A 52909-nucleotide genomic window follows, 5' to 3' on the forward strand; every position below is an offset into this window, starting at 1 on the left:
TGAACGGGAAGCCGGCAGCGCCTGGGTGCTGGACCTGCTGCGCACTAGCGAAGGAAAATTGAAATGATTGCGGGTGTTTGGGACAGCGTGCTGGCCGCTGCATGGCTGGGCGGCTATGGCCGCTATGTTTGGGGCTCTTTCGGGGTGGTGGCCGCTGCTTTGGGGTTGGAGCTGTTGAGCTTGAGGCGGCAGCGGCAGGGCATTTTGCGGCAGCTGCATGCTCAGCTTGACGATCTATGAGCCCACGTCAAAAACGCCTGTTGCTGCTCGGGCTGGGCCTGGCCGGTCTGGCTCTGGCCACGGCCCTGGTGCTGCAGGCCTTCAGCAAGAACCTGGTGTTCTTCTACACACCCAGCCAGGTGCAGGCCGGCGAGGCGCCCAAGGGACGCAGCTTTCGCGTCGGCGGCCTGGTCGAGGCCGGCAGTCTGCAACGCGAGGCCGATGGACTGGGCAACCGCTTTGTGGTGACCGACCAGCAGCAGCGCTTGCAAGTGCATTACCGCGGCTTGCTGCCCGATCTGTTCAAGGAGGGCAAGGGCGTGGTGGCGCAAGGTCGGCTGAGCGAAAGCTTGGGCTTCGTTGCCGAGGAGGTGCTGGCCAAGCATGACGAAAACTATATGCCGCCCGAGGCGGCGCGGGCCTTGGAGGCTGCCGCCAAGGCCAAGCAGCAGCAGGGGCTGCAACCATGACGGCCGAACTTGCCCATCTGGCGCTGATCCTGGCGCTGGGCCTGGCCTTGATCCAAGGCTTGGCGCCCTTGCTGGCGCCGCAGCGGCCGGCCTGGCTGCAGCTTGCGAACCAGGCGGCGCTGGCGCAGGCCTTGTGTGTGTTCTTGGCCGCTGCCGGCTTGGTCTGGGCTTTTGCGCAAAACGACTTTTCGCTCAAGCTGGTGGCCGCGCATTCCAATTCCAAGCTGCCTCTGCAATTTCGAGTCAGCGCCGTCTGGGGCAGCCATGAAGGCTCGCTGCTGCTGTGGGTCACGATTCTGGCGCTGTGGACGCTGGCCGTTCGCAGCTTCAGCGCCGAGCTGCCCAGGCTGCTGCGCGCCCGCGTGCTGGCCGTGCTGGGGCTGATCAGCGCGGGCTTTTTGAGCTTCACGCTGCTGACTTCCAATCCGTTTGAGCGCCTGCTGCCGGCCGCCCCCGACGGCCGCGACCTGAACCCGCTGCTGCAAGACCCCGGCATGATTTTTCATCCGCCGCTGCTGTACATGGGCTATGTCGGCTTCGCGGTGGCGTTTGCCTTTGCCATCGCCGCCTTGCTGGAAGGGCGCTTCGACGCGGCCTGGGCGCGCTGGACAAGACCTTGGACGCTGGCGGCCTGGGCTTTTCTGACCGGCGGCATTTTCCTGGGTAGCTTCTGGGCTTATTACGAACTCGGTTGGGGCGGCTGGTGGTTCTGGGACGCGGTCGAGAACGCGTCCTTCATGCCCTGGCTGGTCGGCACCGCTTTGGTCCACTCCTTGGCGGTGAGCGAGAAGCGCGGCGTGTTCAAGAACTGGACTTTGCTTCTGGCGATCTGCGCGTTTTCGTTGTCGCTGCTGGGTACCTTCTTGGTTCGCTCCGGCGTACTCAGCTCGGTTCATGCATTTGCCACCGACCCTGAACGCGGGCTCTACATCCTGGCCTTGTTGGTGCTGGCGATTGGTGGCTCCTTGGCGCTGTTTGCCTGGCGCGCGCCACAGATGGAGCAGCGCAGCCACGCGGAAGAAGGCTTTGCACTCGCCTCGCGCGAGACGCTTCTATTGATCAATAACTTGTTCCTGCTGGTCAGCGCTGGCACGGTGCTGCTGGGCACGCTGTATCCGCTGGCGATTGACGCCCTCAGTGGCGCCAAGATTTCAGTCGGCCCGCCTTACTTTGACGCGGTGTTCGCGCCGCTGATGCTGCCTTTGCTGGCCTTGCTGGGCTTTGGCCCCTTTGCCACTTGGCGCGGCCGGGGCGCGGGCGCCTTGCTCAAGCAGCTACGCCTGCCCTTGCTAACGAGCGTTCTGCTCGGTGCATTGCTGAGCTTTTCGTTTTTGCATTCGCTGCTGGCGGCCGTCAGCCTGAGTTTGGGGCTGTGGGTGCTGCTGGCGACCGGCTGGCATATCGCGCACAGCGTGCAGCGGCCAGCTGGATCGTCGGTCAGCTGGGCCACACGCTGGCGCCAGACCACGCGCAGCCAATGGGGGATGTGGCTGGCCCATGGCGGCTTGGCGGTGTTTGTGCTGGGCGTCAGTCTGGTCAAGAGCTTGGAGCAAAGCCAGGAGGCCAGCCTGCAGCCGAGCCAAACGCTGAATCTGGGCGGTTATGAGTTCCGCTTCGAGTCGATTGAGCGCCGTAACGGCCCCAACTTCATCGCCGCGCAGGCTCGCTTCGAGGTGCGCCGCGAGGGCAAGCTGGTGGCCACGCTGCGGCCCGAAAAACGTTTCTATCCGGTGCAGCAAATGCCCATGAGCGAAGCGGCGATTGATCGTAGTTTCGGCCGCGATCTCTACATCTCCTTGGGCGAGCGCAGCAGCGGCGGTGCCTATGGCCTGCGCGTGCAGATCAAGCCCTTTATGACTTGGATCTGGAGCGGCTGCCTCTTGATGGCGCTGGGTGGGGCGCTGGCGGCCAGTGACCGGCGCTATCGCAGGGTTCCGGTGACGGTAAGCCAGAAGACCCAGCCCTCAGGCTCCTTGGAGGCCGCATGAGCGCGGCTGTGATGGCCCGCTCCTGGCGGGGTCTAATTCCCTTGGCGCTGTTCCTAGGCCTAGCCGCCTTGCTGGCCCTGGGCCTGCGGCGCGGTGACCCGCAGACCTTGCCTTCGCCTTTGCTGGACAAGCTGGCTCCTGCCTTCGAGCTGCCGCTGCTGGAGCTGAAAGGGGCCAGCGGCAGCTTCTCGCCACAGCAGTTGCTGGGTCAGGTCTGGGTGCTCAATGTCTTTGCTTCCTGGTGCCAACCCTGCCGGTTGGAGCACCCGCAGGTGCTGGCGCTGTCCCGTGAGCCGGGGCTGACGCTCGTCGGCTTGAACTACAAGGACCGCGAGGGCGCGGCTTGGCTGCAGACCCAGGGCAACCCTTTTCGCTTCGCTGTGTTGGACCTGGACGGCCGCGCCGGCATGGACTGGGGCGTCTACGGCGTGCCCGAAACCTTTGTGGTTGACCGCCAGGGCCGCGTGCGCCTGAAGCTGGTCGGGCCCTTGACCCAGCAACGTTTGCAGCAAGAGCTGCTGCCCTTGATTCGGAGACTGCGTGATGCGGCTTGATTGGAAGTTATGGGTTATGGCAATGTTGCTGCCGCTGATCCCAATGATCCCGCTGCAGGCGGCTGAACTGGATGCGGCTGAACAGGCACGCATCCAGCATCTGAGCGAAATCCTGCGCTGCGTGGTCTGCCAGAACCAGACCCTGGCCGACTCGCAAGCCGAGTTGGCCCAGGACATCAAGCGCGAGCTGCAAGCGCAAGTACTGGCGGGCTCCAGCGACGAGGCGGTGCTGGCTTTCATGGTGCAGCGCTACGGCGACTTTGTGCTTTACCGTCCGCCACTCAAGCCCAGCACCTGGGCGCTTTGGTTTGGGCCGCTGCTTTTGCTGGGCCTGGGCGGCGGCTGGCTTTTCCGGGTTCTGGCGCGCCCGCAGCGCAGCCAAGCCATGTCATCTGTTGTCTCGTCTGTTGAGGAGTCTTCACCATGAGTGCAATTGTTGTGTTTTCAGTCGCAGCGGCGCTGCTCTTGCTGCTGACCCTGACCCTGCTGCTGTGGCCCGCGCCGGCTTTGAAGAATGGCGCAGCCCGTTTGGCTGCTTGGCCGCGCGGCTTGCTGGCCTTGAGCTTGGGCGGATTTTCGCTGGCCGGCTATGCGCTGCTGGGCCAACCGGCCGCTTGGCAGCAAGACGAGTTGCTCAGCGCAGAGCCGCCGCCCGCGCTGGCTGCAGGGGGCGCAGTGGGCCCGGCACAGATCGAGGCCATGGTGGCGCGCCTGGCCGACAAGCTCAAAACCCAGCCCGACGATGCCAAGGGCTGGCGCATGCTGGCGCGCTCCTATGAGAACTTGCAGCGCTACGGCGAAGCGGTGCGAGCCTATGAGCAGCTGGCGCGCCTGACTCCGCAGGATGCTGACATGCTGAGCGATTACGCGGTCACCTTGGCGATGAGCCTGGGTCAGCAAAATTTGCTGGGCGAGCCCGAGGCCTTGATTCAACGCGCCTTGAAGGCCCAACCCAACCATCTGCAATCCTTGGCGCTGGCCGGCAGTGTGGCCTTGGACAAAGGTCAGTTTCGCGAGGCGGTGGCTTATTGGCGCCGCGTGCAGGCGGCCGTGCCGGCCGAGTCGGAACTGGCGGCCCAGGTGGGGCAGAGCATCGCGCGGGCGCAGGCCTTGAGCGAAAGAAAGCCCTGAGGGAGAAGAAAAAGCGCCGCCCGTACATCGCTGCACGGGCGGCGTTCAAGAGCTCAACAAAGCTCAGGACTGCGCGTATTTGATCGAGCAGCCATAGGGCTTGGTGTTGGCCTGGCTGACCTTCTTGCCGGCGGCCAGCTCACCCAGGGCCAGGCGAACATAGCTGTCGGCCTTGGCGATGTCGTTGGCATTCGAGTTGGCAATCCTGTCGCTGCCGCCCTTCTAGGCCAGCTTGCCGTCGGCCTGCTGAGGAATGGAGATGTCTTTGCAGACCAGCCAGCTGACGCGGGCACGCAGGTCTCCTTTCTGGCCGTCCTTCAGACCGGCCGCCAACTGCAGATCGGTCAGCAGCAGCGCATGCTCGGCGTAGCCATAGTTGCTCAGCGGGCTATATGCGAAAAGCAAAAAGGCGGGCGAAACATGCGCCGAAGAACGCATTGCTCGCCCGCCCAGGCCCTTGCTTTCAGGACCTCTTAGCTCGCTTGAGCGGCTTCAGGATCCGAACACATGGTTGAACTCGATCCAGCCTTGGCGGCCATGCGGCAGGTAGTAGCCAACCGGGTAGTAAGGCCAGGCCGCACTCGGGTCTTTGCGGATATCACCCAACAAGTTGTTGACGATCAGGCTGACGCTGCTGGCCTTGCTGACTTGATAGCGCGCGCTGGCGTTGAAGTTCCAGTAAGGGCCGAGCCAGGACTTCTTGTCAGAGCTGGAGATTTTGCCGTTGCGCTGCCCGGTCAAGGTGGCACCGAAGTCGCCGAGGTTCCAGCCCAGCGTAGCGATCAGCTTGTTGGGCCAGTCGCTGTGCTCGGGTGTGCCAACGCGGTTGGTGTCGGCGTCGCCCGCGAACTGCTGGTAGACAAAGCTCTGGACCTGCGTGTACTTGCCGGTCAGGGTGTATTCGCCCAGATTGCTGGTCTTGAGCGCGTAGCGGGCCGAGATATCAAAGCCGTAGGTACTCTGGCTGGCGGCGTTGATCGGGTTGACCAGAATCAGATTGACTTCGCCGGGCTTGACCACCGCATCGGCCGGGTTGCGACGCACGCGCTTGATCGCGTCCGCGCAGCTGGGCGAGCTGATGTTTTGCACGCCGGTGCGGCATTCGGCCTCGTCGCGCAGGATCTTGTCCGAGTCCAGATCGATCACTAAGTCATTGATGGCGATCTTCCAGAGGTCAAACGAGCCTTCAAATGCCTTGCTTGGTGACCACACCAGGCCCAGCCCCCAGGACTTGCCTTTTTCCGACTTCAGATCCTTGGAGCCGTTCTTCAGGTAGTTGAAGCCGGACACGATGTCGACGAATTCGCATTTATCGAGGGGCTGACCCGCTTGCGCGCAGCGGTAGTAGTCAGTCGATGAAGGGTAGTAACCTCGGCTTTCAGCGGTGAAGATATAGCTCATGTCCGGCGCGCGAAAGCTCGTTGCATGGTTGGCGCGCAAGAGCACTTCGCTGACCGGGCGGAACTCCAGCCCAGCGTTATAGGTGAAGCTGCCGTCCTTGCGGCCAGCGAAGCGGTACTGGTCGTAGCGCGTCGCCAGCGTGCCGATCAAGGTTTTGGTGATCGGTGCGTTCAGCTCGGCACCCAGCGCCCAGCGATTGCGGTCGCCGCTGACGTTGGCGACTTCTAACGTGTTGTAAAAAACGCCTTGGCCTAAGCGCGGGTCGGCATTGTTCTCGAAGCCCTGGGCGCCGGCCTCGGCCAGCACGGCGGCACGCAAGGCCCCGGCCGGCAGCTTGAGCAGCTCGCCGCTCGCGTTGACGTTCAAATTGTGGGTCCAGGCCTTGTCGTTGGCGTAACTGGCGGATGCAATGCTGTCGTACTCGGCCGGGGTCAAGGGTTTGAAGAGGCGCTTGACGTCGGGCGCATAGATGGCCTCGCCCTTGGCGGTCTCGCCTTTCTTCGCGCCGAGGAAGAACTCGTCCACATTGGCTAGCAGGCGCGGGCGGTGCAGCTTGCTGGTGTAGGCCGAGGTGTTCAGGGCCGCCTCAAAGACCCAGCTGCCTGCGATATCACCGCGCGCGCCCAGCACCAGGTTGTGCCACTCGTCGTTCCAGCGTCTATTGAACTTGTCGGCACCGCCGAGTTCTTCCGGCGCGAAGCGACGGCTCCATGTTTCGAGCTTGCCGCTGTTGGCGTTCTGGAAGTAGGTGCTCGTCGCTCCCAGCGAGGTCCAGGCGGGTCCGCGGGTATTGTTTTCGGTCTCGGTAAAGCCCAGCAGCAGCTCGGCGAACAACTCGGTTTGCGGGGTCAGCGCGTAGTTCAAGACGCCTGCGAAATTGCTGCTTTGGTTGCCGGTCTGGGTGGTCCAGAAGGTCGGTGAGGTTTGACCTGAGCCGCAATATTGACCGCTCTTGATGGTGGCAGTTTTGGTTGAGCCGTTGAACAGTTGCCCCGCCGCCTCGCAAGCGCCGGCCTCCGGCGCGATGTACTTATTGGTCTTGGCATCTTTGCGCCCGATCACCACGCCGGGGTTGGCGCCCTTGAGCGTCGTGTCGGCCATGAAGTCGCGCTGCAGGCTCCAGATCGGGTCGCGCTTGCTGAACTCCAGGCCGTAAACCCCGCTGAGCGCGCCGGCTTCAAAACCGCCGCTGATTTGCGCGCGCGCATTGGCGCCGCCGCCCAGCTGGGTGCCGCCAGCCTTGAGGTTGAGGGTCACGCCCTGGGCCTGCTTTTTCAAGATGATGTTGACGACGCCGGCAATCGCGTCCGAGCCGTAGATGGCCGAAGCGCCACCGTTCAGAATTTCAATCCGGTCGATCAAGGCCGAGGGGATGTTGGCCGTGTTGGTGAAGTTGACCGCGCCGTCATAGGCGCTCGGATAGTCGGCAATGCGCCGGCCATTGATCAGCGTCAGCGTGTGGTTGGGGCCCAGGCCGCGCAGGCTGATGGCATTGGCTGCGGGGGTGAAGGTATTGCCGAAGTCTTCGCCCTGGGTGAAGCCGGTGTTCTCGGTCAAGGCGTTGAGCGCGTCGCCGACGCTCTTGAAGCCCAAACGACTGATGTCCTCGGACTTCAAAACAGTCATCGAACTGGGGCCCTCGCTGAGGGCGCGCGAGATGCGCGAGCCTGTGACCTGCACTTGCGGCAAGCTTTGCGGATCCACCGTAGTGGCAGGGGCCGTGCTCTGTGCGTGGGCGAAATGCGGGGCGTAGGCACAGGCAAGCGCAAATGCCAATGGGGCCAAGGGCGCCAGCTTTGCGAGCTGGCGATGGTTTGGGTACTGCATGGAAATCCTCCGTTAGCTTCATCTCCCTCGGGGGTGTCCCGAGGGTCTCGCGGCTGTACAAGCGGGTGGCTTGGGCCGTCTTGAGGGCTGCACTTTAGGGAATACCCTGAAGTGCGTGAAGCGAGGATTTCTTATTTGCTTGGGTGAAAAACGAGTTTGGTAGCTGCGATTTCGGGCCGCGATTTGGCTCTATGGCGTGCCGCTGACGCTGCGCGCTTCATCCACGACGGCGCGCGTCAGCGGGCCGGCAAATGTGGCAATGAAGTCGTACACATAATCTCGCAGATAAGCGTCGCGACGCACCGCCAGCCGCGTCATATTGTCCGCAAACAGATGGCGCGCATCGATGGCCGACAAATGCCTGTCGCGCTCCTCGTCATAGGCAATCGACGCGACGATGCCCACGCCCAGGCCGAGGTCTACATAGGTCTTGATCACGTCCGCGTCCATCGCGGCCAGCACCACGTTCAAGTTCAGGCCCGCTTGGCGGAAGGCATCATCGATGTGCGAGCGGCCGGTATAGCCGAGCTCGTAGGTGACGATGGGGAATTGCGCCAGCCGCTCAAGCGTCAAGACCTGACCCTCGGCCGCCTCGCGTGCCAGCGGGTGATCGACCGGCGTGATCACCGCATGGGTCCAGCGGTAGCAGGGCAGGGCGATCAGTTCGGGGTACTGGGTCAGAGCCTCGGTGGCGATGCCCACATCGGCCTCGCCGTCGAGCAACAGACGCGCGACTTGTTGCGGCGAGCCCTGATGCAGGTTCAGCACCACGTCCGGATGGCTGCCGCGAAAGTCTCGCACGGCTGGCGGCAGCGCATAGCGGGCCTGGCTATGGGTGGCGGCAATGCGCAGATTGCCGGCGCCGGTTTGGGCATAGTCGGCGCCGGCGCGGCGCAGGTTCTCAGCCTCGCTGAGCAGCTTCTCGATGATGGGCATCACATGCGCGCCCGGCTCGGTCAGTCCGGTCAGGCGCTTGCCGGCGCGCATGAAGATTTCGATGCCCAGCTCATCTTCGAGCTCGCGGATCTGCCGGCTGACGCCGGGCTGCGAGGTATGCAAGGCAGCTGCCACCTCGGTCAGGTTGAAGTTGCGGCGCTGGGCCTCGCGGATGGAACGGAGTTGCTGGAAATTCATTGGAAGAGGCGCTTTCTTATTCGTTTTCCAATTATTGGCAAACACTGCCGCTTTGTCCTCCAATGAAAAGTGGATTGCTTATTCAAATAGTGCCAGCCTGGCCCTCAACTGGCTGCCAAGGCTTGATCGAGGTCGGCCAGCAGGTCGTCAATATGCTCGATTCCGACCGACAGGCGCACCGTGTCTTCACTGACACCGGCCCGGTCCAGCTCGGCCGGTGAAAGTTGCCGGTGGGTGGTGGAGGCGGGATGCGTGGCCAGCGATTTGGCGTCGCCGATATTGACCAAGCGGGTGAAGAGTTGCAACGCGTCGAGGAAGCGCGCGCCGGCCTCGCGTGGCGGGCTGCCTGCGCCAGCCTTGAGTCCAAAGGTCAGCACGCCCGAGGCCTTGCCGCTCAGGTACTTTTTGGCCAAGCCATGGTCGGGATGTTCTTCCAGGCCGGCATAGTTGACCCAGCCCACCTTGGCATGGCTTTTCAGATGCTGCGCGACTTTCAGTGCGTTGTCACTGATGCGGTCGACCCGCAGCGCCAGGGTTTCAATGCCTTGCAAAATCAAGAAGGCATTGAAGGGCGAGATGGCCGCACCGGTGTTGCGCAAGGGCACGACGCGGGCGCGTGTGATGTAGGCCGCAGGACCCGCTGCCTCGGTGTAGACCACGCCGTGGTAGCTCACATCGGGCTCGTTCAGGCGCTTGAAGCGCTCTTTGTGCTGTGCCCAAGGGAACTTGCCGGAGTCGATGATGGCGCCGCCGATGGCCGTCCCGTGGCCGCCCAAGTACTTCGTTAGTGAATGCACGACGATGTCAGCGCCATGCTCGATCGGCCGGCTCAGGTAGGGGCTGGGCACGGTGTTGTCGACGATCAGCGGCACGCCGTGGCGGTGGGCGATCTCGGCGATGCGGGCGATGTCGGTCACATTGCCTTGCGGGTTGCCCAAGGACTCGACAAAGATGGCCTTGGTCTTGTCGTTGATCAGCGCTTCAAAGCTTTCGGGCCGGCGGTAGTCGGCGAATTGCGTGGTGATGCCGAACTGCGGCAAGGTGTGGGCAAAGAGGTTGTAGGTGCCGCCATAGAGCGCGCTGCTGGCGACGATGTTGTCGCCGGCTTCGGCAATGGTCTGGATGGCATAGGTCACTGCGGCCTGGCCCGAGGCCACGGCCAGAGCGCCGATGCCGCCTTCCAGGGCAGCGAGGCGCGCCTCCAGCACCGACTGCGTCGGGTTATTGATGCGGGTGTAGATATGACCTTCGGCCTTCAGGTCGAACAAATCCGCGCCATGCTGCGCGCTGTCAAAAGCATAGGCCACGGTTTGGTAGATGGGCACGGCGGCGGCGCGCGTGGTGGGGTCGCCGGCATAGCCTGCATGCAGGGATTGGGTCTCAAATCGCCAAGCGGGGTTCAGGCTCGGCTTCCTAGCCGCTGTTGCTGGTGTTGCCGCTTGGGATGGATTCGTTTCGCTCATAGGGTGACCTCGTCGACCAGGTTGAAGGAAAGTACGCTTGAATGGTGTGGTAATGCTAAGCACAGCACTTGCCGTTCAGAACTGCATTTGCCGCATAAGCTTGTGCGGATGTCGTCCTTGATGGCCACCAGCGACGCGCCTATCGTCTTGCCCTCGGAGTCAACAGGGGGATCGATGAATATGAGCCTGCAAGCCGAGTCGGAGCTCGCCTTGGCGCTGCCGGTGCTTGATCTACGCGACCTCACCGACACGAGCCCGGCTGCACAACTTCGCTTCGTCAACCGGCTGCGCGAAGTGAGCCATACGCTTGGCTTTTTTTATCTGCGCGGGCATGGTGTGCCCTCGGCCAAAGTGGCGCAGGTGTTTCGCTTGTCGCGAGCGTTCTTCAACTTGCCGCGCGAGCAAAAACTGGCCGTGCACATGGCGGGCTCGCCGCATTTTCGCGGCTACACGGCGGCGGGCGAGGAGATCACCCAAGGTGCCCGCGATTGGCGCGAGCAATTGGACATCGGCGCAGAGCGGCCTTCCTTGCCTGGTGCGCAAGCTGATGAGGCGTGGCAGCGCCTACAAGGGCCGAATCAATGGCCGCAACAAATTCCTGAACTCAAACCCGCATTGCTGGCTTGGCAAGGCCGACTGACCTTTGTGGCGCAGCAGTTGCTGGACGCGCTGGCCCTGGCCTTGCATCAGCCGCCGGATTGCTTTGACGAGGCGTTTGCGCTGGAGCCGGTCCAGCATCTGAAAATCATTCGCTATCCCGGTCGCAGCGAGCCGGGCGCAGGGCCGCAGGGGCAAGGTGTCGGCGCGCACAAGGACAGCGGCTGCCTGACTCTGCTGCAACAAGATGCCTGCGGCGGTCTTCAGATCAAGAACGACGGACGCTGGATTGACGTTCCGCCCCAGCCCGACACCTTGGTTGTCAATCTCGGTGAGGTGCTGGAGATGCTGACCGGCGGCTATTTGCGCGCTACTTTGCACCGCGTCGTCAGCCCGCCGCTCGGGGTCGACAGCTTGTCTGCGGCGTTCTTTCTTGGGCCGCGTCTGGATGCCGAGTTGCCTGATTTGAAACTGCCACCTGCCTTGGCCCTGCGCGCACGGGGTGTGGAGCTTGATCCGGCCAACCCCTTGATCCGCCATGCAGGCCGCAACTTTCTAAAAGGGCGTTTGCGCTCGCATCCCGAGGTGGCGCAAGCCTTTTATGCGGATGTATTGAGCCTGGAAGCATAGCAGCGACGTCTATGGGCGCCACGCTTAGCGCCTGGCTCAGGTGTTTGCGCCTGCAAATGGCGTGCGGATATCCGATAAGAACGTCTGCGCACGCGGATGCTGAGGGCGGTTGAAGAAGGCCTCCGGCGTGGCGCGCTCCAGCACTTGGCCGGCGTCCATGAACAGCACCCGGTCCGCCACCTCGCGGGCGAAGCCCATCTCATGTGTGACGCAGATCATGGTCATGCCTTCGGCTGCCAGGTCGCGCATCACCAGCAGGACCTCGCCGACCATCTCGGGGTCGAGCGCGCTGGTCGGCTCGTCGAACAGCATCACCGGCGGCTGCATGGCCAGCGCGCGGGCGATCGCCACGCGTTGCTGCTGGCCGCCTGAGAGCTGAGCGGGCAGGGCGTCGGCCTTGTGTGCCAGCCCCACGCGCTTGAGCAAGCTCAGCGAGCGCTCATGCGCTTGGTCGCGGCTCAAGCCGTGCAGGCGGATCGGCGCCAGGCTGCAGTTCTCCAGCGCCGTCAGATGGGGAAATAGATTGAACTGCTGGAACACAAAACCGATGCCGGAACGGAAGGCGTTGACGTCCAGGCCTTTGCGGTGGATGTCTTGGCCGTTCAGCAAGATGCGGCCCGACTCGATCGGCTCCAACCGGTTGAGCGTGCGGATCAGCGTGCTCTTGCCAGAACCGGACGGGCCGCACACGACCACCACTTCGCCGCTGCCTATGCGCTCGCTGATATCACTGAGTGCCTTGTAACTGCCGTAGCTTTTGTTGACCTTGTCGAATTCAATCATGCGGGGACCTGTTGAGTTATTGGGAAGGGGCTGGCGGGCGTGGCGGGCTTTTGGGGCTTGCTCAAATGGCGCTCCAAGGCGTAGGCCAGGCGCGAGAGCCCGAAGCACAGCACGAAGTAGCTCAGTGCCAAAACGCTGTACACCTCGAGCGGTTTGACCAGTACCTGGCCGTTGATCTGGTTGGCGATAAAGCTCAGCTCGGACAGGCCAATGATGGTGCCCAAGGACGTTTCCTTGATGGTGGAGATGAATTGATTCACCAGCGAAGGCAGCATATGGCGCAGGCCTTGTGGCAGCAGCACCAAGCGCAGCGCCTGCAGATAATTCAGGCCCAGCGAGCGAGCGGCCTCCATCTGCCCGCGTGGCAGGCCCTGCAGGCCGGCACGCACGATCTCGGCCAGATAGACGGCATCAAAAATCACAAGCGCGGCCAACATGGTCGTGAATTGATCGGTCTTGTGCCCGGTGATGGTGGGCAAGAAAAAGTAGGCCCAGAACACCACCATCAGCAAGGGCGTGCCGCGCACCACAAAGACAAAGCCCGAGACCGGCAGACGCACCCAGGCCAGCGGGCTGATGCGGCCCAGACCCAGCAGAAGGCCCAGCGGCAGCGCCAGCAGCAGGCCCAAGCTGGCCAAGACCACGGTCAGTGCCAAGCCGCCCAGCGGGCCCTTGGGATATTGGCCGACCAGGAAGTACAGCCAATAAGTGTCGATCAGCTCCAGCATCAGGCGGCCCTCACCGGATAGCGCTGCTGGAAAGCCCAGGCCAGCGCCGTGATCAGCAGCGACACGCTCAAGTACGCGGCCGTCACCAGCGCGAAGGTCTCAAAGCCACGAAAGCTCGCGGTCTCGACCCGCTGGGCCTGATACATCAACTCGGCCACGCCGATCACGGTGGCGATGCTGGTGTGCTTCCAGAGATTGAGCGTTTGCGAGATCAGCGGCGGCACGGTGATACGCAGCGCTTGCGGCAACACCACCAAGCGCATGCTGACGAGGTAAGAAAAACCCAAAGCTCGCGCCGCCTCGAACTGGGTACGCGGAACGGCGCGCAGGCCGGAGCGGATGTCCTCGCCCATATAGGCGGCGGTGTAGAGCGTCAAGGCAATCACGGCGGCCGTCGCTTCGACATTGCCTCTGTAGAGCCACTGTTTGATGCCTTCCGGCAAGGCCTCCGGCGCGGCGAAGTACCAGAACAGCATATGCACCAAGAGCGGCACGCTGCGAATCCCTTCCACATAGGCAAAGCCCAGCGCCTGCGCGATGCGCGAGGGCGCCAGACGCAGCAGCGCCACGCCGGTGGCCAGCGGCAAGGCCAGCACCAGCGTCAAGCCGGTGAGCTGCAGGGAGAACAAAAATCCGCTGAGCAGCCAGTCATAAAACTGGCCATGCAGCAGCAGTTGGAAATCGAGTTGTGGCATAGGGGAGAGTAGGTGCGTGGGTGCTGAAAGGCGGTGTGCAGTTTTGCTTGACCGGGGCAGGCTTTGTTTTGCGACAGGCTCGGACGAAGTGGGAACGCCCCGCAAGCGGGGCGTCTGTGCATGGTTGGTTTACGTTAGTCTTTGCGCGTGGCCGGCCCCCTTTCAGGCAGAAAATGAAAGGTCAAACAGGCAGAAATCAAGCATCGACCTTGTCGGTCTCGATCTTGAAGCTGCGCACCGGGAACTTCAGGCGAGTCTCGGGGCCATACCATTTGATGAAGAGCTTGTCGGCCTCGCCGGACTTCTCCAGCCCGCGCAGCGTATCGTCGATCAGCAGCTTGAATTTGGCCTCACCCTTTTTGATGCCCAGTGCCAGCGGTTCGACGCTGAGGTTTTGCGGCAGGATCACGTATTGCGCTTGCAAGGCGCCGAGCTTGGCATGCTGATCCAACAGCGAGACCTCATCATTGACAAAGGCCACACCCTTGCCTTGCTGCAGCGCCTGGAAGGCTTGTGGGCCGTTCTCGAAGGTCACGACCTCGACATTCGGCACCGCCTTACGGATGTTTGGCTCTTGGGTGCCGCCCTTGATGGTGACGACCTTCTTGCCGTTCAGATCGGCGACGTTCTTGATGCCGCTGTCTTTCTTCACCAGCACCTTTTGGCCGGTCACGAAAGTGGTCAGCGAAAAGTCGATGACGGCCTCGCGCTCCTTGTTGTGGGTGAGCGAGGCGGCCAGCAGGTCGATATGGCCTTGCTGCAACTCAGGGATGCGGGCGGCCACGGCGAGCTGCTTGATTTTGAGCTTGACGCCCAGTTTGTTGGCCACAGCCTGGGCCAGATCGACTTCGTAGCCGACGATTTCACGGGTCTTGGGGTCGATGAAGCTGTTGGGTTCATCAGTGCCGAGCACGCCGACAACCAGCTCGCCCTTCTTTTTGATGTCATCAAGCTGATCTGCATGGGCGGCGCTGACACCGAATAAAGTGGCCGTTAGAGCGAGCAGGGCAGCGGCGGTGCTGGACTTGTTGAAGCTGCGACGATTGAGAGTCATGAGGGTCTTTCCGAGAAGAAGTTTTGATGGTTCTCATCCTAGGGTTGACCCGCATATTTGCGAACGAAGGCTTGCTTCTATCCAAGCGCGAAAAACTCCTATTGGCTTTTCGGACGAGCAGTTGCACAGAGGCATTGCAACGGCGGCACACAAGCGGTGCCAATTCCAGTCCAGCATGATTGGCGGCAATGAACCAAAAAAGGCAGCCGGGTCTGCGCCCGGCTGCCTTGCACTTGATTCTTTCCGGCCTCAAAGGGCGCCAAAGCTCCCCGCGCCGCTCCAACGAAGCTCAGGCTGCTCGCTTGGGCAAGGAGGTATAACGCAGATAGGGGCGCACCGCATCAAACCCTTGCGGGAACTTCTGCTTCAGCACCTCGGGGTCCTGGATGGAGGGCAGGATCACGACATCGTCGCCGTCCTTCCAATTGGCGGGCGTGGCCACCGAGTTGCTGTCGGTCAGCTGTAGCGAATCGATCACGCGCAGGATCTCATCGAAGTTGCGGCCGGTGCTGGCGGGGTAGGTGATGATCAGCCGAATCTTTTTGGCCGGGTCGATGATGAACAGCGAGCGCACCGTGGCCGTGGCGGAAGCGTTCGGGTGGATCAGGTCATACAGCTCGGAGACCTTGCGGTCGGCGTCGGCAATGATGGGGAAGCGCACTTCGGTTCCCTGGGTTTGATTGATGTCCTCAATCCAGCGCAGATGCGACTCGACCGGGTCGATCGGCAGCGCAATAGCCTTGACATTGCGCTGCGCAAAATCCTCGCTAAGCTTGGCGGTCTTTCCCAGTTCGGTGGTGCACACGGGCGTGAAGTCGGCCGGGTGCGAGAACAGCACACCCCAGCTGTCTCCTAACCATTGATGAAAGCGGATAGGGCCGTCGGACGAGGCTTGTTCAAAATCGGGGGCGAGATCGCCCAGGCGCAGGCTTGGCATGGCTAAATTCCTTGTTTGTGAAGATTCAAAAGAGATCAGCGGCAACGCTGGTGGAGATCAAACTGCGAACGACCATTCTTGGAAGTTCGCGTGATGCGGGCGCCGTTCGCGCGCGGCTTTTGCCCGGGCCGAATCGACCCAACGCTTGGCCAGCGGAAAAGGCCCGAAGCCGGATTCGGTATTGATATGTCCGACGGCGCCCAAGTTGGTGAAACTCGCACCCCAGCGGCCGGCCCAGCGCAAGGCGCTCCCTGCACTCATCCAAGGGTCGTTTTGGCTTGCGATCAAGGTGCTGGGGATATGCAGCCTGTGGTGGGGCAGCAGCTCGGCCAGGCCGAACTTGTCGGGCTCGGCCGGCGCCACGAACAGCGCCTGTCGAATCGGCGAGTCGGGATGCTCGGCCAGATGGTGCGCGAGTGCCAGGCAGCCAAAACTATGCGCCACGGCGATCCATTCGCCGTCATGGGAAGATCCCGCAGCGGCATCCAATGTACTGCTGATGCGCGCCGACCACCGCGTCAGATCGGGCTTGCTGAAGTCACGCTGCACCACGCGTTTGGCATCGCGAAACTGATGCTGCAGCCAACTCTGCCAATGGGCGGCGCCGCTGTCATGCAGGCCGGGAATGATCAATAGTCGGGGTGATGAATAGATGGCCATGGAATTTCCTCGGCGATTGGCTTTGAGCCGACTTAAAGCGTTGCGATGGCCACTTCGGTGGCCTTCACCAGCGCCACCACATCGCGGCCGACGGTCAAGCCTAATTCCTTGACCGAGCGCGTCGTGATGACGGAGCTCACCAGAGTGCCGTTGGGCGTGATGACGTCGATCTCGGACACCACCGGTCCCTCGATGATTTCCTTGATCGTGCCGCGAAACTGGTTGCGGACGTTGATGGCGCTGATGCTCATAGCGATTACCCCTGTGTCGACCTTGAAGGCCGAATTCAAATGCTGTGCTGTGAAGCTTAGTCGGCTGTAGGGGCTAGCCAAAGGAATGGAAGCGCAGCATCTAATGCGCCGATCAAATATCGCGGGGTCGATGGGCTGCGCTCCCATAGATAGTGATGAGCATCGCGCTCTTACGGTCGGAAATAGCAGGGATTTGGGAATTCGCCCTCAACGAAGAACCAATAGAGAGAGGCCCGCCGCGTGGCCTAGATCCACGAGGCCGGATAGGCAAACCCAACACCTCGACAAGCATTAGGTTTGGCGTAACTGGTTACTTCGGGTGTTGTGTTGTGATTGTAATTGCCATGCCTACAGGATGATTGATGGAAAAAATGTCAGCCAATGTGTTGCGCATTAGGAATTTGCTCTGTTGTTGCGTTTGAAACGCAACAGTCGTTATCAACATGCGTCAGTTTTCCAATTGAATTTTCCAATGTGTTGCGTTTGCCAACTCGATTGCTTCAAGAGGCATAGTGCCTCCCCTCCGATAGTCTTCCGAATGGCTGGGTCGACTGCCTCGGACGTTGGCTAGGCAATACCGAATGACTGCAGACATTGTTTTTGCTTTGGGCCGCTTTGCAGCGACGGCGGCCATTGGCGGTGGAGAGCCGGAATCACGGTGCTGGCCACCCATCAGTCACTGACCGGAGCACAGTTTGCAGTGCGGATGTCCGGTCTCGAATGTGCTGCGGTCATTCAGATGAGCCGTTCACGAAATCGTCGGTCAACTGGAGCCGAATGGCTGCTGCTTGACCCGTCGAATAGACGCGATCGACCCGATAGGAGCCGCTCGCTACATCGTCATCTGCGGCAGCAGTGTGCCCATTGCCGTCATCTACCTCGGTTTGATCAGTTGACGCAATCGACCCAATCCAGACGTAGTGCTCGCAGAACTCGATTCCGCAAAGCTGCCCATCGATGTGTCGTTGCGTCAACTCTGGCGGCGAGGTTGCCAAATGCGTGGTGCCGTCGCGCCAGACGGTCTTGAGCTTCACTTCAACTCCGCCTGTCCAGCGGCGTTGGTCTGCACTCGCTCGTTGGCCAGGGCCGGCCAGGTGATGTAGCGGCCTGAGAACGCGCGCTTCGTCCGAATCACCGTCGTTGTCGGCCACGTAGGTTGAACCCGCCTCCTCGACCAACACGCCCCGACGGCTGAGCATCTTCATCATGCAGGTGATGACTTTGTGCAACACCGCCTGCGCCGCCTGATCGGTTGGCGCGGTGGCTTCGACAAACTCCGGCGTGCCGTCGGCGCTGCGCCGGTAGACGCCGTTCAGGACCAGGCAATGAAGGCGAATGTTGAGATTGGCCGCGGACCCAAAACGTTGGATCAGCGTGACCGCGCCGCTGCCAGCCTCGTTGGCATTGAGCCCGGCCTGGCCGAGCAGGTGGCGCGTGATCACGCGCTGCTCCACCTGTCACCAGCTTGGGCTGTGCGGACAGCAGCAGGCGCAGGGGGATCGGCAGCGACAGAACCCACCGGCGCACCGGCACGTGCGGGATGACGTGGTCGACCAGGTGCGCCATGCGCCGGGCTCCGCACGACGGGCAAAACCCGCGTCGTTTGCAACTGAACGGGCCGCTGGCTCTGGGCGCCAGCGCAGGGTCGGGACTTGCCGCTCAGCCGCGCTGGCGGCGGCGCGCAGCCCAGGCGGTGGCACCCAAGCCCGTCAGCATCAGCGCCCAGCTATCGGGCTCGGGTACCGCGGCGGCCAGGGTATAACCAATGACGTCCAGCGCAACGGTTTCGGTGCCGCCCCGGGTCATCGCGCCCCCACTGCCGAACGCATCCTGAACCTGCGATGGGTTGTGGCTGATCCAGTCACCATAGTCGCCACCATTGGTGCAGTTGTTGAACTGGTTCAACAAGGTCGTGCCCCCATCGATCGAAAAGTAGGCGGCCGGCGTGCCAGCGTCGCAGGGCGTGTTCGGCACACCGGGATTCGTACTGAACGAGCGCACACCGACCGACTGCCAACGGAACAGGTCTCCCACCCAAGGCAGGCTGGTGCTTTTGGGCAGACCGGACCCCAGGCCCAGCACCTCGTTGATTTCATGCTGGGCCACCGCAGTGGTGATGGCATTGCTGCCAAAGACGTCGAAATTCAAACCGATGCAACCGTCAAACATGCCGGTGAAACATTTGCCGCCGGTGGTGGCTGGGGCCAAATTCAAGCCGATGGCCCGAGCATTGGCCGTCTTCAAGCCTATGGTGCTGCTAGAGCCTACCGGGGCGAGGGCGCCGACCTGCACTGATTTCGTCAACGCGATCGCGTCATTGGTTGAAGTGGCGTCCACCAGCAGCTTGTCGCGGAAGTCGGAGTAGCTTGGGGCGTAGTATGAAAAAGAGCTCTGGCCATAGACCGCCGTGTCGTTGTGGAACTCCAACGCCACGTTGATCGGATCGGTGAAAGTGCTGCTGTAGAAAGACAGCGCATTGGTGATCACGTCCTTGTTGGCCTCTGAAATGACACCGCCCTGGGTGCCGAAGGTCACCGTGAAGGTCAGCGCGTGAGCTGAGCCGGCCAGGCCCATCGCCAAGGCAGAACCAGCCAGCAGGGCAGGCCAGCGTCGGGCTGCGCGTTGGCGCTCAGGCGATGAAACCAGGGAATGGAGCGGTGGGTGCGTCATGTTGAGGTCCCTGATGGAAAACAAATATTAAACGCAGATCCTCTGCACGAAATCCCTAATTTGATAGTAGGGGTAACCCGGCACTCACACCGCAAGGCCGGCCGCGAACGCCAGGCAGCGGCCCTATTCACCCAGCGCCGCACCCCCTCGGCCACCGCCGCCTGCACCTGCTCGATCATGGCGTGCAGAGCCACCACCTGTTCGACGCCCACGCGCTGGTTCAGCGCCAGCTGGGCGCGCTTCCAGTGGGTCTTGGCTTGGGCGTGCTTGGCACGGCCGGCGGCGGTGATGGTGACCGAGCGTGTACGGGCATCGGCACCCGGGCCCTGCTCGCACCAGCCCTGGCCGATCAGCGGGCGCAGGTTGCGCGTGAGGGTGGATGCGTCCAGGCCCATTCGGGCGGCCAGCGTGTTCGGCGCGACGGGGGCCCAGCGTCAATACGTGAGACAGCAGCGAATATTGCGTGAGGATAGAATTTTCAAACGCCCCTTTTCCTTAACCACGGCGCCGCGAACACGGCCCTCGATGCCTGCGTGTCGGTCTTTGAGGGCGGCGCAAGACTGTTGATCTGTGACAGCACAGCCGAAAGTCGTCCTCCTTGGGCGCCTGCCGCGTGTTGTCCCTGGTCGCCAGCTCGCTTCCATCGGTCCCGCGAACGCTCGGAGGCAGCCGACCCCATCGGCCCGGCTCGCCGGGTCGCTTGAACTGTCGCGGTTGGGAAGCGTCAGGCCGCTTGCGCCGCCTGGCCTCGGGCCGGCGCACGAGGCGGTGCCCTGGCCTGCAGACCCAGGTGCGTGAGGATCTTCTCGATCACCGGCTGCTCCAAGATCGCCGCCGCGGTTCTGGCAGTGCTGCATGTCGATATCGAACACGCCGCAGGTCCCAACCACGTCAGGATCATCTGACCTGCTCCATTCCAGCCGTACGACAGTACCCGCTCCTGGCCGGCTGCGTGAATTCAGCGCACCAGTCCGTATACCCGCTTTGGGCACCGTGCTGGCGCCACCCACTGCGCATCCGAATGACACGAACTGGCCAGGGCCGTGAGGCCGCATCGTCGCCAGTAAGCCGCCGTTGACAAAAACGGTCGGCGAATCGAACGTCAGCTATGCGGCGCTTGGTCCAACTGTCAGCCTGGCGCAGGCCGGGACATTGCGAGGGCCCTGACGGCCTGGCAACACAGTGCCCAATGCAGTCGTCGGGCTGTCAGTCTTGAGACCTAAGTTTCGTCGGTAAGCGGTCATTGGTCGGCATCCGCTTTCAGGACGGCGAGGAGCCTTCAATCAAAGCGCATCGAGTCGATTCGGCTCTTGACCGCGCCACCACCAAGCTTCAACACATGGGTGTAAATCATGGTCGTTGCCCACTACTCAGCCATAACCCGTTGCATATTGCGACGCACGCCTGGGTGGCGCTGGCCCGCGACCTTTGGCGAGCAGGTACTTGCTAGGAGGATTTGAAAATTCACATTAGGCCTCCGGCTGGCAAGCCAAAACTTTGAATCCGTCCAATTCGCCAAACGGGCGCTTGTGAATGAGTTGATTTGATTAAGACAGTGCTGTCGCATTTTGTCGCATTACGTCGCAGGAAAACTAGATAGAGAGTGAGAAGATTTTGTCTACTTTCAGTAAGTAAACACTCAACAGGACCAGCCCCTATGAATCGCTCTGCCTTAGCAAACTTCCGTCGCCTGCCGCTGCATGTGGCCATTGGCCTGGCCCTGGCGGCCTGCGCCATCGGCTCGGCCCAGGCCACCACCCGCACCTTCACCGGCGCCAGCGGCGGCTTGTGGAGCGCCACCAGCTCATGGGCGGGTGGCCTTGGGCCGGTCAATGGCGATGATGCTGTCGTCGGCAGCTCGGGCGCAAGCAGCAGGACAGCGACATTTGCCTCGGTGATGACGGGCGCTGGCCTGAATTTGCTGAATCTGGACTACGGCTCGACCATCAATCAGAGCCTCACCGGCAGCGCGATGATCGCCGTGACCGAGACCATCGGCAGCACCCAGGCGCAGACCTCGACCTACAACCAGTCCGGTGGGTCGAACACGACCGGCCGGCTCTACGTTGGCTACCAGGGCGTGGGCTCGGGCGTCTACAACCTAAGTGGTGGCGCACTCAACGTCGGCACGGCCGCTGTGGCGGGTGATGTGGACATCGGCTGGAACACCGGCACCACCGGTGCCTTCAATCAAAGCGCCGGTGCAACGACGGTGCTGGGCCAATTCCGCGCGGGCTACAACGATCCGAGTACCAGCGGTACCGTGACGCTCAAGGGTGGCAGCTTCAGCGTCCGCGATCAGGTGACGATCGGCGTGTTCGGCACCGGCAGCTTCACCCAGAGCGGCGGTAGCGCCACCCTCGGCGGGCTGGTGCTGGGCTATCAGCTCGACAGCCGGGGCAAGGGCAGCTACATCCTCAATAGCAACGACGGCGCGGCCAGCCTCAACAGCGGCGGCTATGTCGATATCGGCGTTGGCGGCGGCAGCAGCAGCTTTACCCAATCGGGCAACACCACCCACCAGGTGGCGGGCCGGCTACGGGTAGGCAAGGCGGGCAGCTATACGCTGGACGGCGGGACCTTGAGCGCCGGCAAGCTCATCATCGAAGCCGGCGGCGTCATCACCCAGACCGGCGGCACGCTGAATCTGGTCAATAGCGCCGATTCCAGCAAGGCCGGCAGCTTCGTCTGGACCGGCGGCCAATTGCACTTCAGCGGCGACGCGAGCTTTGCCGACGCCAGCCTGCTGGCCCGCAACACCACCCTGACTAGCTCCATGAGCCTGCGCGTCGACGGCATGCTGACGCAGAGCGACAGCAGCGTGCTGAACCTGGCCGGCGGCCAGTTGCAAGTCGGCAACGCCACGCTGTCTGGCCAGGTCACGGTGGGCCAAGGCAGCACGCTCAGCACCAGCACGCGCCTGAGCAATGTCGGCAGCCTGCAATTGGCCGGCGGCAACTTGAGCGGCGCCGGCCTGCTGTTCAACGTCACCGAGCTGAACGGCCATGGCCGCATAGCCGGCACGGGCGGCTTCGTCAACAGCGGCCTGCTGATGCAGAGCGGCGGTGATCTGGTCCTCAACAACACCGGCGCCAACGAGAACCGCGGCGGCTGGAACCTCTTGGCCGGGCGGCAACTGGAACTCGGCGAAAACGCCCAGCTGGACAACGCCGGTCAGCTCAATCTGAACGGCGGAGCCGTGGTCGGCAGCGGCGTGCTGCTCAACACCAGCCTGGGCACCATCAGCGGCAACGGCAGCATCGCCTCGGGCTTCGTCAACTTTGGCAGCCTGGTGGTGGACAAGGGCCAGACCCGCATCGACCAAAGCTTTGTCAACAAGGGTCAGATCTTGCTTGGCGCCAACAGCGCCACCCTGGCCGGCGCGCAGATCGGCAACCACGGCCTGATCCAGGGCCTGGGCCGCATCAACAACGACATCTCCAATATCGACCCCATCGCCGTGATCGAAGCGCAGGGCGGCACTTTGACCTTGGCCGGCCGCATCGTCAGCCCCAATAGCGGCCTGCTGAGCGTCGTCAGCGGCGCCAAGCTACTGATCCTGCAAGGTCTGGCCAGCAACGCCGGCAAGATTCAGCTGGCCGGCGGTACCTTGGACAACAACGGCTTCGCGCTGAGCAACGAAGTAACGGGAACGCTCAGCGGCTACGGCACGCTGCGCGGCGGCCTGCTCACCAACAAGGGCCAGATCCAGCTGAGCGGCGGCGCCGCCTCGCCCACTTCGATCTACGCCAATCTGCTGGCTAGCGCGGGCAGCAAGACCATCGTCTCCGGCAGCAGCAATGCCACCTTCTACGGCAACGTCGATGTGCAAAGCGGCGCCGAACTGCGTGTCTCGACCGGCTCGGTTGTGACCTTCTTCGGCGACGTGCAGCAACGCACCGGCTCCAAATTCACAGGCGCAGGTTCAAAGCGTTTCGAAGGCACCTTGACAGTCGGCGCTTCGCCCGGCCTGGGTACCGACGAAGGCGATGTCGAGTTCGGTGAAAGCAGCAGCTACCTGGCCGAGATCGGCGGTATCAGCGCCTGCACCTTGCGCTGCGGCAGCGATGAAGCCTTCAAGAACAACAGCTTCGACAAATACATCGTCGCGGGCAATCTGAGCCTGAACGGTACGCTCAAGCTGACGTCCTGGAACGGCTTTGTGGCGCAAAAAGGCCAGAGCTTCGACCTGCTGGATTGGGGCACACTGACCGGTACATTTGCCGACATTGACGCCTCAGGCTTCAAGCTCGCGGCGGGCACGCAGTTGGACTTCAGCCAGCTCTACACCAATGGCAGTATTTCGGTGACGGTGGCTGCCGTGCCGGAACCGGCATCGTTAGCGCTGTGGCTTGCCGGGCTGGGCGCATTGGGCAGCGTCGTAAGGCGTCGCCGCTTGGCATCAAAGGCAGGCTGATCCCGCCACTCGGGCGCGAGCGATGGCCTCAGCGGCACCGTTTGCGCCCAGCAGCAAGGATGCTGCCGGGGCAGACTTATTCAATTGCCGAAATCAAGATCCTGCACGGACTTCAGGCGGCCGTCCTCAAAGATCAGCAATTGCATGAACTGCTGGGGTCCGAAGTTGTAGACCCCTTCTTCGATGCTGACCTGGATCTCGCGCTCGACCTCCACCGAGTTGCCGATCGCGCCCGCCCGCTTGCATGGTCGTCGCTTGCTGGTATTCGCGCACCCGGATGATGCGCCGCTCCAGGCGCGCGTCCCGCGTGCTGGGCGGGCCGCATTTCTTCAGCACCTCGGCCTTGTGCAGGCCGGCGTCGATGACGTAGGAGTTGCGCCGAAAAGCCCAGGCCGAAGGTGCGTGAGTAAACAGGCTCAATGCCAAACAGGCGGCGACCACTAGGGGTTTGCTTGTCATCGATTCAACCATCGACTCGATACCCTCAAGCCCGCACCTAGCCCTGACCGAGCACCACCCATTTCAGCGAGGTCAAACCCTCCAAACCGACGAGGCCGCGCGCATGCAGCTTGTCGGTCTAGATACCGATTTCCGTACCCAGGCCGTACTCGAATACATCGGCAAAGCGGGTGCTGGTGTTGACCATCACGCGGGCCGAATCAACCTCGTGCAGGAAGCACATCGCTAAAGCGTGGTTGGCGCGCCAGCGAAAATACTGAGGGTCAGGTCTTTTGTCGTTCCCGTTTGCCGACAGCTTGCAAGGGCAGGTGTATGCGGGTCCATTCTTGTTTTTTGTCATTGCCGGCAACAACTTCGAACGGCAGCTCCGGGCACCGTGCTGGCGCCACCCACTGCGCATCCGAATGACAGCAGCTGACCTGGAGCGTGAGGCCGCAACATCGCCCGTAAGCCGACGTTGACCAAAACGGTCGGCGAACCGAACGTCAGCTTTGCGGCGCCTGTTCGAACTGTTGGCCTGGAGCAGGCCCGGACATTTCGAGGTCACGGCCCGCGTAGCAACTCGGTGCCCATTGATGCCACTGGGGATCGGCACCCTGACACCGGCACGCCGATTGGCTCACCCCAGGCGGCGAAGGGCGCTGCCGCCTAGCCGTCGGGGACGAGCACCGCGTCCTACAGACTCGCCGGAATCGATTTGAAACCGTTCAGTGGTCCGCCATCGAACCAATACCGCCGCGCAGTATCAGGCGCCGAGTCTGACACTGCGTGGGTGGACGGGTTGGCGCTGCTGCTGTCCTCCATCTGGTCGAAATCTTTGGACATCGCGCAGACCTCTATTTAACTTCGACGATATTGCCCATCTTCCACGAGCGGTCGAAAAAGGCCTTGGTCGGTGAGTACCAGCGGAAGTAGGCGAAGAAGCCCTTTTTCGGGTTGGTCTGGACCCAGTTGGCTTCGGGCACGCCGGCAGGCTTCTTCGCAGAGAAGACCAGGCGCACGGAGCCGTCGGCGCTCTTGACGAGGGGCTGCCGACTGTTGACCTCGGTCTTGCCCTGTGGGTTCACGATCATGCAGCGCGTGTCGTTGTCGTACAGCACGACCGACCAGAAGTTCAGCATCGGCACGTCCTTGGGTACGACCAACTCGTAGGCCTTGCCGCCGTCCAACCACTTTCCGGCGCCGTCCTTGTAGGCAGCAAGGTACTGGATGCCGGCATCGACAAGGTTTTGCGTGCTGGCTTCGGTGACCGTGATGGCCTCGTAGGTGTAGGCGGTGCGCGCGTCGATCTCCATGTGGCTCTTGGCCATCTGGTCGAGCGGGCTTTGCATGAAGAGGATGTACTGCCACTGTGACTTCGGATCGTCCGACCAGTGTTTGACAGGATTGGGCTTGGCGAAGCTGTTGCCCATCGCCCAGGTTTCGCCCACCAGCGCCGCTTTCTCGAGCACCTTTTGCTGCACGGCGCTCGGCGCGAAGGGTTTGCCCTTCTCCAGCCCCAAGTTCTTTAGTCCCTGCAGGACAGCCATGTCGCGCTCTTCGATGGGATTGAGCTGGATCGCCTGATGAACTACTTTCCAGTACTCGAGCCCCCGGGGCTGGTGACCCTTCCAGTTATTGTTCGGCGCTTCAAAGACCCGGATCGTGGACTCCTTGCCCAGGCCGTGGATCTTGTGCGCGTTGAGGATGCGCTGGCCTTCGACCGGGTCCGGGGTCAGGATGCGGGTGCCGATAAAGACCGTGCTGGTCTTGGACGTGACCACGTAGTCTGCGCCGTGATTCTCAGGGACCTTGGTGCCCGCCAGTACGATCAGGAACTTGCCGCCCTTGCCGCGATCCGGGCCGACCATGCCGGTATCCGAGACAGTCCGCTGCCAGAGGTCGTTGATCCCGCCGCCGGTCGGCCCGGGCGGCACCTCGTACATCAGCAGGCCGCCGGTGTCGCTCAACTCCGCGAATGTGATGACGTAGGTCGTCGTGTCGTTCGCAGTGATGATGGGCATTTTCTGCGCCGTGGTGCGGTAAACGATCAGATCGCCCGCCTTGCCGCCGAGCGGGCCGAAGTGCCCGTTGCGCCACTGCATCATGCCGATCGCAGGCACGAAGTGGATGTAGGCCTGCACGGCGCGCTGGAAGTCGATTTCCTCCTGAACGTGTTTGACGGTTTGGTCGGTTGGGTAGCCATTTGCTTCGAACTCGAGCACCCCGGAGCGGGTTTCTTGGCGCCCGTGCAACTGGGCGTTGGCGACGGGCATCCAGGCGGCGAGCGCGCAGACGCAGGCGGTAGCAAGAGAGCTTTTCAGTTTCATGGGCTTGATCTCGGTGGGCTGGGAAGGGCTTGGTGCGATTGTTCTGATGTTGTCGGGCTTAGCGCTTAATCACCGGCGGTGGCGTCCAGTCGCCCGTCAAGATCGCCGCTTTCGGCGAATAGTGTCGGGTGACGAGATAGAAGCGCCCCTTGGGCGCGGGGAGCCAGTTCGCGCGCTCACGCGGATCGGTCGGCGCTTCAGCCTGAAGGAAGACCTCAAGCGACCCATCCTTGCCGTACACCATGCCCTGGGTGCGGTCGCCGACCGAGTAGCGGTTGATGGGATTGGGCACAAAGATCTGCGTCTCGGCCGAGTACATCGTCACCGACCAGAACGCGTTGACCGGCGGTTGGGGGGAAAACTTGATGACGTATCGGTTTTGCCCGTCGAGCGGCGCACTTTTACCGTCGAAGAAGGCGACATCGTAGGTGCTGATCTCTTTCGGGTTCCACAGCAGCCCGAGCATCGCAGCGCCAGCCGCGAACACGGGATCGCCGCTGATCCGCTTGTCGAGACGGGCGAGTTGCCAGTTGTTGACGATCGGCACGAGGCGCGGCATGCGCTCCGCAATGATCCGGTGCGCATCCGCCGTGGCCCGCTCGAGGCCGCGTCGCGCCTGAGGCGAGAGTTTGTCCCAGTCGAACCCGGCTGCCGGGTCCATCCCGATCTCGCGCAGCCAGCCCACCATCGCTTCGTCCATTGGGTTGCCAATGCGCGGCGAGAACCGTAGCAGCGTGTTCAGCGACGTGAAGTAGGCCTTCGCGTCGGTCAGTTCGGCCCGGGTGAAGCGCGGGAAGTCTGCCGGGTCGGGCTTGGGTCGCGCGACGTTGGTCGCGCCCCACTGGCTCAACGGGACGAGACGAACCTGTTTCTGCAGCGCGACCGCTCCCGGCAGATCGGCGTCGCCGTTCACGGCGAAGCGGGGGAGCATCCAGCCGATCGGCGTGCCCATGTCGATCCGCTTCACGCCCTCGGGCAGCACGCCCTGCCATCCGGGTGGGCATAAGGCGAAGGCGCCGCCGCGCGCGCCGACGGTGTCCCACGACAGGTTGGCATCGAAGTCGTGCCGCAAGTCGCTGATCGGGACCCAGTACTGGCGCGTCGTCGGCGGGATTGCGATGATGATCGGCTCCTTGCGTAGGTCGAGAAAGGCGCGCGAGTAGATCGTGTCGTTGTTCGGGGTGATAACCCAATCATCCTTGCTCGTGATCAGACGATCGAATGCGAAGAACTCGTTCACCGTCCGGTCGTGGCCGCGCTTGGGGTCGAAGGACGTTTCCCATAACGTTCGGTAGAGGTCCATCATCGGAAAGCCGTTGATGTATGTTTGGACCCCGGTGGCGTAGGCGAGCGCCTCGTCTTGGGCTGGCTCAGCGGTTCGCGCCGGCGTGACTGCGGCGGTCGCGGCGACCGCGAACAGCAGGCTGGTCAAGATTGCAGCGGCGCATCTCTGCACGAGTGACATGGATGTCTCCTTGTTGACTGGCGGTTCAGTAGCGGTGCGAATCGCCCGCTGCTTGGGCTTGTACCACGGGGTTGGGACGAGCTGCAATCAAAGCAAGACGGTCGGCGCCAGCGCACTCAGCCTTCCAGCATCGGGCGATCTCGCGCGATGGGCGACTGCAATGGGCACGGAGTTGCCAAGCAGTCAGTGCCTTCGAAATGTCCGGGCCTGCGCTTGGCCGACATTCTTAACAAGTGCCGCATAGCTGACGTTCGGTTCGCCGACTGTTTTGGCCAACTGCGGTGCCGGACAGCTTCTTTGCGGCGGCGTCCGCATCAACGTGAGAGGCTGAGAACTTTTTACTGCGCTTCTGATCCCGCAACTCGCCGGCTCATCGCAAAACGCTGGCCCCTTATCGGGCACTTGGCTATCGTGCGACACATCGCCTCGCCGGGCCTACCGAAGCACTCTTGTTATGCGCACTCTCATCTTGTCCTTCATTGTCAGCAGCATTCTGTTTGCCGGTGCGCCGGCCCCGGCCCGTGCCGACGCCGGCGCAGTGGCAACAGCACTGCAAAAGACGGTGGAGCGCGTCGGGCAGCGCCAGGTCGAGTATGTGTTGACGCGCCGCGACGGGCCGACGGTGGTGTTTGAGCATGGCCTGGGCGGCGATGTGCATAAATGGGCGAAGGTGTTCCCCGTGATCGCTCAGGACCATCAGGCCTTTGCTTACAGCCGTGCCGGAAATGGCAAAAGCGAGGGCCGCAGCGCCGCAAGAGACGGTGCCCACGCGGTTGCGGAGCTGCGCCAGTTGCTGCGTGAGAAGGGTTTGCCACCGCCCTATGTGCTGGTGGGTCACTCGCTAGGCGGGCTCTATATGCAGTGGTATGAGCGTCAGTATCCGGACGAGGTCAGCGCCTTGGTGCTGATCGATTCGGTCTATCCCAATATCCTGGGCCTGCTGCAAACCAGCTCCTTCTTCCAGTCGGCCTCGCGCTGGGTGGCCAAGTCGCTATGGCTGCCGGCCGTCGGTGGATCACCCGGTGAAGTGGATGGCATTGAGGCGACCGCAAGGGCGGTACTCAGCCTGCAAGCGCCGCTTGGCAAGCCGGTGGTGGTGCTGCGGGCCAGCTCGCCAATGCTGGATTTCAACGAACCCCGTGACTACTTTGAACAGATCCTTCCAGGCGCGCGCGTCGAGCGTGTCAGCGGCGGGCATTACCTTCAGCTGGACGCGCCGGAGGCCGTGATTCAGGCCATCCGCAGCGTCATGCCGGAAAGGGCAGGCCGCGCTGCGGCACCAGGGTCGACGCGGATTTAGGGCCGGCCGTTTGATCTGCTCGATCTGGATTCGGCAAGCGGAAAATATCACGCTCCAGTCCGTCAGGGAAACTCCACCGCTGCTGGAATTCACCATCAAGGCTCAGCACCAAGGCGCGGGCGCTCGCGTTGGAATCATTCATATACGTTTCAACAGCCGGCCAGCCGAGCACCTCGTAGGCGTGCGATATCACTGCAAGCGAGGCTTCCTTCGCAAGCCCTTGACCGCGGGCTTGCGGAAGCAGCCACCAGGTCAATTCACGTGGCCATCCTTTGCTCTGCCAGAAGCCACAAACCCCGACGATTTGTTGGTCAACCTTCTGCTGAACAGCCCAAACACCAAAACCTTGCAAGTACCAAGTCCCTAGATCTGCGGCCAAGCGTGCCCAGGCCGCTCCGGCACTCAAGGGTCCACCGTAGTTGGCCGAGGCCTTGGCATCCGTATAGAAGGCTTGGTAGGCAGGTTCACAGCTTTGGTCTAGCGGGATAAGGGAGAGGCGCTCAGTGCGCAAAGTCGGAATATGCAACATGTCAATTCGTGGTTGGAGGCCCTTTGAGCTCGACTAGATTGCCTTCAGGGTCATGGATATAGAGTGAAAGTCCATCGCCTTCGGCACCAAAGTTTTCTTCTGCTGGGCCAAGAGGCTTGATCCCGTAAACAGCAAGATGAGCAAGCAAGGGTAGTTCTTGAAAAGGTTCAACTCTTAGGCATAGATGATCTAGATTGCGGCCCTCAGAACCTGCTCCGGCCCCTCCTCGGCGCCCTAGTACACCGTCGATGCTTACCAGATCGATCATCGATGTACCGGCCCGAAGATGCACCAACCCAAGGTCATCGCGACGCTTGACTATGGAACAGCCCAACACCGACTCATAAAACGAGATGGACCGGGTCAGGTCACTGACCCGCAAAACAAGATGATCAATTCTTTGAACGCTGAAAGACGTCAACATACTCGCCAACTCCTTTTCATGAAACCGCCCGATTCACCGTCTGAGAGCAGCTCACTTCGCCGTGAGCGACTTGATGGGGTCACGCCAGATTGCAGCAACTTGATGGAATGCTCGTGCGTGGAGCCCCTCGGCCTGGAACTAGTTGCCCTGTTGGTCGTCAAGCCATTGCATGTCTCTTGGTTTGGCCCCGCGCCGACGCAGTGCATGCCAAACCATGTCATGAACAAGTGGCACCTGTGGTGCTTAGGGTAACCAAGGGGCAAAGCCTGGAAGGGATCGATCAGTCCTTCGGTCGCGTGACATTGAAGCGCGTGGGGTCTAGGTGGTTCTCGCATGGGTATGAAAATTTGCTTCAACATGCGGCCATGATGAAAGTTCAAGCTAACTTGAAGTCAAGAACTTTTTTCCACCTGGCAAAAGTACTCAAACAAGTGCGGTTTCGCGCGCTGAGTGCCGCAGCAGCGGCGAGCATCTTGAGGTGCAGGTCAGTGCCCATGCCGGGCATGGGCGAATTGGCCTGGTAGGCCGAAACGGGCTATGGCCAGAGGGCTCTGGTGGAGACTGCGAATGGTCGCTCCGAGAGAATCATCGGCACCAGGTTGCGGGCGATCGCAATCGTGCCGGCCGGTGCGCTGAAGCGCGCAGCTAATTTTGCCGCACTTAACCGCCTGTTGATTGCTGAGCTGCAAAACTCGCTCCGCAAAACGGCAATGACCTCATTTACAGTCAATTGCCTTGGCAAAGCGGCGTAGGTGGCCGACAAGCGCATCAGAACAAGGCCGTGCGTTCCGGCGTACTGTTCGACATGGCGGCAGAGGTGCTTCAACGCATCGCCGCTGGCCCCAAGCACCTGAGCGCGCGCATTGGCGCCACTATGTTGTTGCACACCTGGGGTTCGGCGCTCACTCACCATCCGCGCCCGCGCGTGCACGGGAGCGCGCCGAGCAGCGGACTGTCTGCCGATGGCAAGCGCTGGATGGCGTGTCGCCCGAGCTTCTTCCTGCCGGTGCGCGTGTTCTCAAGTTTGTTCAAGCGGCGCTTCCTTGAGGATCTGTAGCTTTTGCATCGAAGCGGGGCGTTGCAATTCTTCGACCAGCAAGCCGTGCTCAAGGACGCTAACGCCTTGTTGCTGTGGATGGCGCCGCTGTGCAAGTGCGAGTGGGTGGTTTATGCGAAACGCCCGTTTGCCGGGCCGAAAGCTGTGTTTGCTTATCTGAACTCTTCAGAGTCGCAGCAGCGGCGTCGTTACCTACACCGCGCAAAAAATTTGTTACCTCTGCGGCTTTGAAAATCGTTCCAGGATGTCGAACGTCCTGCCCCGTTGACGCCCTCAGTTCAGCGTATCGACAAATGTAGCCAAGCCGACAATTGCTCGAAGAAGACGCAGTAAATCAGGATCGGCAGCGGCAGGCCCAGCAAGGTGCCCCAAAAGTAGTGCCGAAACCGAACGCCCGACAAAGCCAGCGCGTAGTTCAGGGCCGGGACCGTCTGAAACAGCAGCCTGAGGCCCAAGATGGCAGGTATTGGCCGTCGATCAAGCTGCGCAAACAAGCTCCGCCCGACGGCACCGGAGTCCCAGGCTCGCAATGCGTCGCCACCAATCGTTCTGGCTACAGCGAAGGTGCTGACGCAGGCCACGCAGGCCGCGAAATAGGTCAGCGCGGCGCCCCACAAGGGGCCAAGTGCCAGCTCGGCCGCGGCCAGGAAAAGCAGCCCTGGCACCTGCATCAAATTGCCGGCCATGAATAAGAAGGTGAACCCCAGCACCGCCCACGCCGGATGACCGAGCAGGACATCATGCAATCGGGCCGGCGTGAACAAGGCTTGCATGCCCGTGAGTCGAAGCAGACTCCAGAGCAGCAACAGCGTAAGGGCGAGCGCCAAAATGCGCAGGCCCGGCGAGTGAATCAGCGTTGATGCGTTGCCTGTATGCACGGTGAGGTTGAACGACTTGGGGCGTCTTGCGCCTCTAGAGCCTTTTCTTGAAATGATTCGGCTACTTGCTGTTTGTTAGGTTCTGGCTGAACACCACAAGGCAAGCTTCTATTGTTTGGAATTGCAAATTGACAAGAGCAGCCGAACCGAATCCAGCCGGCTGCTCTTGTTTGTTGCTACAAACCTTGCTTAGGGTTGACTTGCGTGTAATTGGACCGCGCTGCGGCGACGGCGCACCAAGGCACCCATAGCCGCAAGGCCTGCCAACATGAGGGCGAAGGTCTGAGGTTCAGGCACAGGCTGGGCCGAGAAGTCGATGCGGTAGACATCGCTGCCACCACTCAAGCCGCTGTTGAAGGTGTAGCCGTAGGCGGTAGTCAAGCCGTTATAGGCGGCGAACTCGCCGAAATTGCGTGCGACGACTGAATTTTGAGCGTCACGGGCAACAGCGTTCGAGCCGACGATGAAGGCGGCGTTGGCCACATTGAATTCCTCTGAGCCGGCGTCCCAGATGTCACGGGCCTTCTGGCCAATGCTGCTGATCTGCAGATTGCCGGCGCCGTCGAACAGTTTGAAGGCGGTGGCGGAATCATTGCCGATGAAGAAGTCATTGCTTGGCACCACCATGGCGACAAAGCTGAAATAGCTGTTCAGCGAAGTGTCGACCCGGAAAGTATGGGTGGCCGACAGACCGGCAGCGAGCGGCGCACCGCCCACCACACCGACCACGGCGCCTGCGTCCGTGGCGCTGAATGCATCACGCCAGAGATTGCCGCTTCCGAGTTCCGCCGCCTTGACGATGGAGGCATTTGCTGCGCTGCCGATGTCGAAGCCGTCAAACACACCCTGGCCGAAACCGACGCTCAGCGGCGCCACGACGACGCTGTTCACGGGGGCGAGGTTGTGTACGGTCACCGTCAAATCAACGATAGCGGCCTGGGCAACGGTTGCGAAACCTGCGGTGGCGAACAGGGCTGCGGCGGCTTCCGCGATGCTCAAACCGGTTTTGATAGATGCTCGCATAGGGTTCTCCAAATAGGGAAATGAGTAAGGGATGGTGAAAAGGTGACTTGGATCAGCACGCTTGGCAAAGACATCGGCTTGCGTACCCATTCGGGTCGAGATGAAGCGTGATTTCCTTACGCTTGCTGTAAAAGAAATCTTTCGGACTGAGTTTCAGCGACGCTAAGGAGTCAAAGTCTTCAATCACTCCATTGGGTAGTGAGTTACTTAGCGCTCACGAGCTTGCCTGCATACCGACACCCTGCAGGCGTGCCCACAGCGGATCCGAATGACAGGAGCTAGCCGGGAGCTTGCCCCCCCCATCATCTCCAGTAAGCTGCCGTTGACCCAAACAGTTAGCTAAGCCTCGGCCTCGGCTCTGCATTCTTGGTCTTCGTACCCCTCTCTTGGGGGTTAGGCCAGCCGGCGGCGCTTGAGCATAGCGCCGACCTCTGCCACACAAACTCGCAACCCAAGGATGTCGAACCCCCTCGCGCCACCGGGCAGTCGCTTCGCGCACCGGCCTGGCGATCCATCGCAACACTGCTGCACGCCAGCCAGTGCCCAAAGATACTGACGCATCACTCTTCAAGCCTCGACACATGAGCACACTCCATCACTCTAGCCCTCGCGATGCCACCTGGATCGGCCTTAGCCTGAGCCTGTTGTTTCCAGCTGTACTGGTTTTTGCTTTGCGGCCTTTGATGGGAACGCAAAACGCGTGGATGGGCCCTCTGATGATGTGGGTGGTCGTTTCGGTCCTGGTTTTAAAGGTGTTGCCCGCCGAGAACCTGCCGCTTAGCTCGATCGGATGGCAGGGCTTCAGCCTCAAGAGTGTCGGCTTGGGTGTGGCCTTCGGCCTGCTGATGATGCTGGCATTTCCCCTGCTTCAATGGGTCTACAAGCAGATGGGGTGGGAAGGCTCCGCAGGCGGGCTTGCACGCATCCTTCAGCAACCGGTAGCCTTGCGCGTCATCATTGTGCTAACTGCTGGAATGCTCGAAGAAGTGCTGTTTCGTGGCTATGCGATCGAACGGCTGGCCAGTTTGATGGGCAGCCGCGGCTGGGCCGCCTTGGTCTCGTTGCTGGTGTTCACCGGCGTGCATCTGGGGAGTTGGGCGCCCAGCCACCTGATCAGCGTCTTCGTGGTCGGTGGACTGCTAACCCTGCTCTATCTGTGGCGCCGCAATCTGCTGATCTGCATAGTTGCCCATACCGTTGTCGATGCGGTTGGGGTATTGGCGGCCTCGTTAAGACCCTGAACTGCGCAGGCAGGCAGGCAAAAAAGAAGGGCCACTCGATAGCGGCCCTTTTGCATAAATACCAGAATCGCTCAAATGTAAGGCCGCAACATCGCCAGTAAGCCGCCGTTGACCAAAACGGTCGAGGAATCGAACGTCAACTATGCGGCGCTTGTTCGAACTGTCGGTCTAGCGCAAGCGGGGACATTTCGAGGAACGCCACTGCATGGCAATTCAGTGCCCAAAGCGGAAGTTCGTTGAACTTCATCATGATGCCTGCAATCGACCTGCCGATGGGGAAACCAGCACGCTTCGGGGTAACCTGTTCAAACGCCAACTCGGCGTGCGATGAAGTAGGTGACGGACGAGACCGAAGCAGCCAGCGTAGCGCCCCATGCCAAATCCACAACCGTCACCAGAAGCGGCCAATCCTTGAGCGTTGCGAGGTTGCTCAGATCATAGGTGGCGTAGGTTATCAGTCCGAAGGTCGCCCCAAACAAGAGTGCGTGCATCCAAGAGCTCTTTTCGATGGACGGGGCAATGACGAAAATCACGAGTCCAAGCACAAACAACAGATAGAAGACCAGTGCAGCCACCCAGTTGATCTCGCCTTTCATCAAAGAGCCAATCTGATTGCGATAGAAATTCTTGGCCACAAACCCCAGCCAGACCATGTCGATCGCAAAGAAAATGGGGAGTGCGATGGCGTATAGCTTGATGAACATGGAGGACGTCTTCGATTTTTTCAGGCGTTGAGAACCGTTATGGAGATTTGCAAGACGGTGGCAAACAGTCCCCACAGTAGATAGGGGATGTTGGCATAGACCACCCAGCGCAAGTCAGGCGATGCGCGCCAGACGCCAACAAGCGCCCAGATGAGTGTGCCTACGACCAGCAGAATATCCAGCGCTGCGAGCAAATTGTTCTGGAGCCCGAACTGAATTGGCGTGAAAGCCAGATTGAAGATGAGATTCAGCGCAAAAGGCAGCGCCACCCACCACGAGACCTTGCCCGAAAACGCTTTGTAAAACACGGTGCTATAGGTCACCGCGATGATTGCATACAGGGCCGTCCACACTGGCCCGAAGAGCCAGCTTGGAGGCGCCCACGACGGCTTGATCAGTTGTGAGTACCAGTTGTACGTGTCCATCGGTTGGCCTTCAGTGCATTCGGTGTGTATTGGGGCATAGCCCGGCTGGGCGTCAATGGCGCTATGACCGTGTGGTTGGCGAAACGGAGCGAGTGGAATGAGAACTTGTCGAACAGCAAGGCAGGAGCTCCCGGGAGAGAAAAACCGCAGGGCGCCAAAAGGATGCGACCTAATGCCGGACCAGAGGGTTAGGAGTTGTGGAGTCTGCGCGCCGGGCTTGGCGAGAACTGTGCGATGAAGCACATAGAAGCGCGGCGCAGTGACAGCGCCTGCTTGTACTCGGTGATCCACAGGCGGTCGCTGTGTTTCTCCTCCTGCAAGACGTCGAAGCGAATGCCGCAGGTTTGCAGCGGAGCATGGGCGGCTTCGAAGGGCGCCTTGTCTGCAGGAGAAAACCAGATTTGCCGAGAGCACGTTGCCGCCGCCAAGCGTTGCCGACCGTGCCATCGACGCGCTTGCGCTCGCCCTGAGCGCGCCTCTGGAGGCCCAGGCAGAAGGCGTGATGCATGCCAAGGCCGAAGTTCTCGTGCAAGCCGAGCGTACTTGGGTTGAGGGTCAGCCTCGCCCCGTTCCGCTGCCGTTGAAGCGCTCAGGAACGTCGCCTTGTCCTACAGACGCACCCGTAAAAAGCGCCCACACTCGCGGCGTACAAATGACGTGTAAAAAATGACACCGCAGCCCAAGGCACCCACGCCGCCAGACACATTGAACGCATTGGAGGCGGCGCTCGATAAAAGCCAAGAGGTCAAGGTCAAGGTGGAGGACTGTGCCGACGACTTAGCTGTAGCCAGTGATCTCGCCAAAGCGCGCATCGCACGGGGGGAGAAGATGCTGCCGGCCGACCAAGTTCTGCGGAACACCAAGGCCATCGGTACGAAGGTACAGGATTGCGCCGACGATCTGCAGGAAGTGGCGGACACTCTTGCCGATGGCCTTGCTGAGGTTAAGGATGTCGAGCAGGCGTTGAGCCTGTCGCGCGAAGCCCTGGCCGAATCCGAAGCTGCGCTGGCCGCGTCACGCCATGCCGAACGTGCTGCAAGTTCCCTTGCCATGCATGACCAGAAGACAGGCTTGCCCAACCGCACCTTGTTCGACGACCGCCTGGCTCAGGCCATCGCTGGCGCCGACCGTCACGGCTGGATGCTGGCGGTGATGTTTCTGGACCTCGACCGCTTCAAGCTGATCAACGACAGCCATGGCCATGCCGCAGGCGATTCAGTGCTGACCGTGGTAGCGCAACGCCTGCTGGGCCAAGCGCGCGACGAGGACACGGTCTGCCGCAACGGAGGTGACGAATTCCTGTACTTGCTGATCAATCCGACAAGTCGCGACGACGTTGCACGTATCGCAGGCCTGGTACAGGCTGCGATCGCTGCCCCAATCAGCCATGGTGATCTGCAGTTGGTCATCACACCAAGCATCGGCATTGCGCTATACCCGCATGATGGCCAGAGCGGCGATATTCTGATCGCCAATGCCGACACTGCAATGTACCGAGCGAAATCCTTGCCCGGCACCTGCGTATTTTTCGAGGCACCGGTGGCCTCGATCAACCCGTCGAAATCGCCTGGCTGAGCATCACGCGTCCGGCCTCGCTTGCACGGGTAAGGTGAAGTAGAACTTGGAGCCCTCGCCCAGCACACTGTGCAAAGTAATGCTGCCGTCGTGCGCTTCAATGAAGGACTTCACGATGGCCAAGCCCAGGCCAAGGCCCGACCGGGAACCGGCCTCGCCGCCGGATTCACCCTTGTCGAAGACCTTCTCGATCATTTCGGCGGCAATGCCTTGGCCGTTGTCGCTGACCCAACACTCGACGCTTTCCTGGCCCGCCGCAGCCTGCGCCCCGACAATCACTTCGCCACCCGGCGAGAACTGGATTGCATTGCCGATCAGATTTTGAAACGCTCTCCTGAGCAATCTGGCGTCTGCAAACACGACCAGATCGACGGGTACCTGATTGACTAGCTTCGTATTTGATTGGGCCGCAATCGTCTCAATATCGTCGAGCAGGGACTCCACCAGCGGCCACAGGTCGAATCGGCGCCGTTCGACCTTGACGCCGATGACCTCGAGCAAATTCGTGTTCTCTTCGAGCACTCTGCCAATCAAGTCCTGGAGCTGCTGCACGTTGCGGCGCAGCGATTGCAAGATACGTTGGGAATCAGCGCCAAGGACTTGCCCGGACAGACTTTTCTCGAGCGACCTACCCGTGAGCGAGATCGCGAATAGCGGCGTGCGCAGATCGTGCGCAACGAAGGAGAGGTACTCCTCCCTGCGCTGCTTTACCTCGAGTGCTTGTTGGGCAGCATAGGTCTGCACGGCTTGGCCGATCGCATTGTCGAAGATGCGATTGACCACATGGAACGGCCTGCCTTGAAGCGTTATATCGTGCTCGGTCGCCAGATCGTGGATGCATCCACGCATGATGTTGTACTCTGCCACCACCTCCTCGATATCGAATGCATCCTTGAGCCGCTGCAGCCCGTGGGCCGCGGGGCTGGCTTCGGCAAGCGCCTCGGGGATCGTCTGTCGGGGATTGGTCTCGAGCGCTTCTGCTAACTCTTTAAGCAAATCCGGGATGTGGTCGTTAAGCGTCGGTGTGTCGAGATGACTTGCCGAAGGGAGATTCCTGACCTGCGTTCGCCAAGTCAGCAAAAGTACCTCGCCGTTCTCTCTGACCAGATTGGCCAGCAGCTGCAGACTACTCACTGTCATTTGATATGTCTCATCGTTTGTCGGCCACAACAGGGCTGACTTTGCGGAAGGGGCGCCTGCTCGGCACGATGACAGCGGCGAGTCGAGCATGGAGGTCTGCGGAGCGCTGGACGGTAGCATGAAGGCCCCTGGCCGATTCAACCATCTGACAAGGCTTCATGATGTGCCACTCGTGTGACGGCTGTTATTCTTAACAAGCTAGGCCGCATTCCTGCCCCTTTGGTTCCTGCCAAGTGCGGTGCTTGAGGGCGGAAACGAGTTGAGCATCCCTGTCCGACGGCGCTGACGGTCATTTCGAGAAAGTCTGCTTCGCACCGCGCTTTGGCGCCGGCAGGCGTGCGCGGGCCAATCGACCTGCGTCGCTTGGAATCGACTCGCCGAGCCCTCTCGGTGTAAGCACGCCTCATGCCGAACCGGCAGGGACTAGATCCAAGAAGAATCGCACCATTTCCGCCGAAGCATCGGGGCCGGCGCCGTCGGTGTAGGAGCCACTCGCATGGCCACCCGACCAAGCATGGCCGCCCCCGTGCAGAGTCCAACTTTCAATTCGCGCTTGCCCAAGGGCGTCGGTGTGGATCTCGCGGCTGAAGCGGCGCCCGCCTTCTGCAACGCCGAAACGGGTGCCGACATGCAAGGCATCCTGGCCTGGCTCAGCGCCATACGCGTCGCGGGCCTGCTGGACGATCAGGTTGCTATTGGACTGCTGCACGGTATGGTCTCTATCGCCGTGGAACACGATAGTAGGCACTGCCTGCGTGGCGCTGCGGCCCTGGCTTACGGCCATATGGACAAAGTTGCGTAGGCCACCGATTCCGCTGCGCCCCCCTTTCATGGCCAGCAAAGCTGACGGGATATCGTGCGCGCTGCCGTAAGGGAGGCCCGAGTGAGCGCCAACGCCGGCAAACAACTCCGGATAAGTTTCGCCCAGCACGACCGCCATCGCCGCGCCGGCCGACAGGCCGGCCACAAAGATGCGTTGCGGGTCGGCGCCATGCTTGTCCGCCACTTCTCGGGCGATACCGGCGATCAGAGAGGGCTCACCGTCGTCTCGCAGTTGGTCTTGGGGCTGGAACCAATTCCAGCATTTGGAGGCATTCGCCTGCGCTGCCTGCTCGGGGTAGAGGACAAGAAAGTCGTGGGTATCGGCAAGGCGGTTCATCTGAGTGCCGGCCGCGAAATCGTCGGCCGTCTGCGTGCAGCCATGCAGCATCACGACCATGGCGCGCGGCGTCGCTGACGCTGCCTTGGGGCTATAGACCTTGTAAGCGCGGCTGCCGGCCGCGTTGCTGAATTGATGAGTTTCAAAGCTGCCTGGCTTGAGCGCCTGTTCGCTCGATGCGGGATTGCGCCGTCTGCCTCGGGCAACGTTCACGTCAACGTCAACGTCGACTGCAGCGGCAGCTGCAGCTGCAGCTGCAGAGTGTGAGTCCGATGTCCGCCCGGCGGCTAGGGCGCGCCTGATGGTTTCGGTGACGTGGCGCATCGGGCCGACGTCAGTGGTCAGGCCAGCGCGGGCAAGCGCCCGCTCAATCGTGGCATTGATGGCGTCGGCGTTGAGGGCCTTCGCTCTTGCGGAGAAGAGGTTTTTCATGCGGGGTTCCTGTTCGGGATGATGCGGCGAGCCCATGTCCAGGGCCGGACAAGCTTGTTCGACGATCGTCGCCGACAAGAGCCAGAACCGCAGCCGGCCGATGGCGCTGCCTTGTGAAGGACTTGTCCGACAAAGCAACGGCTTCTTGGCTGCTGCAGCAGAAGCCCTCGCGCGGGTAGCCTTTGCTGCTCCAGTAGTCAGAGGTCAAGATGGTCGAGAAAACACAAAGAACAGCGCAGGGCGCAGCCGCAGCGCGCCGGGCGGGGCTTTGGACCAATCTTCGGGCCGCGCTGCGCGCAGCGTACCGGTCTTCGCTGCGGCCCGCCAGCGCCCCCGGGCAAGCCCTGTACGGTACCTTGGTCAGCGGCGCCGCTCCATGAGGCCGATGCAGCTCTGGCGGCTCAGCAAGCAGGCCGGTACCGCTTGGATTGATGATTATGCGCCGAGCATGGGCGCCGCCTTGGCCTACTACACGATGTTCTCGATCGCGCCGCTTTTGCTGATCGCGATCTCGGTGGCCGGCATGGTGTTCGGGCGCGAGGCAGCCAGCGGCGAAGTGTTGATGCAGCTGCGCGGCTTGATGGGTGAGAGCGGCGCGCTGGCTGTGCAGGCGATGCTGGAGAGTGCCGCACGGCCGGCCGAAAGCTGGATCGCTGCGCTGATCGGTGGGGCCTTGCTGCTGCTGGGTGCGACCACGGTGTTCGGTGAGCTACAGGACGCGTTGGATCGCATCTGGCGGGCGCCGCAGCGCAACAAGCCGCAAGGCCTCTGGGGCTTGCTGCGCTCGCGCCTGCTGTCTTTCGGGATGATTCTGGGCATAGGATTCTTGCTGACGACCTCGCTGCTGCTGAGCGCGGCGATCGCGGCCTTCAGCGCCTGGAGCGGGGCGCGGCTGGCTGGCTGGGCAGTATTGGCCGGCTTCGTCAACTTCGTCATCAGCTATGTCTTGGTGGCGGCGATGTTTGCGTTGATCTACAAAATCATGCCGCGCGTACGCATTGCTTGGCGCGATGTGTGGATAGGCGCTTGGGTAACGGCGCTGCTGTTCAATATCGGCAAGCTCTTGATTGGCCTCTACATCGGCAAGAGCGGTGTGGCCTCGGCCTTTGGCGGCGCCGGCTCGTTGGCCGTGCTCTTGATTTGGGTTTACTACTCGGCCCAGATCTTTCTGTTCGGCGCCGAATTCACCTGGGCCTATGCGCACAGCTTTGGCTCATTCCGCCACGCTGCGGCCCGGAAGGACACGATGCAGACCCCACCCAGCAAGGCTGGTGCTGTGAGTTGGCGCCGACAAGTGTCCAAGCTCACCGTAGACGAGTGATGACTCTTCCAAGTGGGCAGCGGGTTCCGCTCGATCGACCGTTCTAGCTTTAGACATTCGGTCGAGTTTCATCGAGGCAGGGTAAGCTGACGGCCCGAACGACCGCTGCTCAATCGGTGCATCGTCGACTTAGAGGGCGGCACTCTGGATGCCTCTATGGGCACCGTGTCGCCACGTAGCCAGTACTCCCGAAATGGCCTTGCCTGTGCCGGGCCGACAATCCGAACAAGCGCTGCATACCTGACGTTCCGTTCGGCTATCTTTTAAACCTGACCGAAGACAGACGTGCCGGCCAAGTGATGGTCGCCTGGCTGGAGGTGGCCCCGCCCGGCTCGGTCTCGCCTGGAGTGGTGGCGCGTCCAAGCGGGCCTTCAGTGACCCGCAGGGGCCGGGCGCTTCGGGCATGCTGTGGCAGTTCCTGGCCAAAAAACGTTTCAAAGCGTGAAGGGGCTGCTCGCCCCTCATTCGCGTGCTTTGCCGTGCAGGTGCCAAACTGCGATGAACATGGCGGCTATCACCGGCCCGAGCACAAAGCCGTTGATGCCGAACACCGCCATGCCGCCTAGGGTGGTGATCATCACCACATAGTCGGGCATGCGGGTGTCCTTGCCGACCAGCACGGGCCGCAGCAGGTTGTCCACCAGCCCGATCACCAGCACGCCGTATGCGCTCAGGGCCAGGCCTTGCCAGAGCGCGCCGGTCATCAGCAGATACAAAGCCACCGGCAACCAGATGAGACCCGCGCCAATCGCCGGCAACAGCGACAAAAAGGTCATCAACACGGCCCACAAAAGCGGTGCGCCGACGCCCAGAAACCAGAACGCCAGGCCGCCCAAAGCCCCCTGGATGGCGGCCACCAGGAAGTTGCCTTTGACGGTGGCGCGCACGACGGTAGCGAACTTGCCGAACAGCTCCTGCTTGTGGGCCGGCGCCAAGGGGATCGCTTGGCCGATGGCGCGCATGAGCTGCGCGCCATCGCGGATCAGAAAGAAGGCCAAGTACAGGGTGATGGCCAGGCTGGCAAAAAACTCGAAGGTGATCTGGCCCGCACTGAAGACCTGGGTGGCGATGAATTCGCTGCCCTGCCGCAGCGCCAAGCTCAGACGCTGCTGCAGGTTGGCAAACTCGCCCAGGCCCAGTTGGTCCAGCAACTTGGCGGCCCAGCCCGGCAGAGCATCAAAGGCGCTGTGCAGATAGCCGACCGGATTGAGCGCGCCGGACTGCACCCGTTGATACAGCTGCGCCGCCTCGCGCGCCAGCGCCGCGGCGATCAACGCCAGGGGCAGGATCACCATCACCAGCACAAACAGCAGGGTCAGCAGGGCAGCCACGTTGCGCCGCCCACGCAGACGCAGCAGCAGGCTACGGTTCAGCGGCACGAACAGCAGCGCGATGATCAAGGCCCACAGCATCGTGCCGAACAAGGGAAGCAAGATCCAACCCAACGCCAGTGAGACCGTCAGCAAGAGCAGCAACAAGAACTTGCTCTCCAAATAGCTCCCCGCCACGGGCTGGGGCAACTGCGGTCCGTCCGGTACGTCATGCATCCAACACTCCCATCACTTATTGGCCTGCCGGCAAGGGGCCGCAGGCTACGCCTATTGTGCGGTGGCTACACCGCAATGACCCCCAATCTACATGGCCCCGCCAACAAATGCTGGCGGGGCTCTAGCTTCAAGTCGTAAATGCGGTCTTGCGCCAATCTGAAGTTGTACTTGAGTGCCAGCGCGAAGGTACATCGACCACGCGCGGGTCCCAGCCGGTGCCGGCCATTGATGCTCGCTGGGCTGGGTGCCAGCCTTTGACCAAAACGGTCATCGGCCGGTCCAAGGAATCAAACAAACTTTTTTTCAGCTTCCCCTTCTACCGCGATAGCCAAAGAGCATGTACGCAACGACAAAGGCCACAAGGATCAATCCAATTGGGCCAAGGCCCCAACCCATGCCCATGCCCCAATACAGTCCGCCTCCGCCACCAAACAACAGCAACAGCACAATTACGACAAGCAATAGGTCCATGTTTTTTCTCCTACAAGTTATGAAGCTTTGATTTTTCAATCGCAGCGGCTGATAGGCCGGATTCCAGAGCCGACGGCATTCCGTCGGTGGCTAGCAAGCGGCCATCGTCAGGTTGTTACAAAGCTCGCTGACCGTTTGGGGCACGTCACTCGTTTCATGCCTTGACTTTGCAGAACATGAGCGGCTGTGTGCCGCTGCAGTTCAGACCCGACTTTGCAATACCCTGACGAGACCGAGATTCCGCGCAAGCAGGTCTCGAGTCGGTGCGCTGCCGCACGAAGCCCAAAAAATCAGCCGATCCGCTTTCCATCTCGGTACACCACGCTGTCCACGAGAAATGTCCTTTCCTTGGCCCTCCCGTCAACTCCTGCGCCGACCGCCCGCCTCGGCAATTGGCGCACGCGGATCCGATGCCGTCGGTGCGATGCCGAACTCTGCAGGCCCTCCCGAGATGAGCTCTCCCGAAGGCAGCAGGTCAGGGTGGCTCGCGCCATCCTCTGCAGTGGCGATTCAAGGCGCTGGATTTGCTCTCGCACAGTCCGCGAGCCGCTTGGCGACTAGGTGCCGACCATGAACTGATGCGCGGAGCGTCCAGCTGCACGGCAATAGCGCGGACAGCCGGGGCGTAGGACATCCCGCCGTGCAACACCCGCCCCCGTCCGATGGCCATGAGTGCCAAAGGCACCGACAGTCGACCAGGGGCTGGATATTTGATCCATGCCGCTTCACACAGTCACCTGAAAGGTCACGCCATGATCGAGAAGACCGCCAACGTCCATTGGGAAGGCCCGGGCAAGACGGGCAAGGGCCAGATCAGCACCGAGACCGGCGCCCTCGAGCGCTACCCCTATGGCTTTGCCAGCCGGTTCGAAGACGACCGCCGGGGCACGAACCCAGAGGAGATCCTTGCCGCCGCCCATGCTGCCTGTTTCACGATGGCCTTCTCCTTTGCCTGCGACAAGGCCGGCTTCGCCACCCGCAAAGTCGACACGCAAGCTCGCGTCCGTCTGACAAAGGAGGGCGAGGGCTTCGTGATCGACCGGATCGCGCTCACGCTGAAGGCGGCCGTGCCAGGCATCGACGAAGCCGGTTTCCAGCGGATCGCCCAGGCCGCCAAGCGCGAATGTCCACTGTCCAAGGCGCTTGCGTCCGTCGCCGAAATCAGCCTGCAGGCCACGCTCGAATCAGCGGCCCCATGAGCGATGCTGCGATTGTCGACATCCTCGAAGCCGCGCTGGCCTACACGCAACGGATTCAGATACATCGCCGTGCCGGCGAACGCTGCGGCTTGCGCGCCACCCCTGCCTTCTTTCTGAACGGCAAGGTCGCGGATGTCTCGTTCGGCCTCGAGAAGCTAGACGAGGCCGTACAGGCCGCACTGAAGATCACCTGAAATGCTGACGCCTTGCAGCACCGCGCTCCACCCTGATCTCGCCGCCGCGCCTTCATGTGCGTCATCGCACAGTGCTCACCAAGCCCTGCGCGCAGACTTCACTGTCTCAACCCGTCCGCGCCCGGCAGTACGTCGCACCCGTTTGGCGCCTTGCAGTTTCGATCCCTCCTAGGAGTCCCACCCATGCTCTTCGATAAATTCGCGTTCCGCTCGCTCCACCTCGCCAACCGCATGGTCATGGCGCCATTGACACGCAGCCGGGCCACGCCTCAGCACACGCCGAATGCATTGATGGCGACCTACTACGGTCAGCGTGCGACCGCCGGCCTGATCATCACCGAGGGCACCTCGCCCAGCCCCAACGGCCTGGGTTACCCACGCATCCCGGGGCTGTACGACAAAGCACAAGTGCAGGCCTGGAAGGCCACCACGACGGCCGCGCACGAACAAGGCGGCACGATCTTCGTGCAGTTCATGCACTGCGGCCGGGTGGCGCATGTCGCCAACCTGCCGCCCGGCGCCGAGGTTCTCGGGCCCGGCAGCGCTGTGTGCCCGGGCGAGATGTACACCGACACCCTGGGCATGCAGCCTCACAGCCCGCCACGAACGATGACCGACGACGATATTGTCAATGTCATCGATGAACACGTGGCGGCCGCAAAGCTCGCAGTGGAAGCAGGTTTCGACGGCGTCGAGTTGCATGGCGCCAATGGCTACCTGATCGAGCAGTTCCTCAACCCCTTGATCAACCAGCGCACCGACGGCTACGGCGGCAGTGTGGAGCGCCGCAACCGTCTGGCGCTGGAGATTGCACACGCCATGGTGGCCGCGATCGGCCGCGACCGGGTGGGCATCCGGCTCTCGCCCTACGGTGTATTCAACGGAACCAGCGCGTTCCCCGAGGTGGAGGTCCAATACATCTCGCTCGTTCACTCGCTCTCCGCGCTGGGCCTGCTGTACCTGCACCTGGTCGACCATTCGTCCATGGGTGCGCCGCCCGTGCCCGCCGATTTCAAGCTCAAGCTGCGTGCCGGCTTCGACGGGCTGTTGATCCTGTCCGGCGGCTTTGACCACGCCAGCGCCGAACAAGCCTTGCTCGAGCAACGCGGCGACCTGATCGCCTTCGGCCGGCCGTTTCTGGCCAATCCCGACCTGGTGGCGCGCATGCGCAAGGACGCCCCGCTCAACGCCCCAGACGAGGCCACCTTCTATGTGCCCGGCGCCAAGGGCTACACGGACTATCCGGCCCTGCCGACCTGACCCACGCACCAAGCAAAGGACACATCATCATGACTTACCAAAGCATCAACCCCAACGACGGCAAGTTGCTGAAAAGCTTCGAGCACCTGAGCAATGCCCAACTCGACAAGGCGCTGGCGGCGGCTGAGAGCTGCTTCCAGACCTGGAAGCACAAGAGCTTCGCCGAGCGCGCCGTGATCCTGAACCGAGCGGCGGCGCTGTTACACGCCCATGTCGACGACTTCGCTCGGCTAGAGACACTGGAGATGGGCAAACGCATTGATGAGGCGCGCGGCGAAGTCAAGTTCAGTGGTGACATCTTGGGTTACTACGCCCAGCACGCCGAGTCTTTCCTGGCCACGGCCCATCTGCATCCCAAACACGGCAAAGCACACATGGAAAGCTCGCCACTCGGCGTGCTGTTCTGTGTCGAGCCCTGGAACTTTCCCTACTACCAGCTTGCCCGAGTCGCGGGGCCGCAGCTGATGGCCGGCAACGTGCTGGTGGTCAAGCACGCCGGTTGCGTGCCGCAATGTGCCATCGCGTTCGAGAAGCTCTTGCTCGATGCCGGCGCACCGGTCGGTGCGTACACCAACCTGCTGATCTCCTACGAGCAGTCCGATCGCGTCATCGACGACCCGCGTGTCAAGGGCGTCGCCCTGACCGGCAGCGTCGCCGCAGGCCGCAGCGTGGCGGCCCGCGCCGGGCAGAACCTGAAGAAGTCGACGATGGAGCTTGGCGGCAGCGACGCCTTCATCGTGCTCGACGACGCCGACCTCGACTTGGCTCTGCCATGGGCCGTCTGGGGCCGTATGTTCAACGTCGGTCAGACCTGCTGCGCCGCCAAGCGCTTCATTGTGCTGGATGCTGTCGCCGACGAATTCCTGGCCCGGTTCAAGACTGCGCTGGAAGCCTTGCTGCCGGGCGACCCGATGATTGAAGCGACCACGCTGGGCCCGCTGTCCACCGAGACTGCGCTGCTGCAACTGCTGGCCCAGGTCGATGCTGCCGTCAAAGGCGGCGCCCAGCTGCTGCTTGGCGGCGAGCGCATCGCCCGCCCGGGCTGGTTCATGCAGCCCACGATCCTGACCGACATCGCCCCCGGCAACCCGGCCTTTCGCGACGAATTCTTCGGCCCGGTGGTGTCGCTCTTTCGCGTCAAGAGCGAAGACGAAGCCGTCGCGCTGGCCAACGATTCCGACTTTGGTCTGGCGGGTTCGGTGTGGACCCGGGACGAAGCGCGTGGCCGGCGCGTGGCCAGCCGCGTCGACACCGGAATGATGTTCGTCAACAACATCGACTGGACCGACGCAGAACTGCCCTTCGGCGGCATCAAGCACTCCGGCTACGGCCGCGAGCTGGGCCGCATGGGCATCCAGGAATTCGTCAACAAGAAGCTGGTCCGCAGCGGCGCCATCGCCGCCCCGGTCTGAGCGCAAACCGGAGCATGCCATGAACAAGCAAGCCATCCCATCCCAAGCCAGCGAAGCGCCAGTCTGGTTCATCACCGGCTGCTCCACCGGCTTCGGCCAGGAACTCGCCAGGCAGGCCATCGAACGCGGCTACCGCACGGTGGTGACCGCCCGCGACCTCGCCAAGCTGCAGGGCTTCGTTGCGAGCGACCGCGTCCTCATGCTGAAACTCGACGTCACGCAAGCAGACCAGATCGCTGCGGCCGTCCAGGCGGCCGAAGCGCGCTTCGGAGGCATCGACGTGCTGGTGAACAACGCCGGCATCGGCTACTTCGCCGCCATCGAGGAGGGCGATGCGGCGGAGGTGAGGAAGATGTTCGAGGTCAATGTGTTCGGCTTGACCGCCATGGTCCAGGCGGTGCTGCCGGGCATGCGTCAGCGCCGCCGCGGCTGCATCGTCAACCTGTCGTCGCTGGCCGGTGTGCGCGGCATGCCGGCGCTGGGGCAGTACAACGCCACCAAGTTCGCGGTCGAGGGCCTGTCCGAGGCCTTGCGGCGCGAGGTCGAGCCGCTGGGTATTCAGGTGATGGTGGTCAATCCAAGTGGCTTCCGCACCGACTGGGCCGGGCGCTCGGCCCACGAGAGCGAGCACCCGATCGAGGACTATCTGGCCACCGCCGGCAAGGTGCGGCTGGCGGTGCGGGCCACCTCGGGCAAACAGCCTGGCGACCCGGTGCGTGCCGTCAAGGCCATCGTCGAGGCCGTGGCGTCGGGCAAGCTGCCGCAGCACCTGCTGTTGGGCAACGATGCCTTCGAGGGCGCGATGGCCAAAGTCGACGAACTGCGCCGGGACTTCATGGCGGGCGAGGCCGTCGCGCGCGGCGCCGATTTCCCGAAGGAGACGGTATGACGCGCAAGATGCAGGCTGCGCAAGTCGAGCAATTCGGCCAGCCGCTGGTGCTCAAGGAACTCGACATCCCCACACCCGGTGCCGGCCAGATCCTGGTCAAGACCGAGGCCTGCGGCGTCTGCCATACCGACCTGCATGCCGCCAGCGGCGACTGGCCGCTGAAGCCGACGCTGCCCTTCACGCCGGGGCACGAAGGCATAGGCATCGTCACGGCACTCGGCGCCGGCGTCACAGCGGTGAAGGAGGGCGACCGGGTTGGCGTGCCCTGGCTCTATTCGGCCTGTGGCCATTGCGAGTTCTGCCTGGCGGCGCAAGAACCGGTCTGTGCCGAGGCGCAGTTCGGCGGCTACACGCAGAACGGTGGCTTTGCTGAATACATCCTGGCCGACCCGAACTACGTCGCGCACATTCCGGCGGGTCTGGCCGCACGCGATGCTGCGCCCTTGATCTGCGCCGGCATCACCTCGTACAAAGGGCTGAAGGAAACGCAGGCCCGTCCCGGGCAATGGGTGGTTATCTCGGGCATCGGCGGCCTGGGGCACCTGGGCGTGCAGTATGCCAAGGCCATGGGCCTGCAGGTGTGCGCGGTTGACATCGACGAGGGCAAGCTCGAACACGCCCGGCGCCTGGGTGCCGATGCCGTGGTCAATGCGAAGACCGGTGACCCGGTGGCGGCGGTGCGCAAGCTCACGGGCGGCGGGGCACACGGCGTGCTGATCACGGCGCCGTCCTTGCCCGCTTTCAAGCAGGGCGTGGGCATGACGCGCAAGCACGGCACCTGCGTGCTGGTGGGCATTCCGCCGGGCGACTTCCCGACGCCGCTGTTCGATGTGGTGGCCAACTGCATCACCATCCGCGGCTCCTTCGTCGGCAACCGGCGCGACATGGCCGAAGCCCTGGCCTTCGCCGCCGAAGGCAAGGTCAAGGCCGACATCGAATTGCAGCCCCTGTCCGCCATCAATGCTGTCTTCGAGCGCTTGGCCAAAGGCGAGGTGCCGTCGCGGGTGGTGCTGGACTTCGCGGGCTGAGGCCGGACACAAGAGCCCGGAAGGGGTCTTGTGCCAGCCGAAGGCTCGAGCGCGATTTCAAGCGCCAGGGCTGACTCCCGGCCTACCTGTATCGACACGCGGCGCCAGCCTGCCTGCCCGCTGAAGGGCAGCACCTATGCGCCACTGAAACCTCTACCGAAGGAACCCCATGTACTACAGCAGCGGCAACTACGAAGCATTCGCCCGCCCGCGCAAAACCCAGGGCGTGGAGAACAAGACGGCCTGGTTCGTCGGCTCGGGCCTGGCGGCGCTGGCCGGAGCGGCCATCCTGATTCGTGACGGCCAGATGGCGGGCGAGCGGATACTGCCGGATGCCATTGTCGCGACTTGATCCAACTCTAGGAGCTCCTCATGTTTGCTCAAACGACTCGCTTGTGGACCTCAGCCTTGGCCTCCACCTTCAGCCCAAATTCCACCCCTGTTCATGTGCCGGGCGCTGCAGGTCAGGCATTTCTTGCCATGCCCTTCGACGCCATGCGGTTCCACTACGCCAGCGCCGTTGCAGCTGGCCTGGCTCATCGGTCCATCCTCGCTCCTGGCCAATTTGAGCAGGCCTTAGACACCTTGGAGAAACTCATCTTGGGACCGCTGGCCAGACAACGCTGACGCGACTGGGTCGGCCGTCGAGCGGTACGCCTTCATGACTGATCAGCAAGGCCTGATGGCAAGCCTACGCATTGAAGGCAGCAAGACCAGCCGCACCAGGCGACGAAGACCAATGGCTTGACCTGAACCCAAAACCTGCTTCTAAACACCATTCACCCAGCAAGGATCAAGCATGCCCATGCCAGCAGTCGAAGGCCCAATTCTTATTCAGCACGCGATACAGCTGTCCGTCGCACCGGTGTTCCTGTTGACGGGTATCGCCAGCTTGCTTGGTGTGATGGCGAACCGACTGGCCCGCATCATCGACCGGGCGCGTGAGGTCGGCAAAGGCAGGGGAGCCCCGAATGCAGAGGCAATCGCCATGGCACGTTTGGAGCTCGCCAGCCTTGAACGCCGGCGCCACCTGGCCAGTTGGTCGATCAACTGCTGCACCGGCGCCGCGCTGTTGGTCTGCACGGTTATCGTGACGCTGTTCATCGAGGAGTTCCTGGGCGCCGATCTGAAGTGGCTGGCCGGCGCTCAGTTCATCGCCACCATGATGTCGGTGATTGCCGGCCTGTCTTGCTTCTTGGCCGAGGTCTATATCGCCACTCATAGCTTGTTCATCGATGCTCAATCCTTTGATGGACAGGCAGGGCAACTGCGCATGTTCGGTGCGCCACAGACGAAGCCTGCTCCCGACGAGAAAATGCCCTGATGCATATCCAAGCCCTGCGCAAGCTGCGCCGCCCCAGCATGGCCTTCAGTGCTGTGCTGCTCTCAACACTGATGCTGAGTACCTTTGCCATGCCCAGTCACGCCACGGAAGAGCCTGAGTACCAAGTCGTTCGCGAACTCGAGGGTATCGAGGTGCGGCAGTACGCTGGCTATACGGTTGCACAAGTCATCGTCGCGGGATCGGCCAGCGCGGCCGGTAATCAGGCGTTCCCCATCCTGGTGGGCTATATCTTTGGCAAGAACAAAGGCGAGTGAAAGTTCGCCATGACGGCACCGGTGACACAGGTCGCCGTGCCTGTGAAGCTGGAGATGACCGCGCCGGTCACCCAGAGCGCCACTGCTGGCGGATTTCTGGTGCAGTTCGTTTTGCCCAAAGGCATCACTGCGGCCAGCGCGCCGGAACCACTGGACGCTCGTATTGAAGTTCTCGATCTGCCGCCCAGCAGGCTGGCCGTGATTCGCTACTCAGGCTTGTGGTCAGAGTCGAACTACGAGCAACATCTGGCGAAGCTGCAGTCGGCCTTGCTCGCCGCCCACCTCAAGTGGGAGGGAGAAGCGGTGTACTCACGCTATAACGCGCCCTACACGCCATGGTTCATGCGGCGCAACGAGATCTGGTTGCGGATGGCCGAGGACTCCTGAGCTCCCATGTTTAAGCGCAGCGAGTTTGTCGCTCGCCAGGTCCGACCATCGAACCTTGAGCCCGCAGGTGGCCCGGTCCTCGTTGCTGCACACTGCAGCTCCAGGTCGGCTATTGGCCGGGAACGTGAGGCCACAACATCGCCAGTAATCCGCCGTTGAGCAAAACGGCCGGCGAACCGAACGTCAGCTATGCGGTGCTCGTTCGAACTGTCGGCCTGACGCAGGCCGGGACATTTCGAGGGCTATGACTGCTTGGCAACTGGGTGCCCGGAGCAGTCATCGACGCGACAGGAGTAGCGGCCCGACTTGAACCGGCCATCGGCTAAAGCGGCCTACTCTTCCCCCCACAACCGCACTAGGTCGCACTTCTGAGCGAAGTTCAAGGCCGGGACCAGCAGTGGCGCCATCGTCGTGACCGAGAACCAGCTCGCCAAATGAGGCAAGTTGCGGTCGAACCCGGGCCGGCGCATGGCGCCGCTGGCTAGGGCGGCCGCACTGAAGCCTTATGTTCGCTGTCGCACCGACGCACGCCCCAGGATGCCGATGATCAGGGTTTCTACATCAACCCATTAAGGAGATTCCCATGCTGAGCCAAGTCGAACTCGATTGCCTGCAAGCGTGCAATGCATGCGCAGCCGCATGCCTGCAGTGCGCCTCTGCCTGCATGCAAGAAGTTGACCCGAAGGCAATGACTGGCTGCATCGCGCTCGACCTCGAATGTGCCGACATCTGCCAGCTGGCGGCGGCGTCGATCGCAAGAGGTGGCAACTCGCGTGCTGCAATTTGCGCGCTATGCGCCGAGGCTTGCGAGACCTGCAGGATCGAGTGCGCGAAACACTCGATGGATCACTGCCGAAAGTGCGCCGAGGCCTGCCAGCGCTGCGCAGAAGCCTGTCGCGGCATGGCGTCCTGATCTGCGACCGCCAGCCGCTTTGCCACGCTTGTAGGAGAACTCCATGAATCAATCGACCATCAGATTTTCTTGCGCGATGCGGCTTGTCCAGATCGCTTCGCTGTGCCTGGCCGCGACCGTGGCACAGGCACAGGCACAGGCACAGGCGCAGGCCCAGACTGCGCCTGCAATGTCTCATTCAGCCAGCATGCCCAAAGGCCAGATGCAGCAGGGTGCGATGGGTTCCGCCGAGATGAAGCAGGCGATGATGATGGGCATGGACGGCATGCAGAAGATGCCGATGTCGGGCGACACTGACATGGACTTCGCGATGCTGATGAAGATGCATCACCAGCAAGCGCTGGACATGGCCGAGATGCAGCTCAAGCATGGAAAATCGACCGAGATGAAGGCGATGGCCAAGCGCATCATCGCAGCCCAGAAAAAGGAGATTGCCGAGTTCGATCGGTGGATGGCCAAGCCCAAATGAAATCAACACCTAATTCCACTACGCCCATGCCGTTGAAGGAAACGGCAGCCTAATCGAAAGTCAGCTATGCCGCGCTTGTTCGAACTGTCGGCCTGGCATTCGAACCTTCTAGCATGGGCTGCCTGTCTGAAGTTCTGCAGCGGCGTCGTCTTCCTGAGCCAAGACTACGCGCCCCTTGCCAAGGCTTTTGGCAACATACATCGCATGATCTGCTTTGCGCATCAAGATGCCCTTTTCAGCCGAGTCGTCCGGAAAAATTGCAACGCCGATGCTGACTGTGACATTGGCTACTGCCCCATCTTGCAACGCCACCGGTTCGGAGAGTGATGAGAGTACTCTCCGAAGCACGCCTTCAAGTTCTGACCCGCAGTCAATGTCGGAAAGAACCATCACGAATTCGTCGCCTCCTAGCCGACTGACCGTGTCATTGACGCGGACGCAGCCAAGAAGTTGGACTTCATCCGCTTTTGTAGACAAATCTCAGCTTCCAG

At 61.9% G+C, this 52909-nt stretch carries 52 protein-coding genes and 4 pseudogenes (1 of these 56 only partly in view); 26 read left to right on the forward strand and 30 right to left on the reverse strand.

Features of this window, described 5'->3' with window-relative positions:
- The 7 genes in view from ccmC to LNV08_RS20195 are tightly spaced (at most 16 nt apart) and all read left to right on the forward strand, a layout consistent with a single transcriptional unit that may run on beyond the window.
- A protein-coding gene (gene ccmC / locus LNV08_RS20165; RefSeq protein ID WP_263535528.1) for a heme ABC transporter permease CcmC crosses the window boundary here: on the forward strand, nucleotides 1-67 show its final stretch. It extends 737 nt beyond the left edge of the window; 67 of the gene's 804 nt are visible here — the last part of the coding sequence; its start codon lies beyond the left edge, outside the window; it ends in the stop codon at nucleotides 65-67.
- Nucleotides 64-240 carry a heme exporter protein CcmD gene (ccmD, locus tag LNV08_RS20170; protein WP_263535529.1) on the forward strand — a complete coding sequence of 59 codons (177 nt, stop codon included), beginning with the start codon at nucleotides 64-66 and terminating at the stop codon, nucleotides 238-240. Before ccmC ends, ccmD begins: the two co-directional genes overlap by 4 nt.
- Nucleotides 237-689 (forward strand): cytochrome c maturation protein CcmE, encoded by a 453-nt coding sequence (gene ccmE, locus LNV08_RS20175; RefSeq protein WP_263535530.1) that lies wholly within the window; start codon nucleotides 237-239, stop codon nucleotides 687-689. Before ccmD ends, ccmE begins: the two co-directional genes overlap by 4 nt.
- Nucleotides 686-2677: a heme lyase CcmF/NrfE family subunit gene (locus tag LNV08_RS20180; RefSeq protein WP_263535531.1), complete on the forward strand. Its 1992-nt coding sequence runs from the start codon at nucleotides 686-688 to the stop codon at nucleotides 2675-2677. Before ccmE ends, LNV08_RS20180 begins: the two co-directional genes overlap by 4 nt.
- Nucleotides 2674-3231 carry a DsbE family thiol:disulfide interchange protein gene (locus LNV08_RS20185; RefSeq protein ID WP_263535532.1) on the forward strand — a complete coding sequence of 186 codons (558 nt, stop codon included), beginning with the start codon at nucleotides 2674-2676 and terminating at the stop codon, nucleotides 3229-3231. The genes LNV08_RS20180 and LNV08_RS20185 overlap by 4 nt, the downstream gene beginning before the upstream one ends.
- A gap of 16 nt (nucleotides 3232-3247) precedes the next feature.
- Nucleotides 3248-3658, forward strand: a complete 411-nt coding sequence (locus LNV08_RS20190; RefSeq protein ID WP_318014138.1) for a cytochrome c-type biogenesis protein — start codon at nucleotides 3248-3250, stop codon at nucleotides 3656-3658.
- Nucleotides 3655-4362: a tetratricopeptide repeat protein gene (locus LNV08_RS20195; protein WP_263535533.1), complete on the forward strand. Its 708-nt coding sequence runs from the start codon at nucleotides 3655-3657 to the stop codon at nucleotides 4360-4362. Before LNV08_RS20190 ends, LNV08_RS20195 begins: the two co-directional genes overlap by 4 nt.
- A 222-nt stretch (nucleotides 4363-4584) precedes the next feature.
- Here LNV08_RS20195 and LNV08_RS20200 read toward each other — a convergent pair whose 3' ends face one another.
- From LNV08_RS20200 to LNV08_RS20215, 4 genes are all read right to left on the reverse strand, one after another.
- Nucleotides 4585-4800: a hypothetical protein gene (locus LNV08_RS20200; protein WP_263535534.1), complete on the reverse strand. Its 216-nt coding sequence runs from the start codon at nucleotides 4798-4800 to the stop codon at nucleotides 4585-4587.
- A 54-nt stretch (nucleotides 4801-4854) separates the two neighbouring features.
- Nucleotides 4855-7590, reverse strand: a complete 2736-nt coding sequence (locus tag LNV08_RS20205) for a TonB-dependent receptor domain-containing protein (protein WP_263535535.1) — start codon at nucleotides 7588-7590, stop codon at nucleotides 4855-4857.
- 189 nt (nucleotides 7591-7779) lie between these two features.
- The gene (locus LNV08_RS20210; protein WP_263535536.1) at nucleotides 7780-8724 is read right to left on the reverse strand and encodes a CysB family HTH-type transcriptional regulator; all 945 of its coding nucleotides are present in this window, start codon (nucleotides 8722-8724) and stop codon (nucleotides 7780-7782) included.
- Between the two features lie 104 nt (nucleotides 8725-8828).
- Nucleotides 8829-10187: an O-acetylhomoserine aminocarboxypropyltransferase/cysteine synthase family protein gene (locus tag LNV08_RS20215; RefSeq protein ID WP_414858774.1), complete on the reverse strand. Its 1359-nt coding sequence runs from the start codon at nucleotides 10185-10187 to the stop codon at nucleotides 8829-8831.
- A gap of 108 nt (nucleotides 10188-10295) precedes the next feature.
- Between LNV08_RS20215 and LNV08_RS20220 the strand changes: the two genes are divergently transcribed.
- Nucleotides 10296-11414, forward strand: a complete 1119-nt coding sequence (locus tag LNV08_RS20220; RefSeq protein ID WP_263535537.1) for an isopenicillin N synthase family dioxygenase — start codon at nucleotides 10296-10298, stop codon at nucleotides 11412-11414.
- A gap of 36 nt (nucleotides 11415-11450) precedes the next feature.
- On the opposite strand, the gene LNV08_RS20225 is transcribed toward LNV08_RS20220, so the two are convergent.
- The 10 genes from LNV08_RS20225 to LNV08_RS23095 form a co-directional block, all read right to left on the reverse strand.
- Complete coding sequence (locus LNV08_RS20225; protein WP_263535538.1) at nucleotides 11451-12197, reverse strand: amino acid ABC transporter ATP-binding protein; 747 nt, start codon at nucleotides 12195-12197, stop codon at nucleotides 11451-11453.
- Entirely contained in the window at nucleotides 12194-12925 is a 732-nt protein-coding gene (locus tag LNV08_RS20230; protein WP_263535539.1) for an amino acid ABC transporter permease, read from the reverse strand. Before LNV08_RS20230 ends, LNV08_RS20225 begins: the two co-directional genes overlap by 4 nt.
- Nucleotides 12925-13620, reverse strand: coding sequence for an amino acid ABC transporter permease (locus LNV08_RS20235; RefSeq protein WP_263535540.1), 696 nt, complete (start codon nucleotides 13618-13620; stop codon nucleotides 12925-12927). The genes LNV08_RS20230 and LNV08_RS20235 overlap by 1 nt, the downstream gene beginning before the upstream one ends.
- 196 nt (nucleotides 13621-13816) lie before the next feature.
- Nucleotides 13817-14674 (reverse strand): ABC transporter substrate-binding protein, encoded by an 858-nt coding sequence (locus LNV08_RS20240; protein WP_263535541.1) that lies wholly within the window; start codon nucleotides 14672-14674, stop codon nucleotides 13817-13819.
- Nucleotides 14675-14963: 289 nt separating this feature from the next.
- Nucleotides 14964-15611: a peroxiredoxin gene (locus tag LNV08_RS20245; RefSeq protein WP_263535542.1), complete on the reverse strand. Its 648-nt coding sequence runs from the start codon at nucleotides 15609-15611 to the stop codon at nucleotides 14964-14966.
- Nucleotides 15612-15668: 57 nt separating this feature from the next.
- Nucleotides 15669-16271 carry an RBBP9/YdeN family alpha/beta hydrolase gene (locus tag LNV08_RS20250; RefSeq protein ID WP_263535543.1) on the reverse strand — a complete coding sequence of 201 codons (603 nt, stop codon included), beginning with the start codon at nucleotides 16269-16271 and terminating at the stop codon, nucleotides 15669-15671.
- Nucleotides 16272-16303: 32 nt separating this feature from the next.
- Nucleotides 16304-16522, reverse strand: a complete 219-nt coding sequence (locus tag LNV08_RS20255) for a TOBE domain-containing protein (RefSeq protein ID WP_263535544.1) — start codon at nucleotides 16520-16522, stop codon at nucleotides 16304-16306.
- Between the two features lie 731 nt (nucleotides 16523-17253).
- On the reverse strand, nucleotides 17254-17964 hold the full coding sequence (locus LNV08_RS20260) for a transposase (RefSeq protein WP_414858775.1): 711 nt from the start codon (nucleotides 17962-17964) through the stop codon (nucleotides 17254-17256).
- Between the two features lie 217 nt (nucleotides 17965-18181).
- Nucleotides 18182-19192 (reverse strand): NF038122 family metalloprotease, encoded by a 1011-nt coding sequence (locus LNV08_RS20265; protein ID WP_263535545.1) that lies wholly within the window; start codon nucleotides 19190-19192, stop codon nucleotides 18182-18184.
- The gene (locus tag LNV08_RS23095; protein ID WP_318014139.1) at nucleotides 19189-19587 is read right to left on the reverse strand and encodes a MarR family winged helix-turn-helix transcriptional regulator; all 399 of its coding nucleotides are present in this window, start codon (nucleotides 19585-19587) and stop codon (nucleotides 19189-19191) included. The genes LNV08_RS20265 and LNV08_RS23095 overlap by 4 nt, the downstream gene beginning before the upstream one ends.
- A gap of 1262 nt (nucleotides 19588-20849) precedes the next feature.
- Here LNV08_RS23095 and LNV08_RS20275 point away from each other — a divergent pair.
- Nucleotides 20850-23609 (forward strand): PEP-CTERM sorting domain-containing protein, encoded by a 2760-nt coding sequence (locus tag LNV08_RS20275; protein ID WP_263535546.1) that lies wholly within the window; start codon nucleotides 20850-20852, stop codon nucleotides 23607-23609.
- An 80-nt stretch (nucleotides 23610-23689) separates the two neighbouring features.
- Here LNV08_RS20275 and LNV08_RS23220 read toward each other — a convergent pair whose 3' ends face one another.
- The 5 genes and pseudogenes from LNV08_RS23220 to LNV08_RS20295 all read right to left on the reverse strand — a co-directional run bounded on the left by LNV08_RS23220 (nucleotide 23690) and on the right by LNV08_RS20295 (nucleotide 27842).
- Complete coding sequence (locus tag LNV08_RS23220) at nucleotides 23690-23824, reverse strand: DUF2845 domain-containing protein (RefSeq protein WP_414858776.1); 135 nt, start codon at nucleotides 23822-23824, stop codon at nucleotides 23690-23692.
- A 97-nt stretch (nucleotides 23825-23921) separates the two neighbouring features.
- Nucleotides 23922-24080: pseudogene (locus LNV08_RS23225) on the reverse strand (hypothetical protein); the annotation flags it as partial.
- Between the two features lie 25 nt (nucleotides 24081-24105).
- A pseudogene (locus LNV08_RS20285) lies at nucleotides 24106-24294 on the reverse strand (gamma-glutamyl-phosphate reductase); the annotation flags it as partial.
- 610 nt (nucleotides 24295-24904) lie between these two features.
- Nucleotides 24905-26377, reverse strand: coding sequence for a DUF1214 domain-containing protein (locus LNV08_RS20290; RefSeq protein WP_263535548.1), 1473 nt, complete (start codon nucleotides 26375-26377; stop codon nucleotides 24905-24907).
- 58 nt (nucleotides 26378-26435) lie between these two features.
- On the reverse strand, nucleotides 26436-27842 hold the full coding sequence (locus LNV08_RS20295; protein WP_263535549.1) for a DUF1254 domain-containing protein: 1407 nt from the start codon (nucleotides 27840-27842) through the stop codon (nucleotides 26436-26438).
- 454 nt (nucleotides 27843-28296) lie between these two features.
- On the opposite strand from LNV08_RS20295, the gene LNV08_RS20300 reads away from it, so the two are divergent.
- Complete coding sequence (locus tag LNV08_RS20300) at nucleotides 28297-29142, forward strand: alpha/beta fold hydrolase (protein WP_263535550.1); 846 nt, start codon at nucleotides 28297-28299, stop codon at nucleotides 29140-29142.
- On the opposite strand, the gene LNV08_RS20305 is transcribed toward LNV08_RS20300, so the two are convergent.
- Both LNV08_RS20305 and LNV08_RS20310 read right to left on the reverse strand, forming a co-directional pair.
- Nucleotides 29090-29671 carry a GNAT family N-acetyltransferase gene (locus LNV08_RS20305; RefSeq protein WP_263535551.1) on the reverse strand — a complete coding sequence of 194 codons (582 nt, stop codon included), beginning with the start codon at nucleotides 29669-29671 and terminating at the stop codon, nucleotides 29090-29092. The two genes, LNV08_RS20300 and LNV08_RS20305, sit on opposite strands and share 53 nt — an antisense overlap.
- 1 nt (nucleotide 29672) lies before the next feature.
- On the reverse strand, nucleotides 29673-30095 hold the full coding sequence (locus tag LNV08_RS20310; protein WP_263535552.1) for a VOC family protein: 423 nt from the start codon (nucleotides 30093-30095) through the stop codon (nucleotides 29673-29675).
- A 763-nt stretch (nucleotides 30096-30858) separates the two neighbouring features.
- Between LNV08_RS20310 and LNV08_RS20315 the strand changes: the two are divergent.
- A pseudogene (locus tag LNV08_RS20315) lies at nucleotides 30859-31353 on the forward strand (transposase); the annotation flags it as partial.
- A 77-nt stretch (nucleotides 31354-31430) separates the two neighbouring features.
- On the opposite strand, the gene LNV08_RS20320 reads toward LNV08_RS20315, so the two are convergent.
- Both LNV08_RS20320 and LNV08_RS20325 read right to left on the reverse strand, forming a co-directional pair.
- Nucleotides 31431-32030, reverse strand: coding sequence for a VTT domain-containing protein (locus LNV08_RS20320; RefSeq protein ID WP_263535553.1), 600 nt, complete (start codon nucleotides 32028-32030; stop codon nucleotides 31431-31433).
- A 189-nt stretch (nucleotides 32031-32219) separates the two neighbouring features.
- Entirely contained in the window at nucleotides 32220-33053 is an 834-nt protein-coding gene (locus LNV08_RS20325) for a spondin domain-containing protein (protein ID WP_263535554.1), read from the reverse strand.
- Nucleotides 33054-33634: 581 nt separating this feature from the next.
- Between LNV08_RS20325 and LNV08_RS20330 the strand changes: the two genes are divergently transcribed.
- The gene (locus LNV08_RS20330) at nucleotides 33635-34294 is read left to right on the forward strand and encodes a CPBP family intramembrane glutamic endopeptidase (RefSeq protein ID WP_263535555.1); all 660 of its coding nucleotides are present in this window, start codon (nucleotides 33635-33637) and stop codon (nucleotides 34292-34294) included.
- A 305-nt stretch (nucleotides 34295-34599) separates the two neighbouring features.
- Here LNV08_RS20330 and LNV08_RS20335 read toward each other — a convergent pair whose 3' ends face one another.
- Nucleotides 34600-34998: a DUF2177 family protein gene (locus tag LNV08_RS20335; RefSeq protein WP_263535556.1), complete on the reverse strand. Its 399-nt coding sequence runs from the start codon at nucleotides 34996-34998 to the stop codon at nucleotides 34600-34602.
- Nucleotides 34999-35018: 20 nt separating this feature from the next.
- Nucleotides 35019-35423, reverse strand: coding sequence for a TspO/MBR family protein (locus tag LNV08_RS20340; protein ID WP_263535557.1), 405 nt, complete (start codon nucleotides 35421-35423; stop codon nucleotides 35019-35021).
- A 705-nt stretch (nucleotides 35424-36128) separates the two neighbouring features.
- On the opposite strand from LNV08_RS20340, the gene LNV08_RS20345 reads away from it, so the two are divergent.
- Nucleotides 36129-36998, forward strand: a complete 870-nt coding sequence (locus tag LNV08_RS20345) for a diguanylate cyclase domain-containing protein (RefSeq protein WP_263535558.1) — start codon at nucleotides 36129-36131, stop codon at nucleotides 36996-36998.
- A gap of 3 nt (nucleotides 36999-37001) precedes the next feature.
- Here the strand turns inward: LNV08_RS20345 and LNV08_RS20350 are convergent, their stop codons facing one another.
- A complete protein-coding gene (locus tag LNV08_RS20350) occupies nucleotides 37002-38138 on the reverse strand; it encodes a sensor histidine kinase (protein ID WP_263535559.1) in 1137 nt (378 codons plus the stop codon).
- Nucleotides 38139-38541: 403 nt separating this feature from the next.
- Nucleotides 38542-39729 (reverse strand): alpha/beta hydrolase family esterase, encoded by a 1188-nt coding sequence (locus tag LNV08_RS20355; RefSeq protein ID WP_263535560.1) that lies wholly within the window; start codon nucleotides 39727-39729, stop codon nucleotides 38542-38544.
- Nucleotides 39730-40105: 376 nt separating this feature from the next.
- On the opposite strand from LNV08_RS20355, the gene LNV08_RS20360 reads away from it, so the two are divergent.
- Nucleotides 40106-41050: a YihY/virulence factor BrkB family protein gene (locus LNV08_RS20360; protein ID WP_263535561.1), complete on the forward strand. Its 945-nt coding sequence runs from the start codon at nucleotides 40106-40108 to the stop codon at nucleotides 41048-41050.
- 461 nt (nucleotides 41051-41511) lie between these two features.
- Here the strand turns inward: LNV08_RS20360 and LNV08_RS20365 are convergent, their stop codons facing one another.
- Together LNV08_RS20365 and LNV08_RS20370 are read right to left on the reverse strand one after the other, a co-directional pair.
- Nucleotides 41512-42597, reverse strand: coding sequence for an AI-2E family transporter (locus LNV08_RS20365; RefSeq protein WP_263535562.1), 1086 nt, complete (start codon nucleotides 42595-42597; stop codon nucleotides 41512-41514).
- A 303-nt stretch (nucleotides 42598-42900) separates the two neighbouring features.
- Nucleotides 42901-43068 carry a hypothetical protein gene (locus tag LNV08_RS20370; protein ID WP_263535563.1) on the reverse strand — a complete coding sequence of 56 codons (168 nt, stop codon included), beginning with the start codon at nucleotides 43066-43068 and terminating at the stop codon, nucleotides 42901-42903.
- Nucleotides 43069-43820: 752 nt separating this feature from the next.
- On the opposite strand from LNV08_RS20370, the gene LNV08_RS20375 reads away from it, so the two are divergent.
- The 12 genes and pseudogenes from LNV08_RS20375 (at nucleotide 43821) to LNV08_RS20430 (ending at nucleotide 52418) form a co-directional block, all read left to right on the forward strand.
- Complete coding sequence (locus LNV08_RS20375) at nucleotides 43821-44267, forward strand: OsmC family protein (protein ID WP_263535564.1); 447 nt, start codon at nucleotides 43821-43823, stop codon at nucleotides 44265-44267.
- Nucleotides 44264-44461: a DsbA family protein gene (locus tag LNV08_RS20380; protein ID WP_263535565.1), complete on the forward strand. Its 198-nt coding sequence runs from the start codon at nucleotides 44264-44266 to the stop codon at nucleotides 44459-44461. The genes LNV08_RS20375 and LNV08_RS20380 overlap by 4 nt, the downstream gene beginning before the upstream one ends.
- Nucleotides 44462-44644: 183 nt before the next feature.
- Nucleotides 44645-45721 (forward strand): alkene reductase, encoded by a 1077-nt coding sequence (locus tag LNV08_RS20385; protein ID WP_263535566.1) that lies wholly within the window; start codon nucleotides 44645-44647, stop codon nucleotides 45719-45721.
- Between the two features lie 29 nt (nucleotides 45722-45750).
- Nucleotides 45751-47133, forward strand: coding sequence for an NAD-dependent succinate-semialdehyde dehydrogenase (locus tag LNV08_RS20390; RefSeq protein ID WP_263535567.1), 1383 nt, complete (start codon nucleotides 45751-45753; stop codon nucleotides 47131-47133).
- Between the two features lie 19 nt (nucleotides 47134-47152).
- Entirely contained in the window at nucleotides 47153-48022 is an 870-nt protein-coding gene (locus LNV08_RS20395) for an oxidoreductase (protein WP_263535568.1), read from the forward strand.
- Entirely contained in the window at nucleotides 48019-49050 is a 1032-nt protein-coding gene (locus LNV08_RS20400) for a zinc-dependent alcohol dehydrogenase (RefSeq protein ID WP_263535569.1), read from the forward strand. The genes LNV08_RS20395 and LNV08_RS20400 overlap by 4 nt, the downstream gene beginning before the upstream one ends.
- Before the next feature lie 169 nt (nucleotides 49051-49219).
- Complete coding sequence (locus LNV08_RS20405) at nucleotides 49220-49402, forward strand: oleate hydratase (RefSeq protein ID WP_318014140.1); 183 nt, start codon at nucleotides 49220-49222, stop codon at nucleotides 49400-49402.
- 20 nt (nucleotides 49403-49422) lie between these two features.
- Nucleotides 49423-49677 carry a hypothetical protein gene (locus LNV08_RS20410; RefSeq protein WP_263535570.1) on the forward strand — a complete coding sequence of 85 codons (255 nt, stop codon included), beginning with the start codon at nucleotides 49423-49425 and terminating at the stop codon, nucleotides 49675-49677.
- 172 nt (nucleotides 49678-49849) lie between these two features.
- The gene (locus tag LNV08_RS20415) at nucleotides 49850-50374 is read left to right on the forward strand and encodes a DUF2721 domain-containing protein (protein ID WP_263535571.1); all 525 of its coding nucleotides are present in this window, start codon (nucleotides 49850-49852) and stop codon (nucleotides 50372-50374) included.
- Nucleotides 50375-50463: 89 nt separating this feature from the next.
- Nucleotides 50464-51036 (forward strand): annotated as a pseudogene (locus LNV08_RS20420) (SOUL family heme-binding protein).
- A gap of 583 nt (nucleotides 51037-51619) precedes the next feature.
- Nucleotides 51620-51949 (forward strand): four-helix bundle copper-binding protein, encoded by a 330-nt coding sequence (locus LNV08_RS20425; RefSeq protein WP_263535572.1) that lies wholly within the window; start codon nucleotides 51620-51622, stop codon nucleotides 51947-51949.
- A 43-nt stretch (nucleotides 51950-51992) separates the two neighbouring features.
- Nucleotides 51993-52418, forward strand: coding sequence for a DUF305 domain-containing protein (locus LNV08_RS20430; RefSeq protein ID WP_263535573.1), 426 nt, complete (start codon nucleotides 51993-51995; stop codon nucleotides 52416-52418).
- A gap of 108 nt (nucleotides 52419-52526) precedes the next feature.
- Here the strand turns inward: LNV08_RS20430 and LNV08_RS20435 are convergent, their stop codons facing one another.
- Nucleotides 52527-52895 carry a diguanylate cyclase gene (locus tag LNV08_RS20435; protein ID WP_263535574.1) on the reverse strand — a complete coding sequence of 123 codons (369 nt, stop codon included), beginning with the start codon at nucleotides 52893-52895 and terminating at the stop codon, nucleotides 52527-52529.
- Nucleotides 52896-52909: the final 14 nt, after the last annotated feature.

Source organism: Paucibacter sp. TC2R-5 (assembly GCF_025717605.1).
GTDB classification, from domain to species: domain Bacteria; phylum Pseudomonadota; class Gammaproteobacteria; order Burkholderiales; family Burkholderiaceae_C; genus Paucibacter_A; species Paucibacter_A albus.

Bases quoted from the DNA above. Each gene is read 5' to 3' on its own strand.
- LNV08_RS20210 (WP_263535536.1), bottom strand. From the start codon at position 8,724: ATGAATTTCCAGCAACTCCGTTCCATCCGCGAGGCCCAGCGCCGCAAC.
- LNV08_RS20305 (WP_263535551.1), bottom strand. From the start codon at position 29,671: ATGTTGCATATTCCGACTTTGCGCACTGAGCGCCTCTCCCTTATCCCG.
- LNV08_RS20300 (WP_263535550.1), top strand. From the start codon at position 28,297: ATGCGCACTCTCATCTTGTCCTTCATTGTCAGCAGCATTCTGTTTGCC.
- LNV08_RS20225 (WP_263535538.1), bottom strand. From the start codon at position 12,197: ATGATTGAATTCGACAAGGTCAACAAAAGCTACGGCAGTTACAAGGCA.
- LNV08_RS20310 (WP_263535552.1), bottom strand. From the start codon at position 30,095: ATGTTGACGTCTTTCAGCGTTCAAAGAATTGATCATCTTGTTTTGCGG.
- LNV08_RS20240 (WP_263535541.1), bottom strand. From the start codon at position 14,674: ATGACTCTCAATCGTCGCAGCTTCAACAAGTCCAGCACCGCCGCTGCC.
- LNV08_RS20400 (WP_263535569.1), top strand. From the start codon at position 48,019: ATGACGCGCAAGATGCAGGCTGCGCAAGTCGAGCAATTCGGCCAGCCG.
- LNV08_RS20365 (WP_263535562.1), bottom strand. From the start codon at position 42,597: ATGCATGACGTACCGGACGGACCGCAGTTGCCCCAGCCCGTGGCGGGG.
- LNV08_RS20205 (WP_263535535.1), bottom strand. From the start codon at position 7,590: ATGCAGTACCCAAACCATCGCCAGCTCGCAAAGCTGGCGCCCTTGGCC.
- ccmD (WP_263535529.1), top strand. From the start codon at position 64: ATGATTGCGGGTGTTTGGGACAGCGTGCTGGCCGCTGCATGGCTGGGC.
- LNV08_RS20415 (WP_263535571.1), top strand. From the start codon at position 49,850: ATGCCCATGCCAGCAGTCGAAGGCCCAATTCTTATTCAGCACGCGATA.
- LNV08_RS20430 (WP_263535573.1), top strand. From the start codon at position 51,993: ATGAATCAATCGACCATCAGATTTTCTTGCGCGATGCGGCTTGTCCAG.
- LNV08_RS20395 (WP_263535568.1), top strand. From the start codon at position 47,153: ATGAACAAGCAAGCCATCCCATCCCAAGCCAGCGAAGCGCCAGTCTGG.
- LNV08_RS20215 (WP_414858774.1), bottom strand. From the start codon at position 10,187: ATGAGCGAAACGAATCCATCCCAAGCGGCAACACCAGCAACAGCGGCT.
- LNV08_RS20185 (WP_263535532.1), top strand. From the start codon at position 2,674: ATGAGCGCGGCTGTGATGGCCCGCTCCTGGCGGGGTCTAATTCCCTTG.
- LNV08_RS20220 (WP_263535537.1), top strand. From the start codon at position 10,296: ATGTCGTCCTTGATGGCCACCAGCGACGCGCCTATCGTCTTGCCCTCG.
- LNV08_RS20410 (WP_263535570.1), top strand. From the start codon at position 49,423: ATGTTTGCTCAAACGACTCGCTTGTGGACCTCAGCCTTGGCCTCCACC.
- LNV08_RS20235 (WP_263535540.1), bottom strand. From the start codon at position 13,620: ATGCCACAACTCGATTTCCAACTGCTGCTGCATGGCCAGTTTTATGAC.
- LNV08_RS20350 (WP_263535559.1), bottom strand. From the start codon at position 38,138: ATGACAGTGAGTAGTCTGCAGCTGCTGGCCAATCTGGTCAGAGAGAAC.
- LNV08_RS20355 (WP_263535560.1), bottom strand. From the start codon at position 39,729: ATGAAAAACCTCTTCTCCGCAAGAGCGAAGGCCCTCAACGCCGACGCC.
- LNV08_RS20360 (WP_263535561.1), top strand. From the start codon at position 40,106: ATGAGGCCGATGCAGCTCTGGCGGCTCAGCAAGCAGGCCGGTACCGCT.
- LNV08_RS20330 (WP_263535555.1), top strand. From the start codon at position 33,635: ATGAGCACACTCCATCACTCTAGCCCTCGCGATGCCACCTGGATCGGC.
- LNV08_RS20250 (WP_263535543.1), bottom strand. From the start codon at position 16,271: ATGGCCATCTATTCATCACCCCGACTATTGATCATTCCCGGCCTGCAT.
- LNV08_RS20340 (WP_263535557.1), bottom strand. From the start codon at position 35,423: ATGGACACGTACAACTGGTACTCACAACTGATCAAGCCGTCGTGGGCG.
- LNV08_RS20335 (WP_263535556.1), bottom strand. From the start codon at position 34,998: ATGTTCATCAAGCTATACGCCATCGCACTCCCCATTTTCTTTGCGATC.
- LNV08_RS20195 (WP_263535533.1), top strand. From the start codon at position 3,655: ATGAGTGCAATTGTTGTGTTTTCAGTCGCAGCGGCGCTGCTCTTGCTG.
- LNV08_RS20275 (WP_263535546.1), top strand. From the start codon at position 20,850: ATGAATCGCTCTGCCTTAGCAAACTTCCGTCGCCTGCCGCTGCATGTG.
- LNV08_RS20200 (WP_263535534.1), bottom strand. From the start codon at position 4,800: ATGCGTTCTTCGGCGCATGTTTCGCCCGCCTTTTTGCTTTTCGCATAT.
- LNV08_RS23095 (WP_318014139.1), bottom strand. From the start codon at position 19,587: ATGGGCCTGGACGCATCCACCCTCACGCGCAACCTGCGCCCGCTGATC.
- LNV08_RS20290 (WP_263535548.1), bottom strand. From the start codon at position 26,377: ATGAAACTGAAAAGCTCTCTTGCTACCGCCTGCGTCTGCGCGCTCGCC.
- LNV08_RS20385 (WP_263535566.1), top strand. From the start codon at position 44,645: ATGCTCTTCGATAAATTCGCGTTCCGCTCGCTCCACCTCGCCAACCGC.
- LNV08_RS20375 (WP_263535564.1), top strand. From the start codon at position 43,821: ATGATCGAGAAGACCGCCAACGTCCATTGGGAAGGCCCGGGCAAGACG.
- LNV08_RS20325 (WP_263535554.1), bottom strand. From the start codon at position 33,053: ATGCGAGCATCTATCAAAACCGGTTTGAGCATCGCGGAAGCCGCCGCA.
- LNV08_RS20380 (WP_263535565.1), top strand. From the start codon at position 44,264: ATGAGCGATGCTGCGATTGTCGACATCCTCGAAGCCGCGCTGGCCTAC.
- LNV08_RS20245 (WP_263535542.1), bottom strand. From the start codon at position 15,611: ATGCCAAGCCTGCGCCTGGGCGATCTCGCCCCCGATTTTGAACAAGCC.
- LNV08_RS20390 (WP_263535567.1), top strand. From the start codon at position 45,751: ATGACTTACCAAAGCATCAACCCCAACGACGGCAAGTTGCTGAAAAGC.
- LNV08_RS20425 (WP_263535572.1), top strand. From the start codon at position 51,620: ATGCTGAGCCAAGTCGAACTCGATTGCCTGCAAGCGTGCAATGCATGC.
- LNV08_RS20190 (WP_318014138.1), top strand. From the start codon at position 3,248: ATGGCAATGTTGCTGCCGCTGATCCCAATGATCCCGCTGCAGGCGGCT.
- LNV08_RS20370 (WP_263535563.1), bottom strand. From the start codon at position 43,068: ATGGACCTATTGCTTGTCGTAATTGTGCTGTTGCTGTTGTTTGGTGGC.
- LNV08_RS20180 (WP_263535531.1), top strand. From the start codon at position 686: ATGACGGCCGAACTTGCCCATCTGGCGCTGATCCTGGCGCTGGGCCTG.
- LNV08_RS20405 (WP_318014140.1), top strand. From the start codon at position 49,220: ATGTACTACAGCAGCGGCAACTACGAAGCATTCGCCCGCCCGCGCAAA.
- LNV08_RS20255 (WP_263535544.1), bottom strand. From the start codon at position 16,522: ATGAGCATCAGCGCCATCAACGTCCGCAACCAGTTTCGCGGCACGATC.
- LNV08_RS20295 (WP_263535549.1), bottom strand. From the start codon at position 27,842: ATGTCACTCGTGCAGAGATGCGCCGCTGCAATCTTGACCAGCCTGCTG.
- LNV08_RS20265 (WP_263535545.1), bottom strand. From the start codon at position 19,192: ATGACGCACCCACCGCTCCATTCCCTGGTTTCATCGCCTGAGCGCCAA.
- LNV08_RS20230 (WP_263535539.1), bottom strand. From the start codon at position 12,925: ATGCTGGAGCTGATCGACACTTATTGGCTGTACTTCCTGGTCGGCCAA.
- ccmE (WP_263535530.1), top strand. From the start codon at position 237: ATGAGCCCACGTCAAAAACGCCTGTTGCTGCTCGGGCTGGGCCTGGCC.